The organism is Hespellia stercorisuis DSM 15480 (assembly GCF_900142165.1).
GTDB classification, from domain to species: domain Bacteria; phylum Bacillota; class Clostridia; order Lachnospirales; family Lachnospiraceae; genus Hespellia; species Hespellia stercorisuis.
Window position 1 is genome coordinate 1 of sequence record NZ_FQZY01000011.1, and the last position, 57,671, is coordinate 57,671.

Annotated in this window: 43 protein-coding genes, 1 tRNA gene and 1 pseudogene (1 of these 45 running past the window's edge); 39 read left to right on the plus strand and 6 right to left on the minus strand. The window is 47.8% G+C overall.

Annotated features, from left to right (window positions below):
• Positions 1-95 precede the first annotated feature (95 nt).
• The 22 genes and pseudogenes from BUB85_RS04020 to BUB85_RS04120 form a co-directional block, all read left to right on the plus strand.
• Positions 96-257: pseudogene (locus BUB85_RS04020) on the plus strand (nucleoside recognition protein); the annotation flags it as partial.
• Positions 258-733: 476 nt separating this feature from the next.
• Positions 734-1,336 (plus strand): TetR/AcrR family transcriptional regulator, encoded by a 603-nt coding sequence (locus tag BUB85_RS04025; RefSeq protein WP_073105550.1) that lies wholly within the window; start codon positions 734-736, stop codon positions 1,334-1,336.
• Positions 1,333-1,863: a GNAT family N-acetyltransferase gene (locus tag BUB85_RS04030; RefSeq protein ID WP_143160657.1), complete on the plus strand. Its 531-nt coding sequence runs from the start codon at positions 1,333-1,335 to the stop codon at positions 1,861-1,863. The genes BUB85_RS04025 and BUB85_RS04030 overlap by 4 nt, the downstream gene beginning before the upstream one ends.
• A gap of 211 nt (positions 1,864-2,074) precedes the next feature.
• Entirely contained in the window at positions 2,075-2,620 is a 546-nt protein-coding gene (gene yfcE, locus BUB85_RS04035; RefSeq protein WP_073105554.1) for a phosphodiesterase, read from the plus strand.
• Between the two features lie 146 nt (positions 2,621-2,766).
• On the plus strand, positions 2,767-4,683 hold the full coding sequence (gene metG / locus BUB85_RS04040; RefSeq protein ID WP_073105557.1) for a methionine--tRNA ligase: 1,917 nt from the start codon (positions 2,767-2,769) through the stop codon (positions 4,681-4,683).
• 1,068 nt (positions 4,684-5,751) lie between these two features.
• Positions 5,752-9,312: a hypothetical protein gene (locus BUB85_RS04045; RefSeq protein ID WP_330392221.1), complete on the plus strand. Its 3,561-nt coding sequence runs from the start codon at positions 5,752-5,754 to the stop codon at positions 9,310-9,312.
• A 258-nt stretch (positions 9,313-9,570) separates the two neighbouring features.
• Positions 9,571-11,553, plus strand: coding sequence for a 1,4-alpha-glucan branching protein GlgB (gene glgB, locus BUB85_RS04050; protein ID WP_084533906.1), 1,983 nt, complete (start codon positions 9,571-9,573; stop codon positions 11,551-11,553).
• Between the two features lie 403 nt (positions 11,554-11,956).
• A complete protein-coding gene (locus tag BUB85_RS04055; RefSeq protein WP_073105563.1) occupies positions 11,957-12,268 on the plus strand; it encodes a hypothetical protein in 312 nt (103 codons plus the stop codon).
• A gap of 3 nt (positions 12,269-12,271) precedes the next feature.
• Complete coding sequence (locus tag BUB85_RS21960) at positions 12,272-13,318, plus strand: V0D/AC39 family V-type ATPase subunit (RefSeq protein ID WP_073105582.1); 1,047 nt, start codon at positions 12,272-12,274, stop codon at positions 13,316-13,318.
• Positions 13,315-15,237, plus strand: a complete 1,923-nt coding sequence (locus tag BUB85_RS04065; protein WP_073105586.1) for a V-type ATP synthase subunit I — start codon at positions 13,315-13,317, stop codon at positions 15,235-15,237. Before BUB85_RS21960 ends, BUB85_RS04065 begins: the two co-directional genes overlap by 4 nt.
• 46 nt (positions 15,238-15,283) lie before the next feature.
• Entirely contained in the window at positions 15,284-15,715 is a 432-nt protein-coding gene (locus BUB85_RS04070) for an ATP synthase subunit C (protein WP_073105593.1), read from the plus strand.
• A gap of 31 nt (positions 15,716-15,746) precedes the next feature.
• Positions 15,747-16,055 carry a V-type ATP synthase subunit F gene (locus tag BUB85_RS04075; protein WP_073105599.1) on the plus strand — a complete coding sequence of 103 codons (309 nt, stop codon included), beginning with the start codon at positions 15,747-15,749 and terminating at the stop codon, positions 16,053-16,055.
• Between the two features lie 88 nt (positions 16,056-16,143).
• Positions 16,144-16,731 (plus strand): V-type ATP synthase subunit E, encoded by a 588-nt coding sequence (locus tag BUB85_RS04080; RefSeq protein WP_073105857.1) that lies wholly within the window; start codon positions 16,144-16,146, stop codon positions 16,729-16,731.
• Entirely contained in the window at positions 16,724-18,490 is a 1,767-nt protein-coding gene (locus BUB85_RS04085) for a V-type ATP synthase subunit A (protein ID WP_073105605.1), read from the plus strand. Before BUB85_RS04080 ends, BUB85_RS04085 begins: the two co-directional genes overlap by 8 nt.
• A gap of 12 nt (positions 18,491-18,502) precedes the next feature.
• A complete protein-coding gene (locus BUB85_RS04090) occupies positions 18,503-19,975 on the plus strand; it encodes a V-type ATP synthase subunit B (protein WP_073105611.1) in 1,473 nt (490 codons plus the stop codon).
• 40 nt (positions 19,976-20,015) lie between these two features.
• Complete coding sequence (locus tag BUB85_RS04095) at positions 20,016-20,639, plus strand: V-type ATP synthase subunit D (RefSeq protein WP_073105618.1); 624 nt, start codon at positions 20,016-20,018, stop codon at positions 20,637-20,639.
• 385 nt (positions 20,640-21,024) lie between these two features.
• A complete protein-coding gene (locus BUB85_RS04100; RefSeq protein ID WP_073105625.1) occupies positions 21,025-22,329 on the plus strand; it encodes a 5-bromo-4-chloroindolyl phosphate hydrolysis family protein in 1,305 nt (434 codons plus the stop codon).
• A 39-nt stretch (positions 22,330-22,368) separates the two neighbouring features.
• Positions 22,369-23,520: a toxic anion resistance protein gene (locus tag BUB85_RS04105; RefSeq protein WP_073105630.1), complete on the plus strand. Its 1,152-nt coding sequence runs from the start codon at positions 22,369-22,371 to the stop codon at positions 23,518-23,520.
• A gap of 162 nt (positions 23,521-23,682) precedes the next feature.
• A complete protein-coding gene (gene trmB, locus BUB85_RS04110) occupies positions 23,683-24,333 on the plus strand; it encodes a tRNA (guanosine(46)-N7)-methyltransferase TrmB (RefSeq protein WP_073105636.1) in 651 nt (216 codons plus the stop codon).
• Positions 24,334-24,467: 134 nt separating this feature from the next.
• On the plus strand, positions 24,468-24,602 hold the full coding sequence (locus BUB85_RS22195; protein WP_278319576.1) for a hypothetical protein: 135 nt from the start codon (positions 24,468-24,470) through the stop codon (positions 24,600-24,602).
• A gap of 202 nt (positions 24,603-24,804) precedes the next feature.
• Positions 24,805-24,877 (plus strand) — tRNA-Lys (locus BUB85_RS04115).
• A 404-nt stretch (positions 24,878-25,281) separates the two neighbouring features.
• On the plus strand, positions 25,282-29,988 hold the full coding sequence (locus BUB85_RS04120; protein ID WP_073105640.1) for a leucine-rich repeat domain-containing protein: 4,707 nt from the start codon (positions 25,282-25,284) through the stop codon (positions 29,986-29,988).
• 177 nt (positions 29,989-30,165) lie between these two features.
• On the opposite strand, the gene BUB85_RS04125 is transcribed toward BUB85_RS04120, so the two are convergent.
• Entirely contained in the window at positions 30,166-30,999 is an 834-nt protein-coding gene (locus tag BUB85_RS04125) for a LytR/AlgR family response regulator transcription factor (protein ID WP_073105643.1), read from the minus strand.
• A gap of 452 nt (positions 31,000-31,451) precedes the next feature.
• On the minus strand, positions 31,452-32,342 hold the full coding sequence (dinD, locus tag BUB85_RS04130; protein WP_073105646.1) for a DNA damage-inducible protein D: 891 nt from the start codon (positions 32,340-32,342) through the stop codon (positions 31,452-31,454).
• A 529-nt stretch (positions 32,343-32,871) separates the two neighbouring features.
• Between dinD and gmk the strand changes: the two genes are divergently transcribed.
• Complete coding sequence (gene gmk, locus BUB85_RS04135) at positions 32,872-33,531, plus strand: guanylate kinase (protein ID WP_073105648.1); 660 nt, start codon at positions 32,872-32,874, stop codon at positions 33,529-33,531.
• Between the two features lie 175 nt (positions 33,532-33,706).
• Here the strand turns inward: gmk and BUB85_RS04140 are convergent, their stop codons facing one another.
• Entirely contained in the window at positions 33,707-34,558 is an 852-nt protein-coding gene (locus BUB85_RS04140) for a MurR/RpiR family transcriptional regulator (protein WP_073105651.1), read from the minus strand.
• A gap of 374 nt (positions 34,559-34,932) precedes the next feature.
• Between BUB85_RS04140 and BUB85_RS04150 the strand changes: the two genes are divergently transcribed.
• The 7 genes from BUB85_RS04150 (at position 34,933) to BUB85_RS04180 (ending at position 42,486) form a co-directional block, all read left to right on the plus strand.
• Positions 34,933-36,513 carry an ABC transporter substrate-binding protein gene (locus tag BUB85_RS04150; RefSeq protein ID WP_073105658.1) on the plus strand — a complete coding sequence of 527 codons (1,581 nt, stop codon included), beginning with the start codon at positions 34,933-34,935 and terminating at the stop codon, positions 36,511-36,513.
• Positions 36,514-36,584: 71 nt separating this feature from the next.
• Complete coding sequence (locus BUB85_RS04155) at positions 36,585-37,544, plus strand: ABC transporter permease (RefSeq protein WP_073105661.1); 960 nt, start codon at positions 36,585-36,587, stop codon at positions 37,542-37,544.
• 12 nt (positions 37,545-37,556) lie between these two features.
• Positions 37,557-38,447: an ABC transporter permease gene (locus BUB85_RS04160; RefSeq protein ID WP_073105664.1), complete on the plus strand. Its 891-nt coding sequence runs from the start codon at positions 37,557-37,559 to the stop codon at positions 38,445-38,447.
• Between the two features lie 9 nt (positions 38,448-38,456).
• Positions 38,457-39,494, plus strand: a complete 1,038-nt coding sequence (locus tag BUB85_RS04165) for an ABC transporter ATP-binding protein (RefSeq protein WP_242945347.1) — start codon at positions 38,457-38,459, stop codon at positions 39,492-39,494.
• A 1-nt stretch (position 39,495) separates the two neighbouring features.
• On the plus strand, positions 39,496-40,515 hold the full coding sequence (locus tag BUB85_RS04170) for an ABC transporter ATP-binding protein (protein ID WP_073105666.1): 1,020 nt from the start codon (positions 39,496-39,498) through the stop codon (positions 40,513-40,515).
• 20 nt (positions 40,516-40,535) lie between these two features.
• Positions 40,536-41,441, plus strand: coding sequence for a dihydrodipicolinate synthase family protein (locus BUB85_RS04175; protein ID WP_073105669.1), 906 nt, complete (start codon positions 40,536-40,538; stop codon positions 41,439-41,441).
• Positions 41,442-41,703: 262 nt separating this feature from the next.
• Positions 41,704-42,486 carry a class I SAM-dependent methyltransferase gene (locus BUB85_RS04180; protein ID WP_073105673.1) on the plus strand — a complete coding sequence of 261 codons (783 nt, stop codon included), beginning with the start codon at positions 41,704-41,706 and terminating at the stop codon, positions 42,484-42,486.
• A gap of 23 nt (positions 42,487-42,509) precedes the next feature.
• On the opposite strand, the gene BUB85_RS04185 is transcribed toward BUB85_RS04180, so the two are convergent.
• Positions 42,510-43,487, minus strand: a complete 978-nt coding sequence (locus tag BUB85_RS04185; RefSeq protein WP_073105676.1) for an Rpn family recombination-promoting nuclease/putative transposase — start codon at positions 43,485-43,487, stop codon at positions 42,510-42,512.
• 318 nt (positions 43,488-43,805) lie between these two features.
• Between BUB85_RS04185 and BUB85_RS04190 the strand changes: the two genes are divergently transcribed.
• From BUB85_RS04190 to BUB85_RS04210, 5 genes are all read left to right on the plus strand, one after another.
• Positions 43,806-44,375 carry a helix-turn-helix domain-containing protein gene (locus tag BUB85_RS04190; protein WP_084533908.1) on the plus strand — a complete coding sequence of 190 codons (570 nt, stop codon included), beginning with the start codon at positions 43,806-43,808 and terminating at the stop codon, positions 44,373-44,375.
• 522 nt (positions 44,376-44,897) lie between these two features.
• Positions 44,898-46,112 (plus strand): aspartate aminotransferase family protein, encoded by a 1,215-nt coding sequence (locus BUB85_RS04195; protein WP_073105679.1) that lies wholly within the window; start codon positions 44,898-44,900, stop codon positions 46,110-46,112.
• A gap of 90 nt (positions 46,113-46,202) precedes the next feature.
• The gene (locus tag BUB85_RS04200; protein ID WP_073105682.1) at positions 46,203-46,802 is read left to right on the plus strand and encodes a cytidylate kinase-like family protein; all 600 of its coding nucleotides are present in this window, start codon (positions 46,203-46,205) and stop codon (positions 46,800-46,802) included.
• A gap of 205 nt (positions 46,803-47,007) precedes the next feature.
• Positions 47,008-49,680 (plus strand): bifunctional amino acid transporter/iron-containing alcohol dehydrogenase, encoded by a 2,673-nt coding sequence (locus BUB85_RS04205; protein WP_073105687.1) that lies wholly within the window; start codon positions 47,008-47,010, stop codon positions 49,678-49,680.
• Positions 49,681-49,800: 120 nt separating this feature from the next.
• Positions 49,801-51,156, plus strand: coding sequence for an aspartate aminotransferase family protein (locus BUB85_RS04210; RefSeq protein WP_073105691.1), 1,356 nt, complete (start codon positions 49,801-49,803; stop codon positions 51,154-51,156).
• Positions 51,157-51,245: 89 nt separating this feature from the next.
• On the opposite strand, the gene BUB85_RS21100 is transcribed toward BUB85_RS04210, so the two are convergent.
• On the minus strand, positions 51,246-51,494 hold the full coding sequence (locus BUB85_RS21100) for a hypothetical protein (RefSeq protein ID WP_143160658.1): 249 nt from the start codon (positions 51,492-51,494) through the stop codon (positions 51,246-51,248).
• 725 nt (positions 51,495-52,219) lie between these two features.
• Between BUB85_RS21100 and BUB85_RS04220 the strand changes: the two genes are divergently transcribed.
• Positions 52,220-53,500, plus strand: a complete 1,281-nt coding sequence (locus BUB85_RS04220; protein ID WP_073105697.1) for an amidohydrolase family protein — start codon at positions 52,220-52,222, stop codon at positions 53,498-53,500.
• A gap of 138 nt (positions 53,501-53,638) precedes the next feature.
• On the opposite strand, the gene gap is transcribed toward BUB85_RS04220, so the two are convergent.
• Entirely contained in the window at positions 53,639-54,661 is a 1,023-nt protein-coding gene (gene gap / locus BUB85_RS04225) for a type I glyceraldehyde-3-phosphate dehydrogenase (protein ID WP_073105700.1), read from the minus strand.
• Between the two features lie 508 nt (positions 54,662-55,169).
• Here gap and BUB85_RS04230 point away from each other — a divergent pair.
• The 3 genes in view from BUB85_RS04230 to BUB85_RS04240 are tightly spaced (at most 60 nt apart) and all read left to right on the plus strand, a layout consistent with a single transcriptional unit that may run on beyond the window.
• A complete protein-coding gene (locus BUB85_RS04230; RefSeq protein ID WP_073105703.1) occupies positions 55,170-56,441 on the plus strand; it encodes a sugar ABC transporter substrate-binding protein in 1,272 nt (423 codons plus the stop codon).
• Between the two features lie 60 nt (positions 56,442-56,501).
• A complete protein-coding gene (locus tag BUB85_RS04235) occupies positions 56,502-57,368 on the plus strand; it encodes a carbohydrate ABC transporter permease (protein WP_073105877.1) in 867 nt (288 codons plus the stop codon).
• Positions 57,368-57,671 carry the 5' end (the start) of a carbohydrate ABC transporter permease gene (locus BUB85_RS04240; protein WP_073105706.1) on the plus strand. Its footprint extends 536 nt past the window's final position, so 304 of the gene's 840 nt are visible here — the first part of the coding sequence; its start codon is at positions 57,368-57,370; its stop codon lies beyond the right edge, outside the window. Before BUB85_RS04235 ends, BUB85_RS04240 begins: the two co-directional genes overlap by 1 nt.

A 57,671-nucleotide genomic window follows, 5' to 3' on the forward strand; every position in this document is an offset into this window, starting at 1 on the left:
ACCAATTACCGAAATAATATCGCAAAACAGGTTTTAAAAATTCTCTGTTTTGTACAAAAATTAATTAGTTCCCCAAGGGGGTTCTGAACAGTTACAATATTTCATCATTACAGCTGATACCCGTAAATGTGATTGCTTATCGAAGCCAGTATGGAAGTGTAAATCCGGCATCTATTGTAGGGGCTGGGATCGTAGCTACGGTGGTAAGCACATTGGTGGCGATGGCGTATTGCAAATTGATGGAGAATGCTGGATAGCGTAAGCTTCTGGCATTTTTACTATCGGTAGATACTTCACGCCTCTTCGCATAAATTTTCATGTTTTGCCTTTGGAAAGTGGTAAATAAGTGGTAAATTCTTTACGCTATCAGACTTACCATTTCAGCTTTTACACCGTTCAGTGACGCGTGGGCGTTCTGTTTGGCGTAAAGCTGGCACAGTGTCATTTCTTTGCCTACAGCGTCGATACCGTCTTCTAAGTCTTTGTGTATCTCCGCTTCTTCTTTATAGTAAACGAATTACAACATATCCTTGATACTGTTAGTGAAAAAGAATTGCAGAAAAAATGAAGAACTTGAAATTTTGTGGATAATTAAAAGAAGATTTTTTTTATAAAACAGAACGTATTTTATATCCATTATTCTTATGTGTACATTATGTTAGAATTGACAAAACGACACACGTGTTGTATAATTTGAAAAAAGCGACACATGTGTCGCTTTGAAGGAGGGAATATGGGAAAAAAGGGGCTTGATACAAAAGAGCATATTAAAAAAATAGCATATCAACTTTTTGTGGATAAGGGTTTTAAAGAAGTTACAATGAAAGATATTTGTGATAATGCAGGATTAAGTCGAGGAGGTCTATATCGTTACTATGAAAGTACCGAACAAATTTTCTCGGAAATCATTTCTTCATTTCTTACGGTACAAAACACGGAATTGCAAGAACAAATTGACAATAATATTTCGGCGATTGATATTTTAAATCAGTTGCTTGAAAAGTATCGTTTGGAAATGTTAGACGCGAGAAATTCTTTGAGCCTTGCTATCTGTGAATATTTTAGCAAAAAAAGGATTGAAGAAAATGATAATTTACTATCGCAACAATATCAAATGTCTTTTTCGTCATGGGATAGGTTAATACAGTATGGGATTTTGCGTGGCGATTTTAGACAGGTTGATAGTAGGACTATCTTTGATCTTATTCTTTTTTCTTATCAAGGTGTACGAATGTATAGTCTGTTGATGAATATATCGGAGGACATACCACAAAGAATTATTAAACAGATACAGAGTTTGTTGATACCTGTACAAAAATTGGAGGAATATAAATGAATAGCATAAATGAGATTATTTTAGTAAAGCCTACTAAAGATATGGAAATAGCTGCCCTTGAATACCGAAAAGAACATTTTGATTATGGAGAAAGAATAATTAACGGAAGTGAGTTGTTTGACCAAATAGAAGATTATGATGAATGGCTCGAAAAAGTGACCGCTAATTCAAAGGAAGAAACGGTTTCAAATGATTGGGTTTTAACAGATACATTTTTTGCTTTGAGACAATTTGACAATCGTATTGTCGGAATTGTAGATTTGAGATATGAATTAAATGATTTTTTGAAAGATTTTGGTCACTGTGGTTATAGCGTAAGACCATCAGAACGTCAAAAGGGATATGCAACCAGAATGTTATCAAAGATTTGTCAAATCGCTAGTCAACATGGATTAAAAGAATTACAATTATCTGTTGAAAAAAACAATCTTCCATCTGTTAAAACTATTTTGAAAAATGGTGGAGTTTATCAGCGAAGTTTCGTCGTAGATTCAGAAATAGCAGATGTCTATCATATAAATTTGTAGGAAACCCTTTTGAAAACGTAAACTGTACAAATTATTAATTTTTAAGAAGGTGTTATATGCAAAATGTAAAAGAGCAGAGAGAATGTATACTTTACTATTTTTTACGTCAATGCTAAAATGGTAATTGCTTACAACAGCAGGCGTTTCGACACCGGTTGTAAAAACAGACATTATTATAGAAGAAAAATAGAAGAAAAGAGGAGAACTCAAAATGAAATTGATGATTGCATCCGATATACACGGATCTGCATATTACTGCAGAAAAATGATAGAAGCTTTTGAAAATGAGAAGGCAGACAGACTGCTTCTTCTGGGAGACATCCTTTACCATGGCCCGCGCAATGACCTGCCGAAGGATTACAATCCGAAGGAGGTTCTTGCGATGCTGAACGGAATCAAAGAAAATATCATGTGTGTCAGAGGAAACTGTGATGCTGAGGTGGACCAGATGGTTCTGGAATTTCCAATCATGGCAGAATATAGTATTCTGGAGCTGGGTGGCAGCACGATTTACGCTACACACGGACATATTCATAATCCGGAGAACCCGCCTATGTTAAAACAGGGAGACATCCTACTGAACGGGCATACTCATGTGCCGGTGTGTGAGGACAAGGGCAGATTTATCTACATGAATCCGGGATCTGTTTCGATTCCGAAAGAAAACTCGGCACACTGCTATATGATATATGAAGGAAAATTCATCTGGAAAGACGTAGAAACCGGAGCGGTGCTTGAAATCGGCGGATCGATGTGATACTATTTTATTTTAGAATACATGAAGCAGATGCGATCAATGCGGAGTTTGACCGTGGCATCCGCTTAAGTACTAAGGTTTCTCCCTGCTTTGGAGGACACCTCCTTAGTGCATATTATGGAAAGCGAAAGTGAGGAAACAAGAGGATGGATAAGGGAAAATATTACATTACAACCGCGATTGCATACACATCCGGCAAGCCACATATCGGAAACAGCTATGAGATCGTGCTTGCAGATGCGATTGCAAGATATAAGAGGAGTCAGGGGTATGATGTCTTCTTTCAGACAGGGACAGATGAGCATGGACAGAAGATTGAACTGAAGGCAGAGGAGGCTGGAATAACCCCAAAAGAATTTGTGGATAATGTTGCAGGACAGATCAGGGAGATCTGGGATTTGATGGACACTTCTTACGACAAGTTTATCCGTACGACCGATGCTGATCATGAGGCTCAGGTTCAGAAGATTTTCAAGAAACTGTATGACCAGGGAGATATTTACAAGGGACATTACGAAGGCCTGTATTGCACACCGTGTGAGTCTTTCTTTACAGAATCCCAGCTTGTGGACGGCAAATGTCCGGACTGCGGCCGTGAGGTGCAGCCAGCACAGGAAGAAGCGTATTTTTTCAAGATGAGTAAGTATGCGGACCGCCTGATTGAGCACATTAATACACATCCGGAGTTTATACAGCCGGTTTCCAGAAAAAATGAAATGATGAATAACTTCTTACTACCGGGACTGCAGGATCTGTGTGTGTCGAGAACGTCATTCAAGTGGGGAATCCAGGTGGATTTTGATCCGAAGCATGTGGTTTATGTGTGGCTGGATGCACTGACAAACTACATTACCGGAATCGGATATGACTGTGATGGCAATCACACTGAGCAGTTCAAGAGGGACTGGCCGGCTGACTTACATCTGATCGGAAAAGATATCATTCGTTTCCATACCATTTACTGGCCAATCTTCCTGATGGCACTGGATCTTCCGCTGCCAAAGCAGATCTTCGGGCATCCGTGGCTTCTTCAGGGAGACGGTAAGATGAGTAAATCGAAAGGAAATGTACTGTACGCGGACGAGCTGGTTGATTTCTTCGGCGTGGACGCTGTGCGCTATTTTGTTCTTCACGAGATGCCGTTTGAGAATGACGGAGTCATCTCCTGGGAATTGATGGTGGAGCGTCTCAATTCAGATCTTGCAAATACACTGGGGAATCTGGTAAACCGTACAGTTTCCATGACGAATAAATATTTCGGCGGAACGGTGACTGATAAAGGTGCTGTGGCAGACCAGGCGGATATTGATGCGAATCTGGCAGCGGTGACGGCGAATACAGCGGTTGTTGTAGAGAAAAAGATGGATGAACTTCGCGTGGCAGATGCGATTACAGAGATCTTCAACCTCTTCAAACGCTGCAACAAATACATTGACGAGACGACACCGTGGGTGCTTGCAAAGGATGAGGCCACAAAGGACAGACTGGAGACGGTACTGTTCAATCTGATTAAGAGCATCTCCGAGGGTGCGAAGCTGTTGGCATCCTTTATGCCGACAACCAGTGAGAAGATTCTTGCACAGCTTGGAGATGGTCATGTGACAGATTCACCGGAGATTCTGTTTGCAAGACTGGATCTGGAGGAAGTTTTGAAAAAAGTCGAGGAGCTCCACCCGGCAGTTGAAGAGACGGCAGAAGCAGGGGAAAGCGAAGAAGTAATAGATATAGAAGATAAACCGGAGATCACGTTCGATGATTTCGGGACAATGCAGTTCCAGGTGGGTGAAATCATTGCCTGCGAGGAAGTTCCGAAGTCCAGAAAGCTGTTGTGTTCTCAGGTGAAAGTGGGAAGTAAGGTAAAACAGATCGTGTCCGGAATCAAGGCGCACTATACTGCGGAGGAGATGGTCGGCAAGAAGGTGATGGTTCTTGTGAATCTGAAACCGGCGAAGCTTGCGGGTGTGTTGTCTGAGGGAATGCTGCTGTGCGCGGAGGATGCCGAAGGGAATCTGGCACTGATGACACCGGAGAAAGAGATGCCGGCGGGCGCTGAAATCTGTTAGGGGGATTTGGCGATAGGCTCTGCGGCGCGTCCGCCCCATAAGGGATACGCGCCGTCTGCGGTATCGGAAGGTTGAAGGCTGTGGTGTGTCCGGGAAAAGTGGTTCTGGAAAGAATGGCATGGAGCAGATGAATTATGCGCATATCGGGAAGAACGGACGCGAAAACATTGAATTGTCAGAAAATTACAAGAATAACACACAATTAAGCGCTTTATTAAAAAATAATGCTAAAGTGTATTGACAAATAAAAAGCCCTATGATATTATGTAGTCAACCCAAAGAGATAGTGGAAAATTTAAAAAACAGTTTTAGATTTTTCACACAAAAAGGGTCTATAGCTTATTGAGTATATCACTTGATAAGTAAAATTATAGAAAGAGAGGTCTAAACCAGTGGATAGTATTTCATCTCAAATTCAATATGTTAGTGGTTCGGCAGATGTAAGTTCCTGTGAACAAGGCCTTTACCATATATTTTAAAATCCAGTAAAAAAATTATAAGAAATCGAAATCAGAGAGATTATAAGCTGGACAATAAGATTTAAACATTTGCGAACATATTGAAAAACAAAAGTAACCACAATAACCAAAGTTAAGTTTAAGAGGTGTGTAAAGAAACACGGATTAAACAATTGTTTTACAAAAGCATCAAAATTGTTATAGAAGAAGTAGTTTCTAATTGCTGGAATTCCAAGGAGAAGGGACTGCAGGAATTGAAAATTACAGGATGAATAACATAGTGTGATGTGAAAAAGTAAAGCGATATTGCAGATAATAATCGGTAGCTTTGAGTTATAATAATCCATTTGTGAAGATGTTCATTAGATTTGATCGGAGAACATATTGAAGAATGGAAATAAAGGTCTTTGCAGGAACTAAAATCGAAAAAACCTCTGATTAATAAAGGGAATAATAAAATTGAATATAAAAAAAATGCACTTTCAAAGAAAATTGGAAGTGCATTTTTTGACATTAAGGGGCGTATATGATACACTATTGAGGTAAATAATTACATATATTACCTGTTTTACAGATGATGAATAATAATAATTAATATGAGGTGAGTGCTGTGGATAAGTACGAATACAAGCTGAAAACAGAACAGATGCTCGAGCTGGCTGGCGATGGGGAGTTTGAGAAGGCTGCGGAGATAGCAGAGTCCATTGACTGGCGGCGGGTGAAAAATGCGTCTATGCTTCTTTCTGTCAGTGATATTTATGAGGCGATAGGAAATTATAAGAAGTGTTATGGCATTCTCAAGATTGCTTATGAACGGGCATCCGGAGGAAGAAAGGTTGTGTATCGTCTGGGAGACCTGTCTATTCGGCTTAAGAATATTGACAGAGCGATTGAGTATTACGATGAATTTATTGAAATTGCTCCAAAGGATCCGAACCAGTACATTTTGCGATACAAAATTCTGAGAGCACAGAACGCACCGGTAGAGGAACAGATAGAGTCACTGGAAGAATTTAAAAAAGCGGAATACATTGAAGAGTGGGCATATGAGCTGGCTAAGCTATATCAAGAGGCGGGAATGACAGCAGAATGCCTGGAGGAATGCGATGATTTGATTCTGTGGTTCAGTGAGGGGCGGTATGTGTATCAGGCCATGGAACTCAAGATGCAATACAAGCCGCTGACACCGTCCCAATTGGAAAAGTACAATCACCGTTATGATAATAAGGAAGCAACTACAGGACCTGTGGTTGCCAGGCCCGCAGCAAGATCAGGTTTTGCGCCGGTACCTAAAAAAACAGAGGCGGAGGAGCCAGAGCTGGAAGAACCGGGGAATCAGAGAGCGAATATAGGAGATATACAGGAACTGGTGGCGCCGGAATTGATGGAAATGGATCTGATGGAATCGCAGCAGGAGGAGCCGGAAGTTAGAGAGCCGAAAACGATGGAAGTAGACTCGATTGAATCAGCGTTAGCGGGACTGGGGGTAATAGAACCGATAGTGAAGGATGACTTCGAGGAGGAACCGAAGGAGCCAGAGGAGCCAGCGGTACCGAAAGAAGAAATCGAGGGAGATGAACTCGATGATGGACTCTGGGAGGAACCGGAGGAAGAGGAAGAGCCGGAGACCGTGAAAAAGAAATCTCCTATATTTGGGGCAACGATGGCGCTGAGCGAAGCAATTGAGAATTTAGTGCATGGGGTGACGAAATTCAGAGCGGAATTTCATGAGCATGAAGAAGAACGCGGGGAAGAAAAAGACGAGTCAGATGATGATTATATGGATGACCGTTACGAAGATGACGGTTATGAAGACGATGGTTATGTAGTGGGCGATCACACTGACGACGAATATGAAGACGATGATTACGAAGTGGATGGCGAAGTGAAAGATAATGCTTCAGAACGGAAGAGGTCTAAGAAAACTTCTTCGAAAGCTGCTGAAGAAGAAAAATCACAGACGAAGGCTGCTGAGGCCGAAAATATTCCGAACGGAAAAGCTCCGAAGAGGAAAGCTTCGAAGAACGCAAGTCGCAAATTAAAGATAGATGAGGAACCTGTTGAAGTAAAAAAGGCAGACCGGAGAACAATATTGGATGCTCCGACGATGAGGCTGCCGGATGTAGAGGATGCATTGGAAAAATTGAAAGCAGAAAAAGCAAAAAAAGATACATCGCAGTTTAGGATTCCGGCCACTGACGATATTGTAGAGGAAGTAGTTGAGAAGACACCGGAAGAAGAAATTGCAGGTCAGCTGAGTCTGGAAGACATTCTGTCAGATTGGGATGCACAGGCAGAGAAGGAAGAAGTCAAAACAGAGACAGAGAAACCTGCGGTTGATTCAGTACTGCCGGAAGACATTCAGAGAATGATTGATGAGATTGAAAGTCTCGGTCAGACAGTGCCGGAAGAAGAGACGGCTATGGATGAAGAAGCTGGGATTGCAATTGCGCAGGAGACGGCGGTTGTGTCCGATGAGGACGAAACCGGCTACGAAGATGCCACAGATGAGTATGGCGAAGCCGGCGAACCGGAAGATGGCAGTGTCGAGTATGACGATGCAGACGGCGTTGAAGAAGACAGCGACGAGTACGACGATGCAGACGATTTTGAAGATGACAGCGACGAGTATGAAGATGACTTTGATGACGCAGATGAGTATGACGATGCGGAAGATTTTGAAGATGACGCAGACGAGTACGACGAAGCTGATGAATATGATGATGACGCGGATGAGTACGACGAAGACGAATATGAAGACGACAGCGACGAGTACGACGAAGACGAATATGAAGACGACAGCGACGAGTACGACGAAGACGAGTATGAAGACGACAGCGACGAGTACGACGAAGACGAGTATGAAGACGACAGCGATGAGTACGACGAAGACGAGTATGAAGACGACAGCGATGAGTACGACGAAGACGAATATGAAGACGACAGCGATGAGTACGACGATGACGAGTATGAAGACGACAGCGATGAATACGATGACGACTTTGATGACGCTGACGAATACGATGATGCAGAGGATTTTGAAGATGAAGCCGATGATGATTTCGAAGATCAGGATGACTTTGACGATTTAGAGGAAGAGGATTTTGATGACTTTGACGAAGAGGATGACTTGGGAATAATGGATGACCTTGAGGCGAAGATTGAGAAACAGACTGCAAAGAGCAGGCCGGTACTGGATGACAGAGAAATCGACGATGACGATCTGCCGGACTTGCTATCTTCGACCACGCCGCTGAGCAGAAAAGAAACAGCGAAGCTGATTGCAACAGGAAAGACCGCGCCTCTTCCGCTGGATGAGATTTCTAACGCACTGTCAATGTCTGATACAGGATTTATCGTTCATGGCCGCTATGATCTTGAGTCACAGAGCGGAATCGGAACCCGCGCCGGTCTGACGGATGAGCAGAAGAAATTATTCTCCTACTTTGTACCGGTCAGAGGTATGAGCGAGCAGCTCGTGGACGTGCTGGAGCATGACAAACACTGCACCAATAGAAATGGAACTTCCTCGACCGGAAATCTTCTGATTATCGGACGTAAGGGATCTGGAAAGACAGTTCTGGCTGTCGATGTCGTGAAAGCAATTCAAAAACAGAGAAACATCAAGCAGGGCAAGGTCGCGATTGTGACTGGAGATTCTCTGAATAAAAAGAAAGTACCTGAGATTCTTGCAAAACTTTACGGCGGTGCACTCATTATTGAGAAGGCCGGAAAGATGAATGAAAAGACAGTTGCCAGATTGAACAAGGCGATGGAGAAAGATACAGGCGAACTGCTGATCGTTCTGGAAGAGCAGCGCAAGCCGTTAGACAGACTTCTGACTTCCAACAGAGAGTTTAGAAGAAAGTTTACATCCAGACTGGAAGTGCCGATTTTCATCAATGATGAGCTGGTTACATTTGGTCAGACCTATGCGCGTGAGAATGGATACAGAATTGACGAGATGGGTATTCTGGCGCTCTACAGCCGCATTGATGCGCTCCAGAGAGAGGATCATGCTGTGACAGTTGCCGAAGTAAAAGAGATTATGGACGAGGCACAGGAGCATTCGAAGAAGTCGTCAGCCAAGAAGCTTGTGAAACGAGTATTTGGAAGAAGCACAGACTCTTCGGACCGGATTATTCTGTCGGAGAAAGATTTCAATATTTAGAGTCCGGTTATGGCCAGACATTTTAAGGAAAAGTATGATAGGGTAAATAAAGAGTCGTGTCAGTGAAAGCTGGCACGACTCTTTGTATCTGCAGCTATGGGCACGCCTACTGTTTTGTATACATTCGTGCATATTGCACTAGAAATTACTTTCTTTTTATACCCAACTAAAGTATAATATGAAGTAGAAATTGTGCTTATTCCGCGAGGGCGAAACTGTTCACGGACATAGTAATTAAAAAGGTTGTGAGGTAGGGATATGGTAGAAAAGGAAACGAAAGCAACGATCAAAAAGACGGCTGCCAAAAGTGCAGTTGGTAAAAAAAACGGGACGAAGAAAGCGGCAGATAAATCCTGCAGAATAGGGGAACTGGATCACTATTTATTCGGGCAGGGAAACCATTATGAGATTTTTAAGAAGCTTGGAGCTCACATGACGAAGTTTCGAGGGAAAGATGGTGTTTATTTTGCGGTATGGGCACCACATGCGAAGCAGGTTTCTGTGATCGGTGATTTTAATGGGTGGGAGCTTGATGCGAATTTTATGGAGCGTCAGGAACCGCTTGGAATTTATACCTGCTTTATTCCGGGGGTAGAGGAAGGGGCTTATTATAAGTTCTGTATCCGCACCCAGACAGATAAGCTCCTGTTCAAGGCAGATCCATTTGCAAATTATGCAGAGCTGAGACCGGGAACTGCATCCAGAGTGGTGGATATTTCGAAATTGAGATGGTCGGATGAAGCATGGATGAGGGAACGGCAGACATGGAAACATGAAGAGAGCCCGATGTCAATCTACGAGGTACATATGGGATCGTGGAAACGCCATCCGGGACGTGAGGATGAGGGCTTCTATACATACCGTGAGTTCGCAAAATCCGCGGTGGAATATATGAAAGAAATGGGCTATACCCATATCGAGTTGATGGGACTCGCGGAGTATCCGTATGACGGTTCGTGGGGATATCAGGTTACCGGGTATTATGCGCCTACATCCCGCTATGGAACGCCGGAAGACTTCGCGTATATGATCAATTATTTCCATAAGAACAAAATCGGAGTGATTCTGGACTGGGTACCGGCACATTTCCCGAAGGATGCACACGGGCTGGCAGATTTTGACGGGACGCCGACTTACGAGTATGCGGATCCGAAAAAGGGCGAGCATCCAGACTGGGGAACAAAGATATTTGACTATGCAAAACCTGAGGTTAAGAACTTCCTGATTGCCAATGCTTTATTCTGGATCGAGCATTATCATGTAGACGGACTGCGTGTGGATGCGGTGGCATCCATGCTGTATCTGGATTATGGCAAGGAGGACGGACAGTGGATTGCCAACAAATATGGCAGCAATGAGAACCTTGAGGCAATCGAGTTTTTCAAGCATCTCAATTCAGTGGTTCTGGGGCGGAATCCGGGTGCACTGATGATCGCGGAGGAGTCTACCGCATGGCCGATGGTGACTGGTAAGCCGGAGGACGACGGCCTGGGCTTCAGCCTGAAGTGGAATATGGGCTGGATGCACGATTTTCTCGAGTACATGAAACTGGATCCGCTGTTCAGAAAGAATGCACATTACCAGATGACATTCTCAATGGAGTATGCGTACAGCGAGAAATATATTCTGGTGCTCTCCCACGACGAGGTGGTTCACCTGAAGTGCTCTATGATCAATAAGATGCCGGGAGTCGGGTTTGATAAATTTGCCAATCTGAAGGTTGGATATGCATATATGATCGGACATCCAGGTAAAAAACTGCTGTTCATGGGACAGGAGTTCGCACAGCTTCGGGAGTGGAGCGAGGAACGGGAACTGGACTGGTTCCTTCTGGCGGAGAAAGAACATCAGCAGCTGCAGACATTTGAGAGCGACCTGCTGAAGCTATATAGAAAGAATAAAGCACTGTATGAGCTGGACACGAAGGAGGAAGGCTTTGAGTGGATCAATAAGGATGACACATTCAGAAGCATCTTCAGCTTTGTGAGACATTCAAAGGACAATAAGAAGAACCTGCTCTTTGTATGCAATTTCACACCGGTTGCACGACCGGATTACCGCGTGGGCGTGCCGAGAAGAAAGCAGTATAAGCTGATTCTCAACAGTGACGACAGACGCTACGGCGGAGAGGGAGCAGAGAGGCCGGTGTTCTACAAGACCGAGAAGAGTGAGTGCGACGGAAAGAGATACTCTTTTGCATATGACCTTCCGGCATATGGAGTAGCTGTTTTCGAATTTTAGAATTTGTACGAAGGAAGAACTCGCCGAAGGCGGGAGGAACGAGAGTGTTTCGCATTGCGCGAAGCACTCTCGTTTCAGGTATTGGAGGAGCGCGCCACCGCGGCAGATACTGTGCGAACAGAATCATATACAGCGGTGATACAGAGGCATCTGCATAGGCACATATTGAGGCGGATACAGAGGCATATACAAAGGTATATATGGCAACTTTCATACAATGTTAAAAAAAGAAAAAAAGAGTGTTTTTTTGATTGAAAAGGTGTATTATGATAGCATATGTTTTTTTAGACATACAATTTTGGGCAGTGCAGTACCGCAAAATCCCAGACATTGTCCGGGTGGGCGCTGCGCAGGCCGCTTCTCTTTAGGGAGGCATTACAAATTATAGAAACGGGGGCATAATATGGACTCTATTGTAAACAAATTATCAGAGATAGAATCGGCCGCTTCGGCGATCGTGGCACATGCAGAAGAGCAGAAGGCCGTGATCGATGATGAGATGCAGAAGAAACGGGACGAATTCGATGCGAAGCTGGAGGCGGATACCCAGAAAAAGATACGGCTCATCCGCGGAGAGCTGGAGAGCCGAACGTCTTCACTGCTCGGAAACCAGACGGGCGAGGCGGGAGAAAGTATAGAAGCCTTAAAACAGGAATACGAGACAAAGCACGAAGAATATGCGAAGGAAATACTCGCCAGAATCACAGAGGTATAGGATATGGGGAATCTACTGAATTATAGTGGAATCGTAACAAAAGTCCATGCGATGCAGGCGAAGCTGCTGAAGCCGTCCGATTTTGATGAGATTGCATCTCTTCACAATGTGACAGAGATTGTTTCTTATCTGAAGGAAAAGCCGGCCTATGCGGATTTTCTGCGAGACATTGATGAGACCAAGCTTCACAGAGGAGACATCGAGAAGATCCTGATCCAGTCACTTTACCGGGACTACACGAAGCTTTACCGGTTTTCGGGGATGGCGCAGAGAAAGTATCTGAAGCTTTACCTCAAGAGATATGAGATCAATCTGATCAACTACTGTCTCAGAATTGTTATCAACCATTATGCGGAACCGTTTGATCTGAATTACAAGCGCCCGTTTTTTGACCAGTATTCCCAGATATCCATCGAGAAGCTGATCGCATCCAGAACAACGGATGAACTGATTGACAACCTGAAGGGCACAGAGTACTATGAGCCGCTTCACAAGCTGAGAGAGTCGAACAGCGTGACGCTGTTTGATTACGATCTCGCATTGGATTTGTATTACTTTACCACGTTATGGAGTGAACGCAAAAAAGCGTTAAAGAAAAAAGAACGTGAACTTTTTACCCGGGATTACGGAACCAAGATCGATCTGTTGAACATTCAGTGGATCTACCGGGCGAAGAAATATTTTCACATGCAGCCTGCGGATATTTATGCACTGCTGGTGCCGATCCATTATCATCTGAAAACGGAGATGATCAAGAACATGGTGGAGGCCGGCACACCGGAAGAACTTCTGGTGCTTCTGAACCAGACCCGGTATGCGAAGAATTATGACTTTGAGAAAAAGATTACGCTGGAGCAGATGTATTTTGAATGCATTTACCATCTGTTCACAATAGACAGACGCCGCAATCCGTATACGATCGCGACGCTGAACACATATTTATTCTTGAAAGAGACAGAAATAGACAAACTAACAACAGCCATGGAGTGTATTCGTTACAGCTTATCTCCGGGAGATACGTTAGCATATGTAGGAGGTGTAACGGAATGATTGTAAAGATGAAGTTTGTGAGCATCACCGGTCCGAGAAGTGACATCGACAGGGTCACGGATCTCTATCTGTCCAGATACGAGATTCAGCTGGAGCATGCCATGTCGGAGCTGAAGACTGTGGATAATCTGCGGCCCTTCGTGGAGGTGAATCCGTATAAGGATGCTCTGACGAAAGCGACACAGTATGTGGGACTGCTGAAGAATCAGAATGTGGAGCCGGATACGTCTATGGGACTGGATGATATGTTTGAGGTGGTTCGAAGCGCCAACCATGATTATCTGGAATTTGAGGCGAACAAGGATCAATTAAAGCGCAAACGTGAGGAGCTTCGGGAAAAGCAGAAGATGATCGCACCGTTTCGGCCGCTCAACTGTGATCTGCATGAGGTACTCCGGTATAAATACATCAAGTACCGGTTTGGCCGCATTTCTACGGAATATCATCACCGGATGGAGAAGTATCTGTTGGAGGATCTGGGAGCGGTTTTTGTGGAAGGCGAGCGGGATGAGAGCTTTGTCTACGGAGCTTACTTCGTAGCACAGGGGGAGGCCCACAAGGTGGACGCGGTCTTTAAATCCCTGCACTTTGAACGAATCGAGCTTCCGGATGTATACGAGGGCACACCGGACGCGGCTTATCATGAGCTGGAAAAAGAGATTGCCGGAATTGGAAAACAGATCGAGGACGTGGACGCGGCGGCGGGCGATATGCTTGCGGGACGCGCGGCGAAGCTGGTGGCAGCGAAGAAACGTCTGGAGGATCTGGCGAGCAATTTCGATGTCAGAAAACTGGCGGCCCGTGTGGAAGACAATCAGGAGGACTACTACATTCTCTGCGGATGGATGGCGGAGACTGATGTTGAAAAATTCCTGCATGAGATCAAGGACGATGATAAAATCTTCGTGGTCGTGGAGGATGATCATGACAACTACTTTGGCGAACCGCCTACCAAGCTGAACAATCCGAAGGTCTTCAAGCCCTTCGAGATGTTTATCCAGATGTACGGTTTGCCGGCTCACGACGAGATGGATCCAACCGTCTTCGTGGCACTCACATATACATTCATCTTCGGCGTCATGTTTGGGGATGTGGGACAGGGACTGTGCCTGCTGATCGGCGGGGCAATCATTTACAAGGTGAAGAAGGCACCGCTGGCGGGAATCATTTCGACTGCGGGAATATTCTCCACAATTTTCGGATTCATGTTCGGAAGCTTCTTCGGGTTTGAGGATGTGATCGAACCGATCTGGATTCGTCCGATCGAGCATATGACGAAGCTGCCGTTCATCGGAAAACTGAATACGGTATTCGTGGTGGCCGTGGCGTTTGGTATGGGAATCATTCTGCTTTCCATGGTTTTCCACATTATCAACGCACTGCGCGCACACGATAAGGGCGATGCATTGTTTGATGTAAATGGTGTGGCCGGCCTGGTATTCTACGGCTCTGCGGTTGCGACCATCGTGCTGTTCATGACAGGCAACAGCACACCGGCGGGAATTGTGCTGGCTGTGATGTTCGGACTGCCATTGCTTCTGATTCTTTTCAAGGAGCCTCTGACAAAGAAGCTGGAGAAGAAAGCGGCAAAATCGGAAGAGGGAATCGGCATGTTTCTTGTGCAGGGATTCTTCGAACTGTTCGAGACACTGCTCAGTTATTTTTCCAATACACTGTCTTTCGTCCGTATCGGAGCATTTGCAGTCAGCCATGCGGCAATGATGCAGGTCGTTCTGCAGCTCGCGGGAGCAGAAAGCGGATCACCGAATTGGATCGTGGTCGTGCTCGGCAACGCGTTTGTGTGTGGTATGGAAGGACTGATCGTGGGAATCCAGGTACTTCGTCTGGAATATTACGAGATGTTCAGCAGGTTCTATAAGGGAACCGGGCGGAAGTTCCAGCCATATAATGAGAAATAAAATATTAACAGTACAATAGAAAAACACATTTAAGGAGGATTAAGTCATGAACTTAACAGTAAAATTAATTTTGATCGCAGCATTAGTATTGAGCATTATCGTTCCATTTGGTTATTATCTGATCGGTGAGAAGAACCGTGGCCGTTATAAAAAAGCAATTGGTGTCAATGTATTCTTCTTCTTCGGAGCATTTGTAATCGGATCCATCATGCTGTTTGGCGGCGGAAGTGTACAGGCAGCGGATGCGGCAGGCGGTGCGACACTGGCAACCGGACTTGGATATATCGCAGCGGCACTGGTTACCGGTCTTTCATGTATCGGCGGAGGTATCGCCGTGGCAAGTGCCGCAAGTGCAGCACTTGGTGCAATCAGTGAGGATTCCAGCGTACTTGGTAAGTCCCTGATCTTCGTAGGTCTTGCCGAAGGTGTGTGTTTGTACGGACTGATCATTTCATTCATGATCTTAGGACAGTTATAGGATTCCCGCGGGACGGAGGTCTGACAAAACTATGAAAATGTTTTTAATCAGTGACAATGTGGACACATACACGGGGATGCGTCTCGCAGGCGTGGACGGGGTCGTTGTTCACGAGAGAGAAGAACTCCGCGGTGCCCTGGAAAAGGTGCTGGAGGACAAGACCATCGGCATCGTTCTGCTGACCGAGAAGTTTGGGCGCGAGTTCCCGGACATCCTTGACGAGATCAAGCTGCAGCGCAAGATGCCGTTGCTCGTGGAGATTCCGGACAGACACGGAACCGGCCGAAAGAAGGACTTCATCACATCTTATGTAAATGAGGCCATCGGTCTGAAATTGTAGAACAGGAAGCGGTGCCGCCGGGTTCCGGATTTTGCCGGGGCGGCACGGTACAGATACCAGGAAAAGTAACGAAAAAGAAGGTGACGACTTGACATTAGAAGAAAAAATCGAGCATTTACAAGCCTCTTCCATGGAGGAGGCGAGAGCGGAGAGCAACGCGATCATCGATGCCCACCGCGAGGCTCTTGAAAAATTATTCGAGGATCATAAAGAAGAGGCGCTGCGGCAGGCCGAGACCCGGATCAAGGCAGAGACGGTCAATGCGAAGCAGCAGCTGAACAAAGCGATGTCAAAATCGCAGATAGAGTTAAAGAGGCAGCAGGGGCAGATCCAGCAGGATCTGAAGGACCAGCTGTTTGATGAGGTTCGTGCAAAGACCGTGGAATTTATGAAGACGGAGGCGTATGATGACCTCCTCGTGGCATGGATCAAGGACGCGCTGAGTTTTGCGGGCGGCGAGGCAATCACGATCTACATCAACCCGTCCGATGAGAGGAAGCAGTCGGACCTGCGGGATGCAACCGGTGTGAGCATTATGATCAGCAGAGAGGATTTCATGGGTGGAATCCGTGCGGTTCTTCGGGGGCGCAACATCCTGATCGACCATTCCTTTAAGACGAGTATAGAAAATGAATATGCAAAGTTTATATTTATGGGAGGTGACGGACGTGCTTAATACAGGAAAAATATACGGCATCAATGGTCCGGTCATCTATCTGAAGGGCAACACGGGATTCCGCATGTCTGAGATGGTTCATGTGGGCGAGGAGAAGCTGGTCGGTGAGGTCATCTCGCTGGATAAGGATCTGACCACGATTCAGGTCTATGAGGAGACGTCCGGTCTGCGTCCGGGCGAGGAGGTCGTTGCTACAGGCAATGCGGTGTCGGTGACACTGGCTCCCGGAATCCTGAATAATATTTTTGACGGAATCGAGCGTCCGCTGGAGAAGATTTCTGAGACCGGCGGCGCATTTATCACCCGCGGTGTCAGCGTGGATTCGCTGGACCGCACGAAAAAGTGGAAGGCACATATGACCGTGGCTGTGGGAGATGAACTTCGGGGCGGTGAAATCATTGCCGAGGTACCGGAGACCCACGCCATTATGCACAAATGCATGGTTCCTCCGCATGTGCAGGGGACGGTCACAGCGGTGGCGCCGGACGGCGAGTATACCATTGACGATACAATCGTGACACTGGAGCTTGCGGACGGTACAGAGAAAAAGCTGTCCATGACTCAGCGCTGGCCGATTCGTGTCCCGAGACCGACCAACCACAGATTCCCGGCATCCGTACCGCTTGTGACTGGACAGCGTATCATCGATACCATGTTCCCGATCGCCAAGGGCGGAACGGCGGCAATCCCGGGTGGATTCGGTACCGGAAAGACTATGACACAGCATCAGATCGCCAAGTGGTCGGATGCGGATATTATCATCTACATTGGCTGCGGTGAGCGCGGCAATGAGATGACACAGGTTCTGGAAGAGTTCAGCGAGCTGATTGACCCGAAGACCGGCAATCCGCTGATGGACAGAACCACGCTGATCGCCAATACCTCCAACATGCCGGTTGCTGCCCGTGAGGCCAGCATCTACACCGGGCTGACGCTGGCGGAATACTACCGTGACATGGGATACGACGTTGCCATCATGGCAGACTCTACCTCCCGTTGGGCCGAGGCACTCAGGGAGCTGTCCGGACGTCTGGAGGAGATGCCGGCAGAGGAAGGTTTCCCGGCGTATCTGGCATCCAAGCTCTCCGCGTTCTATGAGCGGGCGGGCATGATGCACAACTTAAACGGAACGGACGGTTCGGTATCGATCATCGGTGCGGTTTCCCCACAGGGCGGAGATTTCTCAGAACCGGTCACACAGAATACAAAGCGTTTTGTCCGCTGTTTCTGGGGATTGGACAAATCCCTTGCCTACGCGAGACATTTCCCGGCCATTCACTGGTTGACCAGTTACAGCGAGTACCTGACGGATCTGGGGGTGTGGTATCAGGACAATGTGTCCCCGAAATTTGTGGATTATCGTAACCGTCTGATGGCACTTCTGAATCAGGAGAGCAGTCTGATGGAGATCGTAAAACTGATCGGAAGTGACGTGCTCCCGGATGATCAGAAGCTGATCATCGAGATCGCCCGCGTCATCCGCCTGGGATTTTTGCAGCAGAATGCATTTCATAAAGATGATACCTGTGTCTCCATGCAGAAGCAGTTCCTGATGATGGATACCATTCTGTATCTGTACAAACAGTCCAGAGCACTGGTTACCATGGGGCACCCAATGTCTGTCCTGAAGCGGGAGGACATCTTCGAGCGCGTGATCGCCATCAAGTACGATGTGCCGAACGACCGCCTGGAATTATTTAAGCAGTATAAACGAGACATCGATACATTCTATCAGACTGTATTGGAAAAGAACGCATAAGGAGGAGCTATTATGTCAATTGAATATTTAGGACTCAGTAATATCAATGGCCCTCTGATTGTGCTCGAGGGTGTGCAGGATGCTTTTTTTGACGAGATCGTGGAATTTGTCATCGACGGCACCGAGCGGAAGATAGGACGTATTATTGAGATATATGAGGACAAAGCAGTTATTCAGGTGTTTGAGGGAACGGAAAATATGTCCCTGAAGAACACCCACACAAAACTGACGGGACGTCCCATGGAGGTGGCGTTGTCACCGAACATGCTTGGACGGACTTTCAACGGAATCGGCCAGCCCATTGATGATCTGGGACCCATCGTGTCGAATCTGAAGCGGGATGTCAACGGACTTCCGCTGAATCCGGTGAAGCGGGAGTACCCGCGTAACTATATTCGTACTGGTATCTCTGCAATCGACGGGCTGACGACACTGATCCGTGGGCAGAAACTGCCGATCTTCTCAGGAAATGGTCTGCCACACGATCAGCTTGCGGCACAGATTGTAAAACAGGCATCTCTGGGAGATGATTCGGATGAAGAGTTTGCTATCGTGTTTGCGGCCATGGGCGTAAAGCATGATGTGGCAGATTTCTTCCGCCGTACTTTCGAGGAGAGCGGCGTGTCGGATCATGTTGCCATGTTCCTGAATCTGGCGAATGACCCGGTGGTGGAGCGTCTGATCACGCCGAAGGTGGCGCTGACCGTGGCGGAGTATCTGGCATTTGAGCAGAACAAGCACATTCTGGTTATCCTGACGGACATGACATCCTTTGCGGAGGCCATGCGTGAGGTTTCCTCCTCCAAGGGTGAAATCCCGAGTAGAAAGGGATTCCCGGGGTATCTGTACAGTGAGCTGGCGACGATCTACGAGCGTGCCGGAATCGTGCAGGGCGTAAACGGATCTGTGACACAGCTGCCGATCCTGACCATGCCGAACGACGATATCACACATCCGATTCCTGACCTTACAGGATACATCACTGAGGGACAGATCGTTCTGGACCGTGATCTTCACGGACAGTCCATCTACCCGCCAATCAGCATTCTTCCGTCGCTGTCACGTCTGATGAAGGATGGTATCGGAGAGGGCTACACCAGAGAGGACCATCAGGATCTGGCAAACCAATTGTTCTCAGCTTACGCAAAAGTAGGCGAGGCGAGGAACCTGGCGTCGGTTATCGGCGAGGACGAGCTGTCCCCAATCGACAAACAGTATCTGGCTTTCGGTAAGCTGTTTGAGGAGAAATACATCGGCCAGGGGCCGGAGGAGAACCGCACCATCGCGGAGACGTTGAACCTTGGATGGGAATTGCTGGGACTTTTGCCGAGAGAAGAGCTGGATCGAATCGATACGAAGATTCTGGATAAGTACTATAAACCGGCAGCACTTCCGGAGGATGTTACGACCAGTGCGAGTCCGGGCTCTGTTGCAAATGCGGATCTGGACGCGGCACTTCCGAAGAAGGACGAGGATGAAAAGTAGCGGACGGAGTTCGCTTTCAATATAGAAAGGAAGGGATGCTATGGATACCCGTTCATTTCCGACAAAAGGAAATTTAATGCTGGCAAAAAATTCCCTTGCTCTTGCGAACCAGGGCTATGACCTGATGGATAAAAAGAGAAATATCCTGATCCGGGAGCTGATGGAGCTGATCGATGAGGCGCGGGACATACAGGAGGAGATCGACAGTACCTTTACGTACGCCTACCAGTGCCTTCAGCGGGCCAATATCGAGATGGGAATCAGCACGGTCTCCCAGCTGGCGTACACGGTGCCGATTGAAAATTCCATCGTGATTCAGACCAGAAGTATCATGGGAACCGAGATCCCTCACGTGAAGTACACGGAGGATTCCGGTGCACCGACGTACTCTTTCAGCACAACAAGGGAGTCCATCGATGTGGCAAGGGCGGCATTTCGCAAGGTGAAGGATCTGACGGTAAAGCTTTCGATGGTCGAGAATGCGGCTTACCGGCTTGCCAGCAATATCAAGAAGACACAGAAGCGTGCGAATGCTCTGAAAAATATCACGATTCCGACGTACTCCAAGCTGGTCTATGATATTACCAACGCGCTGGAGGAGAAAGAGCGTGAGGAGTTTACGCGGCTAAAAGTAATTAAGAGACAGAAGCAGGCGAAGTCGTAGCACCGGGACGGATGCCGCGGGCACAGGGGAACTTTCGCTGTACGCGTGACTGTCCGCGAGCGGTCGCCGGATGGTTTGGAGATTTACTTTATGCTATATGAGAAGAGCGGGTAAGACTGAGGGGAATACTCAGATTGCCTGCTCAATTTGTTATATAAGGGATGAAGAGTCCTTATCGAAAAGCGGCGAAGTTACTGAACAATCATGAGAAAGCAGCGAAGCGGATTCCGGGGTTTCTCCCAGCAGCTGCCAGATTTCGGTGATTGCCCGCGCTTATCTGACATGGTATACTGAGTATGCAAGAATATGTCACCATTGCCCACAATAATGCAACATGTTATAATTTTGTGGAGAAGAAGTTTTATAAAGAATGGAGAAATGAATCGTGAATGATAATTCGTATCATAATCCGAATAATCTGGGAGATCAGATCAAGGATATTATCTCAGATGCTGTCGGAGGAGAAAATTATGATCAATTGAATAAGAAGATTGCAGATACGGTTAATTCTGCTTTGAATGAGGCCCGCGCAGGAATCACGAAAGGGTTGAGTGAGGCAGGGCGTGCGACGGGGCAGGCCATGGGCGGTGCGGCAGGGCAGGCTGCACGTGCGGCGGGGCAGGCCCTGGGAAGTGCTGCGGATTCTGTCGCACGGGCTGCGAAGGCTGCGGGACAGGCAGCGGATTCGGCAGCGCGAAAAAATGGAAATGTGGTGCAGCCGGGGAGTGGTGCGGCAATCGTTCCGGCCACAGCACCGGTGAACAAAAAGCAGCTTCGCAGGGTACGCTTTGGACTGATGCTTGGATTTGGTATCGCGGGGATTGTAATTTTCAGTGGCCTCACGCTGGCATTTTTGATCTGTTCTCTGGTGGGACTGCCGGGAATGTTTCCGGGAGCTGTAGTGTTCGGGCTGCTGGACATGGCCTGTATTACGGTGACTGCGTGCGGCGGACATGGGATGAAGTTCGGGAGCCGGCTGAAGCAGTATCTGCGGATTATGAAGGACCGGTGTTACTTTGAGATTGAGGAGCTTGCAAGGCGGACCAATCTGCCGCAGAAGCGAATCGTGAAGGATCTGGAGAAGATGATCCGCTGGGGCGTGTTCCCGGAGGGGCATCTGGATGAGAAGAAGACGCAGTTTATCGGAGACCACAAGACGTATCAGCAGTATCTGCTCGCTCAGGAGAGCCTGAAGGAGCGGGAAGATCGCGAGGCGAGGGAGGCCTACGAGCGGGAGCACGAGAGCGACCAGATGCGCGAGGTGCGTGAGGCAATCGAGACAGGACAGCAGTTCCTCACGGAGATCCGAACGGCCAACGATATGATTCCGGGGGAGGAAGTGTCGAAGAAGCTGGATATCACAGAGATGATCGTCGGAAAGATATTTGACCGGATTCGTGAGAAGCCGGAACTCCTTCCGGAGATCAGACGGTTTATGATTTATTACCTCCCGACGACGCAAAAACTGATCCACGCATACAAAGAATTTGACGGACAGCCGATACAGACGGAGAGCGTTCTGAAATCCAAGGCGGAGATCGAGAAGACTCTGGATACGATCAACGAAGCATTCTATAATCTGTATAACAGCCTGTATCAGGACGAGGCCATGGATGTGGCATCGGACATTTCTGTGCTTCATGCGATGTTTGCACAGGAAGGGCTGACCAGGGATGATTTTACAAAGTAAAAGACAAATTATAACAAGTAATCATAAGGAGAGACGAACATGGAGAATGATTTTTCAGCAGAAGCACCAGTATTGACACTGGATCCGGTATTTACAGAGATGAACGGATCAGCGGTTCCCGAGGTGGTGAAAGAGGATGATGTGAAGCCGGTACAGTCTGTGATGGACGACAGCATGCTCTCGCCGGAGGAAAAACAGCAGGTAGAAGCATTTGCCAGCCAGATCGATCTGAATAATTCCACGATGATTCTGCAGTACGGGGCGGGGACCCAGCAGAAGATGTCAGGGTTCTCCGAGAAGGCACTGGAGAATGTGCGCTCTCAGGATCTGGGACAGGTGGGGGATATGCTGACCAGCCTGGTGCAGGAGCTCAAGAGCATTGATACAGAGGAAGAGAAAGGAATCTTTAGTCTGTTCAAAAAAGGTTCAAACAAGATCGAGAACATGAAGCTGAAGTACAACAAAGCGGAGGTGAATGTGGGCAAGATTACAGAAGCACTGGAGAAACACCAGATTCAGCTTCTGAAGGATGTGTCAATTCTGGATCAGCTGTATGAGCTGAATAAAAACTATTTCAAAGAGCTGAGCATGTATATTCTGGCAGGGAAGAAAAAGCTGGAGACGGTAAGGGACAATGAACTGCAGACATTGCGTCAGCAGGCGACGGTGAGCGGCAGGGCGGAGGATGCCCAGGCGGCCAATGACCTGCAGGCGAGAATCGACCGCTTCGAGAAGAAGATCAGTGATCTGGAACTGACCCGTATGGTCGCGATCCAGACAGCACCACAGATTCGTCTGGTACAGAACAATGACACTATGATGTCGGAGAAAATCCAGTCCACGCTCGCCAATACGATTCCGCTCTGGAAGAGCCAGATGGTGCTTGCGCTGGGCATTGCGCACTCCAACGAGGCAGTCAAGGCGCAGCAGGCGGTGTCACAGATGACGAATGAACTGTTGAAGAGAAATGCGGAGAACCTGAAGATGGCCACGGTGGAGACTGCGAAGGAGTCACAGCGCGGTATCGTCGACATCGAGACACTGAAGGCGACGAATGAATCACTGATCTCTACGTTGGATGAAGTGATGAATATTCAGGTGGAAGGCCGCCAGAAACGTCAGGAAGCAGAAGCAGAGCTGGCGAAGATGGAAGCAGACGTAAAGGCGAAGCTGTTGGAAATTCGAGGCTAATGCACGGGTACGCCCAAATTTCACCTGACAGCGCATTTCCGACCTGGAATGAACCGGGGGAACGGGGCTGCGGGGATGAATGTATCAAAGCGGCGAAGCGGATCGTGAGAGTCCGATTGGCTGTATCAAGCGTAAAAAAGGGGTAGAAGGAGAGACATAGGTATGAGATTACGGAATATTCCGAGGGCAGAGTCTGTCATCGAGGCACATCCCGTTGCAATAAAAGACGAAATATCAAGAAAAGGAAAATGGGGCGAGGAGTTTGGAAATGAGCGGCCGATCCATATTGAGATCGGCATGGGGAAGGGGCGTTTTCTACTCAACATGGCGAAGCTGCATCCTCAGGTGAACTACATTGGGATTGAGCGTTATTCGAGTGTGCTGCTGCGGGCGTTGGAGCTGTACGATACAGAAGAATTTTGTGATCTGAAGAATGTGCGGATGATCTGCATGGATGCGGTGCAGATCGATGACGTGTTTGATAAAAATGAGGTGTCGAGGATCTATCTGAACTTTTCTGATCCATGGCCGAAGGCGAAGCATGCAAGAAGAAGACTGACCTCACGGGAGTTTTTGGCGCGCTATGAGCAGATTATTCCAAAAGGCGGACAGCTGGAGTTCAAAACAGATAATACAGAGCTGTTCAACTTCTCTCTGGAGGAGGTGCGTGAGTCGTCGTGGGAGCTGAGTGCATATACATACAATCTGCACAACCACGAAAAAATGAACGAGGGCAATGTGATGACCGAGTATGAGGAGAAATTCTCAAAACAGGGGAATCAGATCAATAAGATGATCGCGGTACGGAAGTGATTGTCACGGTAAACAGAATGCCGGCATATTATACAATAACAAGAAGCATGCGGATGCGTGCGCAGGTCATCAGCTATTGACCGGCAGTCTGTTATTGATAATATGCCGGCATTTTTGATGTCAGGGAGACAGGGATGAAGAAAAGAAGATTTAGGGATTGTGTGAAATGCAGACTGTACAATGTACCGTCACTGAATAAAAAACTGCTGTGCTGGAAAAGGGGCGTGGATGAGATCTGCGGGATTCTCAATAACTGCCGGGGACGGTGACCGGGCGGAATGAATACTTCAAGTGAGATTCTGCGCAATAAACGAGTCCGCAATCATAGCTTTTTCGGTAATATTAGATGAGGATACAGTGATATATTTCGGCGAGTGAGAAAAAAGTGAAAATAAAGTAAAAAAATGCTTGCATTTTCAGTAGGTCTATAATATAATAAATCTTGCGTTAATCAAGAAGTAAATACCGCATGCGCGATTAGCTCAGTTGGCAGAGCACCTGACTCTTAATCAGGGTGTCCAGGGTTCGAACCCCTGATCGCGCATTCAAAGCACTGTTTTCGATGACGAGAGAAGCACCGGGGACGGTGTTTTTTTGCGTTATGGGAAATTCCTTCGTATGCATTTTTTCATATCTTGATTGGGTGCAGTTGGTGCAATTGGGGACGTAGCAAAATTGCAATTTTGCTACGTCCCCAATTGCACTTTTAGTAAATCGGACGCTCGCTCCCGGTGCCAAGAGCGCACAGAAAGATGCTGTTTCTGTCCGGGAGAATGCTATTTTCAACAAGAACATGAAAAAAATAATAAAAAAAGATAAAATGAGATTATATATGATACTATGACTCTCTCTTCAAACAGAAAAAATATAGGAGTGCTTCATGGAAACGGGAGGGGGGAACACTTTCCAGGGATATTTCTGGTTGTTTTCAGGAATAGAGGGATTTTAATGGTAAAAGATAAGTGGGAGAAAATCTGGAAGGAAAAAGGGAAGAAAGCCCTGATTGTTGTGAGCTGTATCGGTACAGCTCTTCTTTTCACGCTCGCAATTGTGAATGCACAGAAAATTCAGGTAGCATTTAACCCGGATGCGTACTCAAATACAGACGAAGATGGAAATTCTCCGGTCGATTATGATTCCACTGTGTTTGGCTCTGACACGAATACGGATGACGGGCTGGAGTTGGATGATAAGTCAGAAGAGGACTATGAACTTAATGAGGGGACTGATAAAAGTATACTGGACCAGAATCAGAACAGCGGGCAGGGACTTCAGATTGGGGACGAGTCGGGCTCTGGAACGGAGGGAGAAGACTTGCCGGGCAGCACCGCTGGAGCAGTGGTCGGTGCAGGGAATGGTGACGGTAATGCGCTGAATGTAGGCGGAAATGGTTCTGGGAATAACAACGATGGCAGTCGGGGAAACAATGGCGGCACTGGAGATGGCGGAGGAGACCAGAATAATCCGGGTGGAGGAGATAAGCCGAATAATCCAGATAAGCCGAATACCCCGGATACGCCGGATAACCCGGATAACCCGGACAATCCGAATAAGCCGGACAACCCGGACAATCCAGATGACCCGGATACGCCGGACGATCCGGATACGGGAAAATATGGTACGGATTATAAGAACCCGGAGCATATCATCAGCGATCAGCCGGGCGCGGACGAAGACCAGAAAAAGGGAGTTACCGCGGTATCACTGACGGTAAAGCGTGGATCTCTGATGCAGCATTTCTTTGAGGGAGAGACTCCGCGTTCTTCCGAGATGGAGTCGTATATCACGGTCGATGCAGTTATGAGTGACGGATCGGTCCGCAGGAATCTGAAGTATATGCCAACGAAGGACACAGGTGGCGACTACACGGTGGACTGGGGCGGAAACCCGGGAAATGAAGCGGTGAACGGATCGACCAAATATCCGGAGGTGGGCAGAGAAAAAGGAAAGAACAAGGCTACGATCAGGTATCGGGGCGCATCGCTGGAGGTGGCGTACGACATTGTCCACTGGCAGGTCACGCTTCATGATTTTGACGAGTCATCACAGAAGGATGCAGAGGGCTACAAGGTTTTAAATGAGATCGTATCGCCGGAAGAAACGCCGGTAATTTACCTGTTCGATCCGATGCAGGATATGTACAACCTGATCGGGGAGCGTACACTGACCAACAATTCAGGCCAGACGAATTACAGCCACGTGAATGTGGGATATGACACCGATGATATATGGAGTCCGTTCAGAAACTGCTACAAGGAGTACTTTGGCGGCTGGACGGATACTCCAGAAGATGAGAATACAGAAAGTGTCGGATATTATTATAAAATGAAACGGCCGACGGCCGGTCAGATCAAAGACGGTGTGTATAATGTGGAGATGTCTCCGCTGTGGGCGGATTATTCTGAAAACAGTGATTACCAGATCGGACTGTATGGTGATGTGGGCTGGGAATGGTATACAAAGCTGCTGGGGTATTCCGGGAAAAATCCAACACTGGTCATTCCGCAGGGAGTGCAAAGACTGGAAACATTTGAGCTGTACTATTTTGCAAGTGATACAGGCGGAGAACTGCAGAATACGACGGTGAAAAAAATTGTTTTGCCGGAATCTCTGAGTCAATATTCCAACTTAATGGGGAGCGATTTTATTAATTTTTTCCCGAATCTGGAGGAGATTGAAGTCTCGGCCGGCAACCAGACCTATATGAGTGTTGACGGTGCACTGTATAACAAAACCGGCAAAGTCCTATTGTCGGTCCCAGCGAGAAAGAAAGCGATATCCAAATGGTCCAGGACGGTACAGCGAATCAGCACGGATGCATTTCAGCATGTAAACATGGACAAGGTGAGTGTTCCGGAGAGCATTGACAACTGTCTTGTCGGGAGCTTCTACAATGCCTCAATCGGAACGCTGACGTTCAACTGCAGGGACAAACTCCTGCTGAGCCAGTCATCCTTTGATTTTGACAGTACGGTCATGGATTCAGGAATCAAAAAAATCGTGGTCAAGGCAAAGGAGATCGGCTGGAATACGGTGGGCAGCAGTACATCGGCGGATTTGTTTCGTGATCTGAACAGTGCCGGGGTGGACATCAGCAAGATCGGACTTCGGATCGTGATGCCGGATTCCGCGGGAAATGCAGTCTATCTGTCTGCTCTGCGGACACTTCAGAACGGAGTCGACGCTTACAGTAACGATATGGATGATGCATATTCGATTCTGGCCACGGGGCAGCAGGCGCAGAAAACCTATAAGTATCAGGATGGATTCCTGTTGTCCGGGAATAAGAAAACACTGGTTGCCGTGTCGAATCAGATAAAAGGTGACAAGGAAATTCCGGGTGGAGTTGAAGTGATCTCGAAAAACGCTTTTGAAGGATGCAGCCAGATCGTGACGCTGGGAGTTCCGAAAGAGGTCAGAAAAATTGAGAAGAACGCATTTAACGGTACGGAGGGGCTGGCAGCCTTGTATATGCGCGGTGATACGCCGGCAAAGTTCCAGTCGAAGATATTCGGAGATTCTCTGAAAGAGGGATTCAAGATCTATGTTTCAGAGCAATCCTACAGTAAGTACATGGAGCAGACGACAGAGTCCCTTGACAACAGCTACGGAGAGGGGACGGCAAATACAGTATTTGCGGTACTGCCGGGTATAGACAAGGCGATCATCAATGACGGAAGCACGTATTTTATGAATGCGGATGGCACTTACAGCCTCTATAAAGTAAAAGAAACAATTGCCGGAGTCTTTACGCCCATGGAGGGGACCACAGTATTTCTGCAGGGCTGCTTTGCAAACTGCAGGCGTCTGAACGGAATTGTGGTGCCGGATACGGTGACCGCTCTGGAAGGAAAACTGTTTGCCGACTGTCCGGCGCTCGAGATGATCGTCTCAAACGGAACTGTCGCACCGGAGGCGGACATATCGGCCTTTGATGGCGTGGCGGTGGGGCAGATCCGGCTATACCTGCCGGCAGTGAATGGAATCGAGGATGAATACGCGGGAAAGAACTGGACTGGTTTTCAGTCCGCTGCGACACCGTTTGGCTCTTATACGGCGATGGATGGAAACGGAGATAACGATGCGGTCTACGGTGTGCAGGATTCAGATGAAATGCACGAAATGGTTACCTATCATGTGATCTATGCGGCGGTCAACAGCAGTGACATGTTTGAACTGAAGAACGATACGACCGAGATCTGTCAGGAGGCGTTCAAGGGAACTGCTGTGACAGCGGTATCCAACGCAGGCTCTGTAGAAAAAGTCGGTGCATCTGCATTTGAGGACTGCACGGAGCTGATCGGAATTGATCTGAACAGTTCGACCTGGGGAGCCCCAATCTCATTTGACACGGCGGCATTCAAAAACTGCAGCAGTTTGAGCAATCTCACCTATACGTCGGCTTCCTACTGGCCGACGATGATTCCAGGGAGCGTCACAAGCCTTCCGGATGAGTGCTTTGCCGGTTGTATTTCAATGCCGGGCGTCTGGTTCCCGACAGATCTGACGACAATCGGAAGAGAATGCTTTGCTGGCTGCACGGGGATCAAGACGGCAGAATTTCAGGAGAATGTCACAACGCTCGGCGAGGCGTGCTTTAGGGGCTGCAGTGCATTGCAGGAGGTGACTTCTGTAAATCCGGAGAACATGGGAAACTATTACTCCATGCCATACAAGCTGACGGAAGTGCCGGCGTACTGTTTTGAAGGATGCGTCTCCCTGGGAGAAACTTGGCTGCAGTCGGAGGTGACCAGTGTGGGTGATTACGCGTTCGCAAACTGCGAATCTGTGCCGTATATGGCATTCCCGGCTGGATTGACAAAGCTGGGCGAGGGAAGCTTCTTGAACTGCAGTTCCATGGCAGAAACCTATGCAGACAACCCGGAGGACGGGGAGACCTATGGTTCCCTTCCATATAATCTGGAAGAGGTGCCTGCCCACTGCTTCGAAGGGTGCAGCGCACTTGTCGGGGCGGAGATACAGGCGGCCACGGTTCGCGTAGGCGATTATGCATTTGCGGGCTGTGCATCGATACAATATGCAGTATTCCCGGCGAATCTTGCACAACTGGGAGTGGGAAGTTTTCAGAACTGCACAACTCTTGAAAATGTGGTCGTGCCGGGGGCACTGGAATTACTGGGGGATGCAGCATTCAGCGGAGACACGGCTCTGACGGCGGTTGAGTTCGGGCAGACTCCTAGCAATTTGGCCGATATGACAGATGTGCAGCTGATTCGTGAGACGTATTTTAAGGATTGTCCGCTGACAACGCTGAAGATGGGAGATAACGAGCTTATCGAAACCGACAGTGGAGAGGGCGCAAAGGCGGCAAAGGCTGCAGCAGATGAGGCGAAGGACGGCATGAAAAATGACACTGATGCGGAGCAGCCGACACAGGGGACAGAGCAGCCTGTGCAGAGTGCAGAGCAGCCGACACAGAATGCGGAGCGGCCGATACAGGGCACAACAGAGCAGCAGACAAATGTAGAGCAGCCGGCGCAAGGTGCAGATCAGGATGCGGTGGACGAGGAGACCAAAGCACCGGATAGGAAGACAGCGGATGACATGAACACAGATGGCGCCGGGATAGATGAAATGGAGAAGGATGAGGCGATGCCGGATAAAACTGTGACGGATGGAACAGAAACGGAGTAAAGCGGTACCGGATGAAAAGACGTGGGATGACCTTGTACAGGGGATCGTGTACTGCGTGGAAACCGGGTAGAAAAATCATAGAAACGAACGTATACAGGAGGAGTCCACGCATGACGCGTGGACTCCTCCTGTAGTAAAACTCAGAACGTTTCATTTGGACAGTGCAAAAACATATGATCATGGAGTCGAAGCGCGGTTATGAAGCGCGAGCCATTTCTCCAGTGCCTTTTTGATGAGAGTGTACTTTTTCTGCGGTACAGGAAGTCGGGTCTGGTCTGTCAGTTCTATCTGGAACCGCTTCAGACTGTATACGTATTGCGGATTGACAAGGTATCCGGAATGGATGCGGATAAAAAAACCGGGATACTTTTTACCGATCACAGATAGACTCTCGACGACAGACAGAGCGGAATCCTTCGTATGGATGATTGTGTGGAATCCATTGTCAGTGCTCTCCATCCAGAGTATCGTGTTCACCAGCAGATAGTAGGTGGAGCGGTCGATTCCTTTTATGAGAATCCGGTTTTCATCAAAAGAATACTGGATTTCCTGTGTGGATACAGGAGTATAGTGAACCGGATAAATAGTGTCCCTTGTGTCATACGGAAATGCGTTGGAAATGTGCAGTAAAAGAATCCGGGATACCCGCTGTATGGCGCCATCCTCGCCGGGAATACGCCGTTCGCACCAGGTGTAGTGCAGACGCTGATCATGGCGCAGGGATTTTCCGTCGGGATAATATGTAAACACCCGGTAGGTCAGAACAATCTCGCAATAAGACTTGCCACTGGTGATGGCCGTGGATGTGATATTGCTCATCGTAAAGCGCAGGTTGTGTTCCTCGTTGCTCCAGGCCTGACGCAGTTGGTCACTTCCCTGGATCCACTGACCTTCTGCGGGCCCGATCCAGAGAATATTCTCATCCAGACAGTCAAAGAAAGGCTGTAGATTATTGTTGTAATATTCTGTGATAATTGAAATTGATTGTTCTGTGAGCGAATTGATATTCATAAAAAACAGTCTCCTTTAGCAAAAAATAAAGTGGACTCACATCCTGATAGGTGGTAGGTGGGCCGCAGGTCAGTCCTGACAGAGTCGTATAATCTTCCAGAATAGAGCCTCCGGCAGATTTGAATTTATTGTAGCACACAGAATGATAAATTAACAGAGTGGAAAATCAGAAGAACAAATGGGACAGATTGGATTTTGAATAAGGAATTGGACGAAGCTGTTACTTCCACCGAATTATCAAGTGAATGCAACAGCTTCGAATTTTTTTCTTACTACATATTTAGGAATGAGAGTAAATGTTTTATCATTTACGAATGAGGGGGCGATAGCATCTCTGCTATCTAAGTACATTGTACAAATCATATTTGAAGAAAGTGTGAGCGTTTTCTTAAAGAATCTTAAATTTTCTAAAATTTCACAACGTTTCCGGACTGTTTTTATTTATACTAACTTCAACCATCAAGCTTTTTTCGCTGTTCTCGTTCGATTTGTTTTATGCTTTTTGGGGGTGTTGGTAAATCTTCAGGCATGGTGCCACCAAGACGTTCAATTGTATCGCGAACTTCTTTGCCGACATTATAATGTGTCTGATTAGCAGCTTCCTTTCCAACGATATGATCTTTCCGAAGTTTCTCATCTGTTTGGGTTGCTCGGAAGAGATTAGCGGCAAGTTCTGTACTGCCCATGTAATCTAATATGCCTTGACTTTTCTTTAATCCTTTGCGAGCGTGTATTTCTTTGCGACCAAGTCCACCATACAATCCCTGATATCCTTTATTTTGAAAAATAGCATAATCTCGAGGATCGGATATGCCAGCCATATTAGCGGCTTCGGCGAGAGACTTGTTATGCTCTTTCATTTCATTACGAACTGCAAGTCTCTTCTTATCTTCACTCAAATCATCGAAATTTTCAATTAGTTCTTGCTGTCTTGTCTTGATAGCGAAATAGGTCTGACCTTGAGCAATAATCTGTTTACGTGGATCTCCATTTTGTACAATTAGATAACAGGCATATCTAGAAAGTTCGTAATCTTCAAGCTCGCGGCCGGCACCAGAACCAATGTTCACCAATTTGTTGACCTCAACAAAATGGTCTGTGATTTCATTATCGCTTTCAGAACAAGAAATTTGAGCTTTTTCTATTACTTTTGTAAAATTGCGCCATTCTGTATATCCAAGAGCAGTCTGCAATTCTCTGGCATACCAACATTCCTGTCCGTATTCGTTAATATGCTTTATAGATTCAAAAACAGTTTCTGTATAGTTGTTTTTTTCTTCATCTGAAAGAATATTTGAAAGAACTCTGTTAGATAATGTTTGTAATTCTTCATCAAATTCCATAGTTTAAATACCTCCTCGTTTGTAACCTGCGATTATCTCAAAAGGATATTGTGACGGGCACTTTTTAATGAGTTTCCGAGTCATCTCCTTTATATCCATTATATCAATTTTTTTATATTTGTCTGGGGGATTTATTTCAATTTCATTCGCATCGCTTTCTTTATTGTTTAAATGTACCACAATTGATGGATTTGTAAAATATAGAAATTGCACAAACACATACAACAAATGTTGTACACGATGACCATCATGTCAGGAAAATATTTGAATATTTATTTTTGAATGTTTTCGGCATAAAAAGAAACGTTATAAAAGCTGTGGTTTAGAATAAATACGACATAAAAATCTGACAATAAAATAACAAAAATGAAAAAGATTGCCAATAAAATAACTTATGAAGAATCGATTGACAATTCGAAATCAGCTTTCTATAATTAGAGTATCGTCACAATGAAAAACAGCAGTGCATGGTCGGCTGTTTCGAAAAAATACTTATATAATGATCATGCGTTAAAAGAAGGGAGAAACTATGGCTAAAGACTATTTGAACAAAATCGCTGAGCGGGGACAGCTGATCGTCGTATCCGGACCGAACGGAGTTGGAAAGAGGACTGTAATCAGACGGTACCTTAAAGAGCATCCGAATGCGATCACTGCGACAACCGCGACAACGAGAGATCCGAGGGAAGGTGAGACCGAGGGCGTCGAGCACTTTTTCCTGTCGGAACTGGAATTTGACCGGTTGGTTCGAACCGGACAGATGCTGCACTATTCATTCTATCAGAATCGCCGCTACGGAACCCCGAAGGAGACCGTGGAGCAGGCAAGAAACAAGGGACACAATGTAATCGTGGATGTGGACGTGATGGGAGCAATGAAGATTCGTGCTCTATGTCCGGATGCAACCTTGATTTTCGTTATGCCTCCGTCATGGGAAGAGCTGGAAGCACGGCTTCGCAAGCGTGCTACGAATGACGAGGAGACCATCCAGAAGTTCCTGGAGATGTCCAAAGAGGATATTGTCTGTGCGGGACAGTATGATTACATAATCGTCAATGACACGGTGGAAAAGGCAGTGAGCAGATTCGCGCAGATCGTTCATGGCAATCGTTACAGCAAGATCAGCATGAAGAGCTTTCTGGAGAGTTATATCGAGGAAGAGATTGTACCGCTTACAGATTGCTGCTGATTTTCGTACCGATGTTTTAACGGTTTTATGTTGAGCACCCGATTTATCGTTCACAGCATCTAAAAAAAGACACCCGGAGTGTAATGGCATTTATACAAGATGTCATTACACTTCGGGTGTCTTTGCGTCAATAATAAGCCGGCCGCCAGAAAGCGATGCTCAAAGCAGCTATAAATTATAGAAGCTTTGTTGCGATAGCGAGGGAGGTGGTATCCCGGTTCTGGGTAGTTTCTTCCATATTTATGGCACAGTACTCGTTGTAAAGTATATCAATCAGAAACAGCTGTCCCAGCTTGGCGGCGATAGACCCGGTCTGGAGCGGCCCCTCCTTGGAACCGCACAGGAGGATGGCATCTGCATATACAGCGGCAGGAGAATTACGAAAATGTGTGATGAGGATGATCTTGGTGTGATGTTCCCGCGCAACTCTCAGCAGGTCAAGGCTGTCTTTTGTGGCTCCGGAATAAGAAAAGAGGATGATGACATCCTTTTCTCCCGAGAGACTGGCCGTCATGGCCTGCATATGGGAATCCGGAATCCAGACGAACTTCTGGGTGACCACCGCGAACCGGGCCCATGCTTCCATTGCCATGACCATGCTGCCGCCCTGGCCGATGCAGTAGACATGCTCGGCCTGATTGAGGTACTCTACGGCCTGGGTGATGGTCGGGCTGTCGATCAGCGACATGGTATCCTGCAGAGAGGCCATGTCGTAGTGGAACAGCTGCTGCATCCGGCTGATCACGGGATCATCCGTATCGTCCAGATTCGGGGAGTAGTCGCCCTCGTGTTGGAGTGAATTTTCCTTTGCCAGCGCCAGCTTAAATTCATTGTAGCCGTTGTAGTCAAGCTTCCGGCAGAACCGCGAGATCGTCGCCTCAGCAACGTTACAGATATCTGCCAGAGATACAATGCTCATATATTCCACATCGTTCTGATGCTGGAAAATATAATCAGCCAGCTTCTTTTCGGATTTGGTCAGATGGTCGTATTTTTTTACAATATGATTAAAAGCGGTTGGTGCCATAATATACTCCTTTTAAGATGAATCTTCTATTTTTAATGTGCTTTTGAATTTGAACGTCCTAAAGCAGTTCTCCCACGTTTAGGGCACAGAACACCAAGTGACAGGTAAAGGGGATGGAAAACAGGATCTCTCTGATATTATTATAATATCAAATAGTTGCAAAATACAAGAAAAATGAAAATGATTTTCACGTTTTGGGCGAAAAATAAAGCCTCAAGCCCAGTATTATCAAGGGGGTTATCCAAAATAACCAAAAAAGAAAGAGAATTTCATCGAAAATGTCAATTGAAAATAATTTTCATAACGAATATACTGTGCTTACAAGGAACAAAGAGAGCAACCATAAAAACAAAGAGAAACAAAGGAGGAAGAAAATGAAAAAGAAAATTGCAGTATTGTTGATCGCAGCATTGACGGCCACCCTGATGGCAGGATGCGGCGGCAAAAAAGGTGCCGATGATGGCGGCAGCACAAAAACCGCAGCAAGCGGAACCAGCGGTGTGCTGGAACTCGCGATCACGACAGGAGACGGTTCATCTACAGACGACAAAATACCGACACCGTGGTACAACCGGACGATGGCGACAAACCTGATGTTCAGAAGTCTGTTTATCGCAGATGACACTCTGACCTCAGTGAAGCCGGACCTGGCAGATTCTTATGAGATGAGCGAGGATGGAATGAAGTACACGATCACACTGAAGGATAATCTGAAGTGGAGTGACGGTGAGGCGCTGACAGCAGACGACGTGGTGTTCTCCATTGAAACCGCACAGAAGGCGGCAACAGTGAACTCTATCTATACAGCAGCATTCAAGAACATTTCCAGTCTCAGCACGGCAGACAACGTGATTACAATCGACATGACAACTCCGTACGCAGATATGCTGAACGTACTCGGCCAGTTCGCTATTTTGCCGAAGCACAGCCTTGAGAAGGTCGACCCGCTGTCCATCGACACAGATGCATTCTGGACCGCACCGGTCACATCAGGAATGTACGCACTGGATGAGCTCAAGGTAGGAAATTATTTCTCACTGAAGCAGAACGAAAATTATGAGGGAACGGCACCGGAGATCAAGAAGGTCATCGCATACTTCGTGTCTGACTATGTAACAGCAGCACAGTCCGGCAAGGCGGACTATGTATTTGGAAACGGCGCGGACTTTGTGGAGGCTATGGATGATCTTTCTAACTACGATGCGCACAAAATCGATGTACTGTTCTACAAATACTTTATCTTCAACATGAAGGGGATTGACGGAAACGAGAATGAGGCGATGCAGAATGAGACTGTAAGAAAAGCGATCATTGAGGCAATCGACCGTGCAACACTCGCTACACTGTACCCGAATGCAACAGTTCTGAACTCCGGCGTACCGAATGAAAACAAGGCATACAATGGTTTTGAGTACAAGTACGATGAGGAGCAGGCGAAAAAGGATATCGAGGCATCCGGATATGACATGAGCAGACCGGTACGGATCTGTTATTACAACAATGACCAGACATCAATTGACCTGATTAACACTGTGGTCTATATGCTGGAGAACATCGGTCTGAAGACAGAGTCCACACTTTCTAACGATGGAACAACCGACCTGTTCACAACACGTAATTACGATATCGGATTCAAAGGAAAATCATCATTCTCTGTCAACGAATGGTATACAGAGTATATGAGTACCGACGCACTGTTTGCCAACATCTTTGGCGGCGACACCGCATTTGACGAAGAGATCGCAAAACTGACACAGACCGGCGATCCGAAGGAGCAGGAAGAGATCTTGACAAATCTGCAGAATCTGGAGCAGGAGAAGATGTACAAGGTGCCGGCTTTCACAGTGGGAACCATGGTTTATACCAGCGACAAGGTGACACTTCCGGACGATGTGAAATTCTGTAATCCGCTGTACAACTGTGATGTAGACTTCGCGGCCTGGACAGTAAAGTAGAAAACAAAAGAGGTAATGATAAATCAGGATAGGCAGCGCGGCTGCCTATCTCTGTAGACTGGGGGTTTACAATGTTTAAATATATCGTGAAAAAGATACTCATGATGATACCCATGCTTCTGGTGATCAGCTTTCTGGTCTATTACGGACTGCAGCTGACGGGGGTGGATCCCATTAACTTTATGGTGAGCCCGGAAACTTTATCGGCTAATGCAGACAACGTAGAAGCACTGCGGGAGTCGCTGGGACTGAACGATCCGATGATCGTACAGTACTTCCGGTGGCTGGGCAATTGTCTGCGCGGTGATCTGGGTTACTCATTTGACGGAACCTCAATTGGATCGATCATTGCGACCAGACTGCCGTACACGATTGAGCTGGCAGGTTACTCGCTGTTCATTTCGGCAATTATTGGAATCGGAATCGGAATCATCTCGGCAATCCGTCAGAACGGAATCATCGATTACGTGGGTCGCGTTCTTGCGGTACTGGGGCAGGCGGTTCCACAGTTTCTCGTAGGTATCATCCTGATTCAGATCTTTGCGGTGAAGCTGGGATGGTTTCCGTCGGCAAACCGGGTAAGCCCGGATGCACAAAGCGTGGTTGCGGATGCATTTTTCCATCTGTTTCTTCCGGTTCTCACATTGACCATCGGAATGGTGGCGGTGCTCATGCGCTACGCAAGAAATACCATGCTGGACGTGCTCAACAGTGATTACATCAAGACGGCGCGCAGCAAGGGTATTCCGGAGTGGAAGGTTTACATAAAGCATGCCTTCCGCAATGCGATGAAGCCGGTGCTGGTCATTCTCGTGTTCCGTATCCCTATGCTGGTAGGCGGCTCGGTTGTTATTGAGAGTGTGTTCTCCTATCCGGGAATCGGGCTTACAATGACGAATGCAATTACATCGGGCGACTACCCGATCGTGCTGGTCACAACATTAATTATTGCGGCTGTCATGCTGATCTGTTCTTTTATGGTGGACGTGCTCAACGCTCTGCTGGATCCGCGTGTCCGTCTGGGAGAATAGGAGGGAGAAAAAATGAGTGAAACAACCGTTAGTTTAAAGGAACAAAGTAAAAAGTCCTCTTCCTCATTGTTTCGAAAAAATGTCAGGAAGTTTATGAACAATAAGCTGGCGATCATAGGATTGCTGGTGGTGGTCTTGATGACGGCAGCCTGTATCATTGGCGCGGTGGCGGGACTTGATTATGCATCACCAGATCTGCGGGCACTCAAGGAGCTCCCCGGAGGCGATCATATCTTCGGAACTGACACCATCGGACGGGATCTGTTCTCCCGCGTGCTGTACGGCGGCTGTTATTCGATCTTTATCGGTGTGTTCTGTGCGGTCATGAGTTCGGTGATCGGAGCGGTATTGGGTGCAGTGGCAGGCTACATGGGCGGAAAGACAGATGCATTCATTGTCCGCCTCTCGGAACTGTTTCAGGCATTTCCGCAGCTGGTGCTGGTTATGATGCTGGTGGCAATCAGCCAGAAGCGTGGGCTCGGCAACCTGCTGGTCATCTTTGTAATCACAGGCTGGATGACGACGTTTCGTATGGTGCGAAATGAGTTCCTGAGTCTGAAGGGCGAGACGTACATCAAGGTGTGTGAGGCGTTTGGTATGGGCAGTGGAAAGATCATGTTTGGACAGATTCTTCCGAATGTAGTCAGTCCCATCATCGTATCGACGACGACCAACGTAGCTTTCTTTATCTTACAGGAGGCGGCACTTTCCTTTATCGGACTCGGCGTGGCGGACAGTACGCCTACATGGGGGAATATCCTGAATGCGGCCAAGTCTATATCGGTGGTGACGAACCAGTGGTGGATCTGGCTGTTCCCGGGGCTGGCAATCACGCTGTTTGTCCTGGCAATTAATTTCCTGGGTGACGGTCTGCGTGATGTGCTGGACGCAAAACAGCAGTAGGAGGGGGAGATGACAATGACAATGGATACGAAAGAAATCATACTGGACGTAAAAAATCTGAACACCAGCTTTGTGTCGGACGGAAAAGAAGTCCGGATTGTAAAGGATGTCTCGTTTCAGGTGAAAAGAGCAAAGACTCTTGCAGTGGTAGGAGAATCCGGCTGTGGAAAGAGCGTGACCATGAACTCGGTCATGCGGTTTCTGGGAAAAAATTCCAGAATCAAGGCAGACAATATTCAGTTTAATGAGTGGAAGGATGGGGCGGTTGTGGAGCACCATCTGGAGAAAATAGAGAACAACAATGATATCAAACTGCGAAAACTCCGGGGGCCGGGGATGTCCATGGTATTTCAGGATCCCATGTCCAGCCTGAATCCGGTGTACAAGGTGGGAGACCAGGTGGCAGAGGGGCTGCGGGAGCATACCGGCATGAGTAAGGCTGAGGCCAGAACGAAGGTTCTGGAGCTTTTCAAACAGCTGGGGATCCCGGATCCGGAGAGCCGGATCGACAACTATCCGCATCAGTTCTCCGGCGGAATGAAGCAGAGGGTGGTGATCGCCATCGCCATGATCTGTAACCCGGATCTGATCATCTGTGATGAGCCGACGACGGCGCTGGATGTGACGATTCAGGCGCAGATCATGGATCTTTTGAAGAAACTGCAGCTGGTATTTGGAAAATCGATCATACTGATCACCCATAATATGGGGCTGGTGGCAGAGATGGCTGATGAGGTATGCGTTATGTATATGGGGCGTGTCGTGGAGTTCGGAAGCAGAAAGGCTATCTTCGATGAGACCATGCACCCGTACACGAAGGCACTGCTGCGGAGTGTGCCGGTGCTGGGACTGGCGGATGGCCAGAAGTTGGAGACCATCCCGGGAATCACACCGAACCCGGCAGATCTGAAGGGCGGCTGCGAGTTTGCCGACCGTTGTACACATTGTATGGAGGCCTGCAGAAAGCAGGAGATTCCATCCTTTGAGGTGTCGGAGGGACATATGGTGCGCTGCCTGTTGTTTGAGAAGAAAGGGAGGGCTGTATAGCATGAAGACAAATGAGAAAGAAGTCCTTTTCAAAGTAGAAAATCTCAAAACCTGGTTTCCGATTAAAAAAGGAATCATGAAGAAGACCGTGGGAAATGTAAAGGCTGTAGATGACATCAGTCTGGAGGTATACCGCGGAGAGACCATCGGGATTGTAGGAGAGTCGGGCTGCGGCAAGTCGACTCTCGGAAAATCCCTGATGCTTCTCGAGAAGCCTACCGATGGTAAGATCATGTTCCACTATCAGGGCGGTTTCAAAGATATCACGAAGTTCAGCAAGCAGGAGATGTTTGAGTTCCGCAAGACCGTGCAGATGGTATTTCAGGACCCCTACTCGGCACTGAATCCGCAGAAAAAGATTTATACATCCTTTGAGGAACCGCTTAAAATCCACGGGTATGACACCCGGGAGAAGCGGGAGGAGGTCATGCAGCGGGTGCTGAAGATGGTTAACATCCAGCCGGACTACTTGATGCGATATCCACATGAGTTTTCCGGTGGGCAGAGACAGAGGCTGTGTATTGCGCGGGCGCTGGAGGTGACACCGGAGGTACTCATCTGTGATGAGCCCGTGTCAGCGCTGGACGTTTCCATTCAGGCACAGGTGCTGAATCTGATGAAGGATATCCAGAAGGAGCTGAATCTCACATACCTGTTTATCGCCCACGACCTGTCGGTGGTACAATACATGTCAGACCGTATCATTGTTATGTACCTTGGTAAGGTAGTGGAGGTTGCAGATTCGCGAGCACTGTACGACGAACCGCTCCATCCGTATACCAGAGCACTTCTGTCAGCAATTCCGGTGGCAGACATCCATGTGGAGAAAAAACGCCAGATTCTGGAGGGTGAGGTGCCGAGTCCGATCAATAAACCGTCTGGATGCGCATTTCATAACCGGTGTCCGATGTGCATGGAACAATGCAAAAAACAGGATCCTCCAATGTATGTTGACAAAGAGAACGGACATATGGTTGCATGTCATCTTTATGAAGGAAAAATGATGACAGGAGCCGAGTAGAGAAAATAAGAGGTGTAAAGATGAATACTATAAAATATCAGGGAATCATTCCGGCATTCTACGCATGTTATGATGAAGCGGGAAATGTAGACAGTGAGAGAACAAAAAAACTGGCGGGACATCTGCTGCGCAAGGGCGTTCGGGGGCTGTATGTCAACGGCTCATCCGGAGAATGTATCTATCAGAGCGTGGAGGAGCGGAAACAGACGCTGGAGGCGGTGATGTCGGAGGTCGGAGGAGCGATGACAGTAATCGCACATGTCGCCTGCAACAATACCGCGGACAGCATGGAGCTTGCGGCTCATGCGGAGAGTCTGAACGTGGATGCCATTGCATCCATACCGCCCATTTACTTCAAGCTGCCGGAGTCAGAGATCGCAAAATACTGGAACGACATCAGCAGTGCGGCACCGAACACGGATTTCATTATCTATAACATCCCACAGCTTGCGGGAGTCAGCCTGACGATGCCGCTCTTTGAGGAGATGAAGAAGAATCCGCGGGTCGTGGGTGTGAAAAACTCGTCCATGCCGGTGCAGGACATTCAGATGTTCAAGGATGCGGGCGGATCGGAATTTGTGGTCTTCAACGGACCGGACGAGCAGCTGACCGGTGGACTTGCAATCGGTGCGGATGGCGGAATCGGCGGAACATATGCCGTGATGCCGGAGGCTTACTTAAAAATCTACAGCCTGGTGAAGAGCGGGAATGTAGCGGAAGCGGCCAGACTGCAGAACCAGGTGAACCGGATCATCTATGCCATGTGTGCGTGCGAGGGAAATCTGTACGCGGTAATGAAAGAAATCCTGCGACAGCGGGAGGGGTGCGACATCGGATCGGTGCGTGCGCCGCTTCTGGGAATTACAGAGGCTGACAGGGAGCAGATTGCTCACTGCATCCGGATGATTGATGAGGTTGTAGCGTAGAGAACTGCAGGCGAATGTTTTACGATAAAAAGTGCAGTGAAAATACACGGATTTATGCAAAGTGTATTCTCACTGCACTTTTTTTTGTGAGTTATCGCGTAAAATGATCAGGTTTGCTTTACGAAAAGACCGTTAAATAATATACTGTAATTTATATGATGATACCACGAAGTGCGGAATAATCCGTAGGTATCAAGGGTCAAAATACCTTTTGCCCCTTACATCATATGATGCGTTTAGCAGGAAAGGATTCTATACGAAAATGGATGAAATAAAAGAATACTACAATAAATTTAATGAGGAAAAACGCCTGAATTCCCGCCACGGTCAGGTGGAATACCGTATTTCCATGAAATATATTCACCAGTATCTGCCTCAGGACCGGCCTGAGAATGAAGTCCGGATTCTGGACATCGGTGCCGGGACAGGGCGATATTCGGTCGCGCTGGCGGACGAGGGGTATGATGTCACGGCGGTGGAGCTGGTGAAGTACAATCTGGGGATTCTGAAGTCAAAAGGAAGTACCGTGAAGGCGATGCAGGGGACGGCCCTGAATCTGTCGAAGCTGGCAGATGAGCAGTTCGATGTGACGCTGCTGTTTGGGCCCATGTACCACCTGTTTACATTTGCAGATAAGAAAAAGGCGCTGGAGGAGGCGAAACGGGTGACGAAGACGGGGGGCGTGATTCTGGTGGCGTATGTCATGAATGAGTACGGTGTGATCACCTACGCCTTCAAAGAGCGACATATCGGAGAGTGTGTGGAAGAAGAGCGTCTGACGGAGGACTTCCACACCGTGTCGGAGGAGAAAAATATTTATGACTATGTGCGGATTGAGGATATGGGGGCACTGAACGAGGCTGTGGGACTGCAGCGGATCAAGGTGCTGTCGCCGGACGGACCGGCAAACTACATGCGCCCGTTTTTAAATCAGCTGACAGACGAGGAGTTCGAGTGGTTTGTCAAATATCAGACGGCGGTCTGTGAACGCCCGGATCTGCTCGGGGCGGGGGCGCATACGGTAGATATTCTGAGAAAAGAGTAGGGGTGACGAATCCCTAAGACAGCTTACTTTACAAAATCCTGAAAAATCAGATCCAGGTCATAATCCGGCGCATATTTCTGCGCTGCCTCAACGATCGACTGGATATAAGCCGGATCTTCTTCCAGCGCATCTGCAATTGTTTCTGCAGTTTGTCTTTTGCGAAGCTTTTTGCAGGTCTGCTCAATGAGCTTTCTTACTTCTCCCTCGGTTCGGCCATCTTCAATCATTTCCTGTATTGCTACACACATGTTAACACCCTCCTGTTCTTTTTCTATATATTTTTCGATTTCATTTAAATGAGTGGCTTCTTGTATTGCCTCACAGGTTTCTACGGGAACATTCGAAAACAATTTTTCGTTTTTGTAAATAAAATCGCGCAGAGCCTGTTTGTCCTTCTGGTATTTGATGAATCCAAAGACACATTTCAGATCATCACTATAACTGTCCAGATCTTCATCATTGATACGGGCAACCTCTAAAAGATGCATCTTATAATTCCCGATCCAATCCTTGAAGGGTCTTAATTCATCCGGAATATCCAGAATCCCGTGAAGATCGGTTGCGCCATCCCATGCTTTATTTCCGTAATAGACGACCAGGGTTATTACAGGAATCAGCCGGTCTGATTTAGAAAAGCCGCTGATATATTCATCACTATTGCCAACGAGATCCTTAGCTTTATGGTGCCTGGCGGAAATGGCTCTGCGCTGCTTTTCATACGAACGTGAATCATAATCCATGATCCTCAGTGGCATTGCATAATGGATCGTCGTCTGATTCTCAATGCCGATCAGAATAAAAACGGCCTGATTATTCTGATAAGATTTGATGATATCCCGGACTTTTGAAATGCTTTCCCGTTTGCGGCTTGCAGTGTCAAGTTCGACAAGCCTGTCGGGGATGATGACAGGCTGTCCGCGAAAAATTCCGTGATTAATCACATCCGCAAAATGTTCCGGGTCCCCGAGAAAGATGTTGACTGCGGTGTCTGCTCTGGACATGTGTTCCTCCTTTTTCTGTGGTTGTAAGAAATAAGAGAAACTGTGGTTACTTCTATTATAAGAAAAATGTTTCGAAATGCAACCTTTTTACGCAATCTGTTTTCACTTATGATTCTTACGGTAGGTCTGTGGGTAAAATGAAATGATACATTCGGTCGAGCTGACCTGAACTTTGAAATTCTGAGAAGACGAATATCTTCTGATTAGAAATTCTGCATTTACCATAACATTTTTGCCGGTAGAATGCAATAAGAAAAAACTTGCTTCTGGGAGAGATCTGTACTAAAATTATTACGATTTCAGAAGGAGGGAGCGAGTATGGAAGAAAAAAATATCGGCTATCTGTCCCACAACATTGCGGTTAATCTCAAACGGATCCGCAAGGCGAAAGAGATGAGTCTGGATGTGGTATCAGAGCAGACCGGGGTCAGCAAGAGCATGTTGGCGCAGATCGAAAAAGAGAATGCCAATCCGTCAATCGGAGTGCTCGGCAAGATAGCCAGCGGACTCCGTATTGAGTTCAGTAAACTGCTGGAACCACCGAAGATGGACACATGTATGGTGCGGGCGGAGGATACACTTCCCACGAAAGAAGTGAAGAACCAGTATACGGTGTGGACTTGTTTTCCGTTTGAGGATAACCGGGTGGCGGAGATCACGCGGATTGACATCGAACCGCAGGCGGCATATGTGAGCGGGAGCCACGGGGAGCGGACGATGGAGTATATCTCTGTTCTGGAGGGAGAAGTGACCATCGAGGTGAGCGGGATAGACTATGCGGTGACGAAGGCGGATGTGTTTCGGTTTGAATCAGATCAGGAGCATATCTATAAGAATAAGACCGATCAGAAGATTAGTTTTCTTGTTTTTCTGGTGGATGGAAGATGATTATTTCGCGATAATTCAGAGCAATGGAAGTTGGGATATCTTGAAGTTGAGATATCGGAAAAAGCACCAATAACGAAAAAATTTTGCACGAAATGTTCAATATAATGGACAAAAAGGGGCTGCAGGAGTGGAGGTATGGAAAACAAAAGCATAAAATAAAGCGGAGGTAAGAAAGTTCAAGGGAAGAAAGAAAACTACGCTGACATAAAAAATAAATGTGATCATTCAAGGAAAATAGCTGCTTTTACAATGAAACATCTATAGGGAAAAGAGATGGAATATAAAAGAACATAAAAAATATAAAGAAAAGGATTGACAGTAAAAAAGTGGAGTGCTATGATAAATGTGTTCAAAATAAAAGACAAGTAAAAGAGCGAAGATGCTTGCGGAAAACCCGCCTGCGCTTTCGCTTTTTTTTATTGGCTGAAAGATGAAGCTTAATGGCAGGGCAGCAGAAAGAAAGCAGCGAAACGATTCAGAAGAGGATTGCAGACAGTCACGAAAGCGACAGGAGGAATTGAAATGAGATTAAAAGACACAGGCTTAACGGCACAGGATATCAAGGACAAAGTGAACAAGTACATGATTGAAACTTACGAAAGATTTGATTTTATCGCGGAGACGGCGAAGGACATGTACATTTACGATGAGAACGAAACACCATATCTCGATTTCTACGCAGGTATCGCGGTAAACTCGGCGGGAAACTGTAACGAGAAGGTTGTCGAGGCGGTGAAAGATCAGGTCGGCGATATCATGCACACATTCAACTATCCATACACGATTCCCCAGGCACTTCTGGCTGAGAAGGTCTGTAACGCAGTCGGGATGGACAAGATCTTCTATCAGAACTCCGGTACAGAGGCGAATGAGGCCATGATCAAGATGGCGAGGAAGTACGGTGTCGAAAAGTATGGCCCGCACAAATACAACATTGTGACAGCGGCCAGGTCATTTCACGGAAGAACCTTCGGTGCGATGAGTGCGACCGGCCAGCCGGACAATGCATGCCAGGTCGGGTTCGGTGACATGACACCAGGATTTTCCTACGCGGAGTTCAATGACCTGCAGAGCTTTAAGGATGCCTGCACGGAGAACACCATCGCAATCATGGTGGAGCCGGTACAGGGCGAGGGCGGTGTGAATCCGGCAACCTTGGAATTTATGCAGGGACTTCGAGACTACTGCGATGAGAAAGGAATGCTCCTGCTGCTGGATGAGGTGCAGACTGGCTGGTGCAGGACCGGAGCGGTGATGTCATTTATGAATTATGGAATCAAGCCGGACATCGTGTCTATGGCGAAAGCCCTCGGTGGTGGAATGCCAATCGGTGCGATCTGTGCCACGGCCGAGACTGCGAAAGCATTTACCATGGGATCACATGGAACCACATTCGGCGGACATCCGGTCAGCTGCGCGGCGGCGCTTGCGGAGGTGACGGAACTGCTGGATCGCGATCTCGCAGGAAATGCGAAGGTGATGGGAGCTTATTTTTCAGAGAAGCTAAAGACTCTTCCCCATGTGAAAGAAGTGCGGGGACAGGGACTGCTGGTAGGTGTGGAATTTGACGATACCATCAGTGGTGTGGATGTGAAGCATGGTTGTTTTGACAGAAAACTTCTGATCACAGCGATCGGAGCACACATTATCCGCATGATTCCACCGTTGATCGTGACAGAGGCGGACTGTGACAAAGCGTTTGAGATCATTAAGGCGTCGGTGGAGGCGCTGGCGTAGTACAGAAAATGCGGCGAGGGGGATTTGGAATACCTCCGGTAAGCCGCCGCGGAGTGTGCGACTTACTACATATAAAAAGGAGAGGTGCAGATGAAACATTTTGTAATAACGATCGGCTGCGAATATGGGAGCGGCGGACCGGATATCGGTAAGATGATCGCCGAGTCTCTTGGCGTGGAATACTACGACAGAGACCTGGTGGATAAGGTGGTAGATCAGCTTGGAGTAGACAGGGAACTGGTCGAGAAGGCGGACTCGGGAGATGATAATGTAAAGTACATGTTCGAGACGAAGCTTGGACCGAGATATGCGAATCTGACAAACCGTGTCATCTACACGCAGTTTGAAGTAATCCGGAAATTTGCGGCAAAATCTTCCTGCGTCATTATAGGGCGATGCAGTGATTACATTCTGAAAGACAGGCCGGACTGTCTGAATATCTTTATCTATGCACCGGAGGATGTGCGCGTGCAGCATGTGATGGAGAGCAGGAACATCTCCAGACAGGAAGCAGAGGATCTTGTGAAATATAATGACGAGATGCTGCATTCCAGATACAAATATATGACCGGGACTTACCGCGGTGATCGGAAAAACCGTCACATGATGATCGACAGCAGTGTGCTGGGGCTGAGCCAGACGGCAAAATATATTTTGCAGCTGATCGATTTGAAATTCGGCAGTCTGTAAGCGGAGGACGGAAGTTCATCAGTGAAAAAGAGGCGGCATACTCTTTCGGCATTATATCTATATTGTGTTTGACAAAGGCGTCAAATGGAAACAGCAGGTTTCCGTTTGGCGTCTTTTTGCAGGAAAGAGCAGATGATCGAGAGCAGATTACATGAGGAATTGTGACAGTTGTAAATCAGATTATTACGATTGAGAGGAAAGTTATATGGAAAAAAAGAAATCAGAATTTGACAAAGTGTTCAGCGCGTGGGACATCCTTGTGATTGCCTTCGGTGCTATGATTGGATGGGGCTGGGTGGTGTCATCCGGTGACTGGATTGCACGGGGCGGCGTGCTGGGAGCGGCACTTGGCTTTGCAATCGGCGGTGTGATGATATTCTTCGTGGGCCTGACCTATGCGGAGCTTACCGCGGCTATGCCACAGTGTGGCGGCGAGCATGTGTTCAGCTACAAAGCCATGGGACCGATCGGATCTTACATCTGCACCTGGGCGATCATCCTTGGATATGTCAGCGTTGTGTGTTTTGAGGCGTGTGCGCTGCCGACGATTGTGACATACATTTACCCGGGGTTTTTAAAAGGCTATCTCTACACGGTGGCGGGCTTTGACGTATACGCATCCTGGCTTGCGGTGGCAATTGTCGTGGCGGGATTTATTACATACATCAATGTACGCGGCGCGAAGACTGCGGCAACGCTGCAGACGGTGCTGACAGTGATTATAGGAGGCGTTGGAATCCTTCTCATTGTGGCTTCGGCGGTAACCGGAGATATAGGAAATCTTCAGGGGCAGCTTTTTGTGGGAAATACGGCAGGCGGTATCCTGAAAACAACTATGAGTGTTGCGCTGGTAACTCCGTTTTTCTTTATTGGATTTGATGTGATCCCGCAGGCAGCGGAGGAGATTAACGTTCCGCTGAAGAAGATCGGAAAAATCATGATTCTCTCGATCGTTCTGGCGGTTTCTTTCTATGCGCTGATCATCATCGGTGTGGGGTATATCATGAGTGCATCGGATATTGTGGCATCCCAGAGTGGCTCCGGGCTGGTGACGGCAGATGCGATGGGAAAGGCATTTAACAGTAGCATCATGGCAAAGGTGCTGATCGTTGGTGGTATGTGCGGTATTGTCACAAGCTGGAATTCGTTCCTGATCGGAGGCAGCCGCGCCATGTACTCTATGGCGGAGTCTTATATGATTCCGCGTGTCTTCGTGAAACTGCATGACAAATATAAAACGCCGACAAATGCACTGTATCTGATCGGCGGACTGTCTATGATCGCACCATTTTTTGGGCGTAAGATGTTGGTGTGGATCGTGGATGCCGGAAACTTTGGATGCTGTCTCGCATACTGCATGGTTGCAATCTCGTTTGTGATCCTGCGGACGAAAGCACCGGAGATGGCGAGGCCATACCGGGTAAAGAATTATAAGCTGGTCGGAGCTGTCGCAATCCTGATGTCTGGTCTTATGGTAGCAATGTATGCAATTCCCAATTCCGGCTGCACACTTGTATGGCAGGAATGGGTGATGGCGGGAGGATGGTCTGTACTGGGTGTTATCTTCTGTATTGTATGTAAGTTAAAATACAAAGAAAAATTTGGATCTCACATTGATGTTGCACTGGACGAAGATGAAGTTTATGTGCGCGATGATGTGGATGAGGCTTTGGAGGCGGCGCTTGCGACGGCCGGTACAGCGGAAGAAGCAGCTGATCTTACGTCAAAAGAGGCAGCCCGACCTTCCATGGACTTTTCTTATTTCCTTCCGGTCAACATTGTGTTTGGCTGGGGCAAGGCGAGACAGGCCGGTGAACTGACGAAGCCTTATGGCCGGAAAGCGCTGATCGTAACTGGAAAGAGCAGTGCGAAGAAATCCGGACTTTATGACAAAGTAAAACAAAGTCTGGATGCGGCAGGAATTGCTTCGGAGTTGTATGATCAGGTGGCGCAGAACCCACTGACGACTACCGCGGAGGACGGAGCGGCATTTGCAAGAGCTTCCGGATGCGACTGCGTGGTGGCAATTGGCGGCGGAAGTATCATGGATTGTGCAAAAGCCATCGCATTTCTGGCGGTAAATGAGGGGGATGTCAACGATTACATTTTTAACAGGAAGACCAGTGACCGTGCACTTCCGCTGGTGCTGATTCCGACGACCTGCGGAACCGGATCCGAGGGAAATGGATTCGCGGTACTCACGAACCCGGAGACCGGAGACAAGAAATCGCTGCGGTGCAATGCAATCGTAGCCAAGGTGTCCATCGTGGATCCGGAGTGCATGACGACTATGCCGAAAAAGGTGCTTGCGTCGGTTGGGTTCGATGCACTCTGCCACAGCATGGAGGCCTATACGTCGAAAATCGCCCAACCGTTTACGGATGCGCTCTGCGAATATGCGATGGGACTGATTGCGGATAATCTGGTAGATGTGTACCGTGGTTCAGAGGATAAATCGGCGTGGGAGAAGATCACACTTGCCAGCACCATCGGCGGAATGGTCATCAACACGGCAGGGGTTACGCTGGCCCATGGCATGGAGCATCCGGCAAGCGGTCTGAAGGATATCGTCCATGGAAAGGGGCTGGCAGCACTGACGCCGGTTGTCATCGAAGCATCTTACAAGGGCGATCATTTCAAATATGCGAAGATCGCAAGAATCTTTGGTGGCGTGACGGCTGAAGACTGTGCGGCGAAAATCCGCACGCTGATCTTCAATCTGGATCTGACCTGCAGGTTGTCGGAACTTGGGCTGACGGAGAGCGATATTCCGTGGATGGCGGAGAACTGCATGAAAGTGTCAGCCGCAGGCGTGGCGAATAACCCGGTGGTGTTTACGCAGGATGAGATTGGAGAAATTTATCGCAGGGCGATGTAGACAAAAGCAGGAAGTCGGGTGGATGCTGTGTTTTTTCAAAGTGGCAAACGGTTAAAAGCAAAATAAAAAGAAAGAATTAAAAAATAATTAGAAAAACAGATTTTCAAGGAGGAACAGGATATGTTAAGAGAGGAATTACCTAAAATTGTAACAGAGACAGTACCGGGACCAAAGGCGGCGGCCATGATCGAGCGAAGGAAAAATATTGTACCGGATGCCATCGGGTGCGGATATCCGGTCGTGATAGAAAATGGTGCAGGTGCTATGATTGAAGACGTGGACGGCAATGTATTTCTCGACTGGATTGGCGGCGTCGGGGTGCTTAACGTGGGACATGCACATCCGAGGCTTGTGGAGGCTGTAAAAGCGCAGTCCGAAAAGTATTTTCACGGGATGTTCAACATTGTGACTCATGAGGGCTACCTGACATTGGCGGAGAAGCTGGCGGCAGTGGCACCGATCAAGGAAGATGTGAAAAAAGTCATGTTCGCAAACTCCGGTGCGGAGGCGGATGAAAATGCGGTCAAGATTGCAAAAGGTGCGACAAAGAGGCCGAATATCATTGTATTTTCCGGTGCGTTTCACGGGAGAACAATGCTGACGATGACCATGACAGCCAAGAAGGCATACGCGGTCGGCATGGGACCTTTCCCGGATGGAGTGTATCGTGCACAGTTTCCGTATCTGTACCGCAAGCCGGAACACATGACAGAGGGAGAATATCTGGAGCAGTGCGTAAAGAGCGTGCGTGACGTTTTCGAGAACTGCTCACCGGCGGATTACGTGGCAGCAATTGTGATGGAGCCGCTGCAGGGTGAGGGCGGATTCATCCCGGCTCCGATTGAGTTTGTGAAAGCGGTCCGCCAGATCTGCGATGAGAATGGGATTCTGCTGATCGCAGATGAGGTACAGACCGGTTTTGGCCGTACTGGAAAACTGTTTGCTTCTGAGTACTGGAAAGAAGAGGGGTGTGCACCGGATATCATTGCGACAGCAAAATCCATTGCGGGCGGTGTTCCGCTCTCGGCGGTCATTGCATCCAGAGAAGTAATGGACGCGGTTCCGGGAGGAGTTATCGGTGGTACATACGGCGGAAATGCACTTGCATGTGCAGCCGGAATCGAGGTGCTCAAGGTCATGGAGGAAGAGCATCTTCTGGAGCGCAGCAACGAGATCGGAGAAAAGGCGAAGGCGGCGTTTGAGGCAATGAAAGAAAAGTACGAGGTCGTCGGAGACGTCCGCGGACTGGGGGCGATGATCGGAGTGGAATTTGTCACGGACAAAGCGACAAAGAACCCGAATCCGACATTCGTGAAAGCGTTCGTTCAGGAATGCGCACAGCATGGCCTGATGGTGGAGAGCGCAGGGATCTATGGGAATGTGATCCGCTTCCTTGCACCGCTGGTGATGACAGATGCACAGCTTGAGGCCGGACTGAAAATATATGATGATGCAATCGCGGCATGCATGAAATAGGGCAGCAGCTTAGCGGATGAGATATGAGATAGAAAGGATCGGAGCATGTTTTGGCATGGCTCCGGTCTCTTTATATGGCTTGTTTTGGCTTACTTGAAAAAATTCTGAAAAATCAAATCCAGGTCATAATCCGGCGCATATTTCTGCGCCACCTTAACGATCGACTGGATATAAGCGGGATCTTCTTCCAGTGCATCTGCAATTGTTTCTGAGGTTTGTCTTTTGCGAAGCTTTTTGCAGGTCTGTTCAATGAGCTTTCTTACTTCGCCCTCGGACCGACCCTCGTTTCTGCCCTCGGCCCGGCCATCTTCAATCATTTCCTGTATTGCTACACACATGTTAACACCCTCCTGTTCTTTTTCAATATACTTTTCGATTTCACTTAAATGAGTGACTTCCTGTATTGCCTGACAGGTTTCTACGGGAACATTCGAAAATAATTTTTCGTTCTTGTAAATAAAATCACGCAGAGCCTGTTTGTCCTTCTGGTATTTGATGAATCCAAAGACACATTTCAGATCATCACTATTGCCAACGAGATCCTTAGCTTTGCGGTGTCTGTTCTGGACATATGTTCCTCCTTTTTCTGTGTTGTAAGAAATAAGAGAAACTGTGGTTACTTCTATTATAAGAAAAATGTTTCGAAATGCAACCTTTTTACGCAATCTGTTTTCACTTATGATTCTTACGGTAGGTCTGTGGGTAAAATGAAATGATACATTCGGTCGAGCTGACCTGAACTTTGAAATTCTGAGAAGACGAATGTCCTCTGAATAGAAAATCTGTATTTACCATAACATTTTTGCAGGTAGAATGCAATAAGAAAAAACTTGCTTCATTTTTGCAGATTGTAATGAAAAAATACAGATGTAAACTTCGGGTGAAAAGATGAGTAGAAAGCGGTCTTTTTATGGATTTTGTGTTATGATGAAACTGTAGCGGCGAAGCTGCTGGACATTCACGAACAAGCGGCGAAGCGGATTGCGAGTGTCCGATTTACGGACATTACTGCAATGCAGCATAAAAGATAGTGGAAAACAATAACAATCGAGGAGGAGTGCATATGAAAACAGCATATATAAATGGCATATTGCTGGACGGATCCAAGAATATGGTGCCACAGACTGACAAAGTGATTTTGACCGATGGTGACAAAATAGAGAGTATCGATGCAAAAGGAAGAAAGCTGGACGGATATGAGCTTGTGGATCTGGAAGGCCGGTATATTATGCCGGGGCTGATCAACCTTCATGTACATCTCCCGGCAAGTGGGAAGCCGAAGAAAAAACAGTCAGATTCAGCGAAGCTCGTAAAGCTTCTGACTAGCACAGAATTTCTGAGGAAGATGTCCATGAACATGTGCGCGGGGTATGCGAAGACCCAGCTTATGAGTGGGGTGACGACAATCCGCACGGTGGGCGGGGTGTTGAATTTTGATACACGTATCCGTGATGGGATTCTGAAGGGGGAGCTGGAGGGGCCGCGGATTGTGGCGTCTGATATGGCGGTGTCTGTAGAGGGCGGTCATATGGCGGGATCGCTGGCATATGTTGCCCGGAGCGCAGAGCAGGCCAGAAACTACGTGCGAATTGTTGCAAGGTCGAAACCGGATCTTATCAAGATCATGATTACAGGCGGAGTCCTGGATGCCACGGTGAAGGGAGAGCCGGGGGAACTGAAGATGCCTCCGGAGTTTGTGAAGGCGGCATGCGAGGAGGCACACGGGCTCGGCTTGAAGGTCGCGGCCCATGTGGAGAGCACGGAGGGACTGGAGGTCGCTCTGGAAAATGGAGTGGACTCCATTGAACATGGTGCGGCACCGAATGACCGGATCATAGAGCTGTTCCGTGAGCGCGGTGCGTGCCTTGTCACAACATTGTCGCCAGCGCTGCCTTACGCCCTGTTCGATCCTGCAAAAAGCCATGCGACGGAGATTCAGCAGTACAATGGCAGACTGGTCTTTGAGGGGATCATCCACTGTGCAAAGGCGTGTCTGGCGGAAGACATTCCGGTAGGGCTCGGTACGGATACCGGATGCCCATATGTCACCCAGTATGACATGTGGCGGGAACTGAATTATTTCCACAAATACTGCGGCGTGTCCAACGCATTTGCCTTGTACACGGGGACGAAGCGGAATGCAGAACTGATCGGACTGGGAGGTGTAACCGGATCGATCGAACCGGGAAAATGCGCGGACTTCGTGGTGACGGAGAAGAATCCGCTGGAGAGTCTGGAGGCACTCCGCAATATCAGCATGGTGGTGACCAGAGGAAAACGGATTGAGGAGCCGCGGGTGAAGAAAATGAAAAATGTAGAGCGGGAACTGGATCGGTTTTTGTAGAATTGCGACGGGGCAAAGCGGCTGTGCTCTGATGCGGATGTGTATATATTCGATGAACTGACGAGAAGCGATACAAGTGAAAAAAGGCACAGGACTTCACGAAACAACGTGAATCCTGTGCCTTGATTATTAACTGATTTAAGATAAACGGTCGACCTCGGCCATATGCATGACCAGATCAATCACTTTGTTCGAGTACCCCCACTCGTTGTCATACCAGGCAATCAGCTTCACGAAATCACCGTCCAGCATGATACCGGCTTTTACGTCAAAAATGCAGGTATTGAAGTTTCCACGCAGGTCGGAGGACACCAGTTCGTCGGTGTTGTATTCGATGATGCCCTTCATACTGGTCTCGCTGGCCTCTTTTATGACACGGCAGATCTCCTCATAGGTGGTCTTGGTCTCCAGCTTCGCGGTGAGATCCACCACGGAGATATCGTTGGTCGGAACGCGGAAGCTCATTCCGGTCATCTTCCCGTTCAGCTCCGGGATTACAAGGCCGACAGCCTTTGTGGCCCCGGTGGTGGAGGGGATGATGTTATTGAATACGGAACGGCCGGTCCGCCAGTCACGCCCGCCGTTGCTGTCCACGGGCTTCTGCTTGGACGTGGAGGCATGGATCGTCGACATGAGTGCCTCGCGGATGCCGAAATGATCATGGACGACCTTGGAGAGCGGAGCGAGACAGTTGGTCGTACAGGATGCGTTGGACACGATGTCCATATCTGAAGTGTATGTATCTTCGTTCACACCCATCACAAATGTGGGAAATCCATCCCCTTTTCCCGGAGCGGATAAGATGACCTTTTTTGCCCCGTGGATAAAATGCTTCTGACAGTCCTCTGCGGTCCGGAATACACCGGTGGATTCGATGATGTACTCTGCTCCGCAGGAGGCCCAGTCGATGGCTGCCGGATCACTCTCGCTGAAAACCTTTATCTCCTTGCCGTTGACGGAAATGCCGTTCTCCGTCCGCTTGATGGTCCCCTCAAAACGGCTGAACACAGAATCGTAGGTCAGCATGTAGACCATCTGATCTAAATCAGCATTTCTCACATTAATTCCACACACGTCCATATCGACGTGCCTCTTTTCCAGGCTTCTCAGAATGACACGCGCAATGCGGCCAAATCCGTTGATACCAATTTTAACACCCATTTCAAAATCCTCCCATTTGTATAATTCGATTTCTTATAGAACCGGATTCCGAATGTCCGTTTTGCCATCCGTCCGGCTGTCCGTAAGCATCGCCCGCGCCGCGATGTACTTCTGGATGAGACTGCTTCAAAATCCTTAAGCGGTCTCGGTTTCCTATTTGCAGAATCTCGGGTACATTCGAGCCCTGCCTCACGAAAGCTATTATACAACGGAGAAAATTGTTTGTCTATAGAAAAATATTTAATTAATTTTCTGACAATTACGTGAAAAATATAACGTGTATGTTAGATTGATGTCAGGAGAAGGAGAAAGTAGGTGTGGGTGTTCTTGTTCACCGGATGCTTATAGCGGTAAGAGGGGCATTTTACCCTAAAATGTGGTCAGCGCTGCCTCCTGCATATAGATATACACAATGATAAATATACATTTATAGAAAATATGAACTTGATTCTGAATTGGTATATGTTAAACTCATAAATGGGCATAATAGAATTATAGGAGGAGACAAATGAAAAAGAGAATTATCAGTATGCTGTTATGCGTGGTTATGACAGCGACAATGGTAGCCGGCTGCGGCAGCAAAAAAACAGACAGCGGATCGTCGGCAGACACAGCGACATCCGGGGAAAAGATTACATTTATGGTCCCTGACTGGGGCGTTCCGACAGATGATCAGCTAAAAGAATTTACGGATGAAACCGGAATTGATGTGGAGATTGCAGAGGTTGGCTGGGACGATATCCGCGAAAAGCTGGCGACGGGAGCATCCGCAGGAAAAGCGGTGGCAGATGTGGTAGAGGTCGATTGGTCGTGGGTCGGAGAATTTGAGGCGGCTGACTGGCTGGAGCCACTGGAGGTATCGGACGAGGACAAGACAGATATCCCTACGATTGAGACATTTACGATTAATGACAAAGTACTGGCTATGCCGTACACGAACGATTATCGCTTATCTTTCTACAATACAAAGCAGTTCGAGAAGGCGGGAATTACAGAAGAGCCGCAGACGTGGAATGATGTTCTTGAGGACTGCCGGAAACTGAAATCGACAGGTACCGTGGAGTATCCGTTCGCGTTGTCACTGAATGCGGAAGAGAAGACATCGACCTGCCTGATGTGGCTGGCGTATACAATGAATGGTGTTGTGTGGAACGATGACGGAACTTTGAACAAAGACTCTGCAATGGAAGCACTGGAATACATGGATACTCTGGTGAAGGAAGAGCTGGTTGCACCGGAGGACAAGACTTCTTCGGGTATGGACGCTTACAAACGAATCTGTGGCGGAACGGCAAGCTTCCTGACGGGACCGACATCGTTCGTATCCAGAAGTACCAATCCAGAGGAGTGCAGCGTGATTGGAGAAATTACACCGATTCTGGTTCCGGGCAAGGATGCCAAGGCGACCGAGACAATGGCACTGCCGGAAGCAATCGGAGTGACCAAAGCATCTAAAAACAAAGAGGCTGCAAAGAAATTTGTAGAGTGGTACACCTCTGCGGATATGCAGGAAAGACTAAATGAGACAAACAGTGCAATTCCTACTCGAAATTCGGTGTTGGAAAAATTGATTCAGGATGGTAAAATAGAAAATGCAGGAGCCATGTTAGAGGAGGCAAAACTGATTTCTTCTCCGTTCCCGAACGGAGTTCCGTCCTACTATGCCGAGATGAGCAGCGCGATGTACAACGCAATCAACAAGATGGCGTTGGGAACGTATACTCCGGAACAGGCATATGAGGAGATGGCATCTGCAACCGAGAAACTTGCGAAAGAATAAGGCAGGCATTCGAACGCGGATGTGATGTCCGCGCAGCAGACTGCAGAAAGTACAAACACAATGAAAAAGAAAATTTTACCATATCTTTTACTGACACCCATGATACTAATCATGGGTGTATTAGTATATTATCCTATTCTGGCTACGTTTTCGTACAGCCTGAAAAAATGGAAACTGACGGCTCCGGCGGATATTCATTTCATCGGACTGAAAAATTATATAGACATTCTGCAATCGGAATCGTTCTGGTACAGCATGGAGAACACCCTCTTCATTCTGGTGATGGTGGTCGTTTTCACGACCATATGCGGGTGTATGGTGGCTATGTTCTTGAACATAGACGTCAGGGGCTCGGGCATTCTGATGGCACTGTCCATTCTGCCCTGGGCGCTGCCGCCTTATGTAAACGGCGTCCTGTGGAAATTCGTATTCTTCTCGGGGTATGGTTTCCTCAACAAGCTGCTGCTCGGAATGGGGCTGATCAGCCATCCTATCGAGTTTTTGAGCGCGAGGTGGACCTTACTCCTGGTGGTCTCTATCGTGGTCATATGGCGGAGCACCCCGTTTATGGCGTTGGTGTGTCTGGCAGGACGGCGGTCGATCCCCAGTCAGATCTATGAGGCGGCCAGAGGAGACGGAGCGACAAGAACAGCGACTTTCCGGTATATTACCGCGCCGCTGATGCTCCCCTTTGTGGGAGTCGGTCTGACCTCCACCTCGGTCACGGCGATCAATGTGTTCGATGAGATTGTGTCACTCTCGGGCTACAGCGATTTAGGAAAAAATATTCTGATGGAAAGCTACCTGACCACCTTTGAGTTTCTGAACTTTGGAAAAGGTGCGGCAATGACTTACCTGGTGATGTTCTGCGCACTGATTCTTGGAGTGCTCTATCTTCGGAGCCTGAACAAGGAGGTGGAATACTAATGAAATATATGAAGAAAATTGTGTATGTATGTGAACTGCTTCTGTTTCTTGTTGTTACGATCGGACCGTTTGTGTGGGCGTTTGTGCTGTCGGTCACGCCGGATAATGCGGTGTTCGCGCCGACGGTAAAGCTTTTGCCGGAGCATGTGACATGGGCACACTACGGAGAATTATTCTCGCCGGACAGCCGGAGAGGCACCGCATTCTTTTCGGCGATGCTAAATTCCCTGAGAGCGGTCGGCATCACCTTGTGCATCGGAGTCCCGATTGCGGCAATTGCGGCGTATGCGCTGGGGAGAATGG

Excerpts from the sequence above, each read along its gene's own strand:
- BUB85_RS04025 (WP_073105550.1), top strand. The coding sequence starts at position 734 with ATGGGAAAAAAGGGGCTTGATACAAAAGAGCATATTAAAAAAATAGCA.
- BUB85_RS04030 (WP_143160657.1), top strand. The coding sequence starts at position 1,333 with ATGAATAGCATAAATGAGATTATTTTAGTAAAGCCTACTAAAGATATG.
- yfcE (WP_073105554.1), top strand. The coding sequence starts at position 2,075 with ATGAAATTGATGATTGCATCCGATATACACGGATCTGCATATTACTGC.
- metG (WP_073105557.1), top strand. The coding sequence starts at position 2,767 with ATGGATAAGGGAAAATATTACATTACAACCGCGATTGCATACACATCC.
- glgB (WP_084533906.1), top strand. The coding sequence starts at position 9,571 with ATGGTAGAAAAGGAAACGAAAGCAACGATCAAAAAGACGGCTGCCAAA.
- BUB85_RS04055 (WP_073105563.1), top strand. The coding sequence starts at position 11,957 with ATGGACTCTATTGTAAACAAATTATCAGAGATAGAATCGGCCGCTTCG.
- BUB85_RS21960 (WP_073105582.1), top strand. The coding sequence starts at position 12,272 with ATGGGGAATCTACTGAATTATAGTGGAATCGTAACAAAAGTCCATGCG.
- BUB85_RS04065 (WP_073105586.1), top strand. The coding sequence starts at position 13,315 with ATGATTGTAAAGATGAAGTTTGTGAGCATCACCGGTCCGAGAAGTGAC.
- BUB85_RS04070 (WP_073105593.1), top strand. The coding sequence starts at position 15,284 with ATGAACTTAACAGTAAAATTAATTTTGATCGCAGCATTAGTATTGAGC.
- BUB85_RS04075 (WP_073105599.1), top strand. The coding sequence starts at position 15,747 with ATGAAAATGTTTTTAATCAGTGACAATGTGGACACATACACGGGGATG.
- BUB85_RS04090 (WP_073105611.1), top strand. The coding sequence starts at position 18,503 with ATGTCAATTGAATATTTAGGACTCAGTAATATCAATGGCCCTCTGATT.
- BUB85_RS04095 (WP_073105618.1), top strand. The coding sequence starts at position 20,016 with ATGGATACCCGTTCATTTCCGACAAAAGGAAATTTAATGCTGGCAAAA.
- BUB85_RS04105 (WP_073105630.1), top strand. The coding sequence starts at position 22,369 with ATGGAGAATGATTTTTCAGCAGAAGCACCAGTATTGACACTGGATCCG.
- trmB (WP_073105636.1), top strand. The coding sequence starts at position 23,683 with ATGAGATTACGGAATATTCCGAGGGCAGAGTCTGTCATCGAGGCACAT.
- BUB85_RS22195 (WP_278319576.1), top strand. The coding sequence starts at position 24,468 with ATGAAGAAAAGAAGATTTAGGGATTGTGTGAAATGCAGACTGTACAAT.
- BUB85_RS04120 (WP_073105640.1), top strand. The coding sequence starts at position 25,282 with ATGGTAAAAGATAAGTGGGAGAAAATCTGGAAGGAAAAAGGGAAGAAA.
- BUB85_RS04125 (WP_073105643.1), bottom strand. The coding sequence starts at position 30,999 with ATGAATATCAATTCGCTCACAGAACAATCAATTTCAATTATCACAGAA.
- dinD (WP_073105646.1), bottom strand. The coding sequence starts at position 32,342 with ATGGAATTTGATGAAGAATTACAAACATTATCTAACAGAGTTCTTTCA.
- gmk (WP_073105648.1), top strand. The coding sequence starts at position 32,872 with ATGGCTAAAGACTATTTGAACAAAATCGCTGAGCGGGGACAGCTGATC.
- BUB85_RS04140 (WP_073105651.1), bottom strand. The coding sequence starts at position 34,558 with ATGGCACCAACCGCTTTTAATCATATTGTAAAAAAATACGACCATCTG.
- BUB85_RS04150 (WP_073105658.1), top strand. The coding sequence starts at position 34,933 with ATGAAAAAGAAAATTGCAGTATTGTTGATCGCAGCATTGACGGCCACC.
- BUB85_RS04155 (WP_073105661.1), top strand. The coding sequence starts at position 36,585 with ATGTTTAAATATATCGTGAAAAAGATACTCATGATGATACCCATGCTT.
- BUB85_RS04160 (WP_073105664.1), top strand. The coding sequence starts at position 37,557 with ATGAGTGAAACAACCGTTAGTTTAAAGGAACAAAGTAAAAAGTCCTCT.
- BUB85_RS04165 (WP_242945347.1), top strand. The coding sequence starts at position 38,457 with ATGACAATGACAATGGATACGAAAGAAATCATACTGGACGTAAAAAAT.
- BUB85_RS04170 (WP_073105666.1), top strand. The coding sequence starts at position 39,496 with ATGAAGACAAATGAGAAAGAAGTCCTTTTCAAAGTAGAAAATCTCAAA.
- BUB85_RS04175 (WP_073105669.1), top strand. The coding sequence starts at position 40,536 with ATGAATACTATAAAATATCAGGGAATCATTCCGGCATTCTACGCATGT.
- BUB85_RS04180 (WP_073105673.1), top strand. The coding sequence starts at position 41,704 with ATGGATGAAATAAAAGAATACTACAATAAATTTAATGAGGAAAAACGC.
- BUB85_RS04185 (WP_073105676.1), bottom strand. The coding sequence starts at position 43,487 with ATGTCCAGAGCAGACACCGCAGTCAACATCTTTCTCGGGGACCCGGAA.
- BUB85_RS04190 (WP_084533908.1), top strand. The coding sequence starts at position 43,806 with ATGGAAGAAAAAAATATCGGCTATCTGTCCCACAACATTGCGGTTAAT.
- BUB85_RS04195 (WP_073105679.1), top strand. The coding sequence starts at position 44,898 with ATGAGATTAAAAGACACAGGCTTAACGGCACAGGATATCAAGGACAAA.
- BUB85_RS04200 (WP_073105682.1), top strand. The coding sequence starts at position 46,203 with ATGAAACATTTTGTAATAACGATCGGCTGCGAATATGGGAGCGGCGGA.
- BUB85_RS04205 (WP_073105687.1), top strand. The coding sequence starts at position 47,008 with ATGGAAAAAAAGAAATCAGAATTTGACAAAGTGTTCAGCGCGTGGGAC.
- BUB85_RS04210 (WP_073105691.1), top strand. The coding sequence starts at position 49,801 with ATGTTAAGAGAGGAATTACCTAAAATTGTAACAGAGACAGTACCGGGA.
- BUB85_RS21100 (WP_143160658.1), bottom strand. The coding sequence starts at position 51,494 with ATGTGTGTAGCAATACAGGAAATGATTGAAGATGGCCGGGCCGAGGGC.
- BUB85_RS04220 (WP_073105697.1), top strand. The coding sequence starts at position 52,220 with ATGAAAACAGCATATATAAATGGCATATTGCTGGACGGATCCAAGAAT.
- gap (WP_073105700.1), bottom strand. The coding sequence starts at position 54,661 with ATGGGTGTTAAAATTGGTATCAACGGATTTGGCCGCATTGCGCGTGTC.
- BUB85_RS04230 (WP_073105703.1), top strand. The coding sequence starts at position 55,170 with ATGAAAAAGAGAATTATCAGTATGCTGTTATGCGTGGTTATGACAGCG.
- BUB85_RS04235 (WP_073105877.1), top strand. The coding sequence starts at position 56,502 with ATGAAAAAGAAAATTTTACCATATCTTTTACTGACACCCATGATACTA.